The 57,671-nt window shown below is 40.7% G+C and carries 46 protein-coding genes and 1 pseudogene (2 of these 47 cut by a window edge); 21 read left to right on the top strand and 26 right to left on the bottom strand.

Annotation, left to right across the window (positions count from 1 at the left end):
• From BB781_RS06300 to BB781_RS06275, 6 genes and pseudogenes are all read right to left on the bottom strand, one after another.
• Positions 1–368 carry the 5' portion of a class II SORL domain-containing protein gene (locus BB781_RS06300; protein ID WP_094227651.1) on the bottom strand. It extends 115 nt beyond the left edge of the window, so only the first 368 of its 483 coding nucleotides appear in the window; it begins with the start codon at positions 366–368; its stop codon lies off the left edge, out of view.
• 81 nt (positions 369–449) lie between these two features.
• Entirely contained in the window at positions 450–695 is a 246-nt protein-coding gene (locus BB781_RS06295; RefSeq protein WP_207205250.1) for an AcrB/AcrD/AcrF family protein, read from the bottom strand.
• Between the two features lie 10 nt (positions 696–705).
• Entirely contained in the window at positions 706–969 is a 264-nt protein-coding gene (locus tag BB781_RS06290) for a hypothetical protein (protein ID WP_094227650.1), read from the bottom strand.
• 5 nt (positions 970–974) lie between these two features.
• Entirely contained in the window at positions 975–2,354 is a 1,380-nt protein-coding gene (locus BB781_RS06285; protein ID WP_094227649.1) for an APC family permease, read from the bottom strand.
• A gap of 229 nt (positions 2,355–2,583) precedes the next feature.
• Positions 2,584–3,960, bottom strand: a pseudogene (locus BB781_RS06280) (monomethylamine:corrinoid methyltransferase).
• Between the two features lie 12 nt (positions 3,961–3,972).
• Positions 3,973–4,623 carry a methyltransferase cognate corrinoid protein gene (locus tag BB781_RS06275; RefSeq protein ID WP_094227648.1) on the bottom strand — a complete coding sequence of 217 codons (651 nt, stop codon included), beginning with the start codon at positions 4,621–4,623 and terminating at the stop codon, positions 3,973–3,975.
• A gap of 671 nt (positions 4,624–5,294) precedes the next feature.
• On the opposite strand from BB781_RS06275, the gene BB781_RS06270 reads away from it, so the two are divergent.
• The 9 genes from BB781_RS06270 to BB781_RS06230 all read left to right on the top strand — a co-directional run bounded on the left by BB781_RS06270 (position 5,295) and on the right by BB781_RS06230 (position 16,623).
• Positions 5,295–5,909, top strand: coding sequence for a helix-turn-helix transcriptional regulator (locus BB781_RS06270; protein ID WP_242492559.1), 615 nt, complete (start codon positions 5,295–5,297; stop codon positions 5,907–5,909).
• A gap of 25 nt (positions 5,910–5,934) precedes the next feature.
• Positions 5,935–6,750, top strand: a complete 816-nt coding sequence (locus BB781_RS06265; RefSeq protein WP_094227647.1) for a helix-turn-helix transcriptional regulator — start codon at positions 5,935–5,937, stop codon at positions 6,748–6,750.
• A 22-nt stretch (positions 6,751–6,772) separates the two neighbouring features.
• Entirely contained in the window at positions 6,773–9,631 is a 2,859-nt protein-coding gene (locus tag BB781_RS06260) for a PAS domain S-box protein (RefSeq protein ID WP_094227646.1), read from the top strand.
• A 1-nt stretch (position 9,632) separates the two neighbouring features.
• The gene (locus BB781_RS06255) at positions 9,633–10,037 is read left to right on the top strand and encodes a response regulator (protein ID WP_094227645.1); all 405 of its coding nucleotides are present in this window, start codon (positions 9,633–9,635) and stop codon (positions 10,035–10,037) included.
• Positions 10,038–10,594: 557 nt separating this feature from the next.
• Positions 10,595–11,926, top strand: a complete 1,332-nt coding sequence (pylS, locus tag BB781_RS06250; RefSeq protein ID WP_094227644.1) for a pyrrolysine--tRNA(Pyl) ligase — start codon at positions 10,595–10,597, stop codon at positions 11,924–11,926.
• 9 nt (positions 11,927–11,935) lie between these two features.
• A complete protein-coding gene (gene pylB, locus BB781_RS06245; RefSeq protein WP_094227643.1) occupies positions 11,936–13,036 on the top strand; it encodes a methylornithine synthase PylB in 1,101 nt (366 codons plus the stop codon).
• Complete coding sequence (gene pylC / locus BB781_RS06240; protein ID WP_094227642.1) at positions 13,033–14,136, top strand: 3-methylornithine--L-lysine ligase PylC; 1,104 nt, start codon at positions 13,033–13,035, stop codon at positions 14,134–14,136. The genes pylB and pylC overlap by 4 nt, the downstream gene beginning before the upstream one ends.
• A gap of 1 nt (position 14,137) precedes the next feature.
• Complete coding sequence (gene pylD, locus BB781_RS06235; protein ID WP_094227641.1) at positions 14,138–14,923, top strand: 3-methylornithyl-N6-L-lysine dehydrogenase PylD; 786 nt, start codon at positions 14,138–14,140, stop codon at positions 14,921–14,923.
• Between the two features lie 50 nt (positions 14,924–14,973).
• Positions 14,974–16,623: a methylamine methyltransferase corrinoid protein reductive activase gene (locus BB781_RS06230; protein WP_094227640.1), complete on the top strand. Its 1,650-nt coding sequence runs from the start codon at positions 14,974–14,976 to the stop codon at positions 16,621–16,623.
• Between the two features lie 3 nt (positions 16,624–16,626).
• On the opposite strand, the gene BB781_RS06225 is transcribed toward BB781_RS06230, so the two are convergent.
• On the bottom strand, positions 16,627–18,231 hold the full coding sequence (locus BB781_RS06225) for a DNA-directed DNA polymerase II small subunit (protein WP_094227639.1): 1,605 nt from the start codon (positions 18,229–18,231) through the stop codon (positions 16,627–16,629).
• 152 nt (positions 18,232–18,383) lie between these two features.
• Between BB781_RS06225 and BB781_RS06220 the strand changes: the two genes are divergently transcribed.
• Entirely contained in the window at positions 18,384–18,944 is a 561-nt protein-coding gene (locus BB781_RS06220) for a signal peptidase I (RefSeq protein ID WP_094227638.1), read from the top strand.
• A gap of 4 nt (positions 18,945–18,948) precedes the next feature.
• On the opposite strand, the gene BB781_RS06215 is transcribed toward BB781_RS06220, so the two are convergent.
• Positions 18,949–20,184, bottom strand: a complete 1,236-nt coding sequence (locus tag BB781_RS06215) for an ORC1-type DNA replication protein (RefSeq protein ID WP_094227637.1) — start codon at positions 20,182–20,184, stop codon at positions 18,949–18,951.
• Between the two features lie 746 nt (positions 20,185–20,930).
• On the opposite strand from BB781_RS06215, the gene BB781_RS06210 reads away from it, so the two are divergent.
• The 6 genes from BB781_RS06210 to BB781_RS06185 all read left to right on the top strand — a co-directional run bounded on the left by BB781_RS06210 (position 20,931) and on the right by BB781_RS06185 (position 28,705).
• Positions 20,931–22,736, top strand: coding sequence for a DUF835 domain-containing protein (locus tag BB781_RS06210; RefSeq protein WP_094227636.1), 1,806 nt, complete (start codon positions 20,931–20,933; stop codon positions 22,734–22,736).
• Positions 22,737–22,773: 37 nt separating this feature from the next.
• Entirely contained in the window at positions 22,774–24,006 is a 1,233-nt protein-coding gene (locus BB781_RS06205; RefSeq protein ID WP_094227635.1) for a hypothetical protein, read from the top strand.
• On the top strand, positions 23,984–24,682 hold the full coding sequence (locus BB781_RS06200; protein ID WP_094227634.1) for an RAD55 family ATPase: 699 nt from the start codon (positions 23,984–23,986) through the stop codon (positions 24,680–24,682). Before BB781_RS06205 ends, BB781_RS06200 begins: the two co-directional genes overlap by 23 nt.
• Before the next feature lie 104 nt (positions 24,683–24,786).
• A complete protein-coding gene (gene mfnA, locus BB781_RS06195; RefSeq protein WP_094227633.1) occupies positions 24,787–25,932 on the top strand; it encodes a tyrosine decarboxylase MfnA in 1,146 nt (381 codons plus the stop codon).
• 236 nt (positions 25,933–26,168) lie between these two features.
• Positions 26,169–27,260: a CBS domain-containing protein gene (locus BB781_RS06190; protein ID WP_094227632.1), complete on the top strand. Its 1,092-nt coding sequence runs from the start codon at positions 26,169–26,171 to the stop codon at positions 27,258–27,260.
• Positions 27,261–27,295: 35 nt separating this feature from the next.
• A complete protein-coding gene (locus BB781_RS06185; RefSeq protein ID WP_242492558.1) occupies positions 27,296–28,705 on the top strand; it encodes a TraB/GumN family protein in 1,410 nt (469 codons plus the stop codon).
• A gap of 77 nt (positions 28,706–28,782) precedes the next feature.
• On the opposite strand, the gene BB781_RS06180 is transcribed toward BB781_RS06185, so the two are convergent.
• The 9 genes from BB781_RS06180 to cooS all read right to left on the bottom strand — a co-directional run bounded on the left by BB781_RS06180 (position 28,783) and on the right by cooS (position 42,794).
• Positions 28,783–29,400, bottom strand: a complete 618-nt coding sequence (locus tag BB781_RS06180) for a superoxide dismutase (RefSeq protein WP_094227631.1) — start codon at positions 29,398–29,400, stop codon at positions 28,783–28,785.
• 227 nt (positions 29,401–29,627) lie between these two features.
• Positions 29,628–30,935, bottom strand: coding sequence for a hypothetical protein (locus BB781_RS06175; RefSeq protein ID WP_094227630.1), 1,308 nt, complete (start codon positions 30,933–30,935; stop codon positions 29,628–29,630).
• A gap of 84 nt (positions 30,936–31,019) precedes the next feature.
• The gene (locus BB781_RS06170; protein WP_094227629.1) at positions 31,020–31,955 is read right to left on the bottom strand and encodes an SWIM zinc finger family protein; all 936 of its coding nucleotides are present in this window, start codon (positions 31,953–31,955) and stop codon (positions 31,020–31,022) included.
• A gap of 20 nt (positions 31,956–31,975) precedes the next feature.
• Positions 31,976–35,113 (bottom strand): DEAD/DEAH box helicase, encoded by a 3,138-nt coding sequence (locus tag BB781_RS06165; RefSeq protein ID WP_094227628.1) that lies wholly within the window; start codon positions 35,111–35,113, stop codon positions 31,976–31,978.
• Positions 35,110–35,631: a transglutaminase-like domain-containing protein gene (locus BB781_RS06160; RefSeq protein ID WP_094227627.1), complete on the bottom strand. Its 522-nt coding sequence runs from the start codon at positions 35,629–35,631 to the stop codon at positions 35,110–35,112. Before BB781_RS06160 ends, BB781_RS06165 begins: the two co-directional genes overlap by 4 nt.
• Positions 35,632–36,063: 432 nt before the next feature.
• Positions 36,064–36,957 (bottom strand): formylmethanofuran--tetrahydromethanopterin N-formyltransferase, encoded by an 894-nt coding sequence (gene fhcD, locus BB781_RS06155; RefSeq protein WP_094227626.1) that lies wholly within the window; start codon positions 36,955–36,957, stop codon positions 36,064–36,066.
• Positions 36,958–37,066: 109 nt separating this feature from the next.
• Entirely contained in the window at positions 37,067–38,743 is a 1,677-nt protein-coding gene (locus BB781_RS06150) for a hypothetical protein (protein ID WP_129582646.1), read from the bottom strand.
• A 50-nt stretch (positions 38,744–38,793) separates the two neighbouring features.
• Positions 38,794–40,869: a copper-translocating P-type ATPase gene (locus tag BB781_RS06145; RefSeq protein ID WP_242492557.1), complete on the bottom strand. Its 2,076-nt coding sequence runs from the start codon at positions 40,867–40,869 to the stop codon at positions 38,794–38,796.
• 20 nt (positions 40,870–40,889) lie between these two features.
• On the bottom strand, positions 40,890–42,794 hold the full coding sequence (gene cooS / locus BB781_RS06140; RefSeq protein ID WP_094227624.1) for an anaerobic carbon-monoxide dehydrogenase catalytic subunit: 1,905 nt from the start codon (positions 42,792–42,794) through the stop codon (positions 40,890–40,892).
• 351 nt (positions 42,795–43,145) lie between these two features.
• Between cooS and BB781_RS06135 the strand changes: the two genes are divergently transcribed.
• Both BB781_RS06135 and BB781_RS06130 read left to right on the top strand, forming a co-directional pair.
• Positions 43,146–44,093 (top strand): CAP domain-containing protein, encoded by a 948-nt coding sequence (locus tag BB781_RS06135; RefSeq protein ID WP_164997798.1) that lies wholly within the window; start codon positions 43,146–43,148, stop codon positions 44,091–44,093.
• 188 nt (positions 44,094–44,281) lie between these two features.
• Entirely contained in the window at positions 44,282–45,067 is a 786-nt protein-coding gene (locus BB781_RS06130; RefSeq protein WP_094227622.1) for a ribonuclease HI family protein, read from the top strand.
• A gap of 35 nt (positions 45,068–45,102) precedes the next feature.
• Here the strand turns inward: BB781_RS06130 and BB781_RS06125 are convergent, their stop codons facing one another.
• From BB781_RS06125 to BB781_RS06090, 9 genes are all read right to left on the bottom strand, one after another.
• Positions 45,103–46,500, bottom strand: coding sequence for a GAF domain-containing sensor histidine kinase (locus tag BB781_RS06125; protein ID WP_094227621.1), 1,398 nt, complete (start codon positions 46,498–46,500; stop codon positions 45,103–45,105).
• A gap of 666 nt (positions 46,501–47,166) precedes the next feature.
• Entirely contained in the window at positions 47,167–48,255 is a 1,089-nt protein-coding gene (gene dinB, locus BB781_RS06120; RefSeq protein WP_094227620.1) for a DNA polymerase IV, read from the bottom strand.
• Between the two features lie 81 nt (positions 48,256–48,336).
• Positions 48,337–48,606 carry a hypothetical protein gene (locus BB781_RS06115; RefSeq protein WP_164997797.1) on the bottom strand — a complete coding sequence of 90 codons (270 nt, stop codon included), beginning with the start codon at positions 48,604–48,606 and terminating at the stop codon, positions 48,337–48,339.
• A gap of 231 nt (positions 48,607–48,837) precedes the next feature.
• Complete coding sequence (locus BB781_RS06110; RefSeq protein ID WP_129582645.1) at positions 48,838–49,638, bottom strand: hypothetical protein; 801 nt, start codon at positions 49,636–49,638, stop codon at positions 48,838–48,840.
• Positions 49,639–49,682: 44 nt separating this feature from the next.
• Positions 49,683–50,741, bottom strand: coding sequence for a GNAT family N-acetyltransferase (locus tag BB781_RS06105; RefSeq protein ID WP_094227617.1), 1,059 nt, complete (start codon positions 50,739–50,741; stop codon positions 49,683–49,685).
• Between the two features lie 230 nt (positions 50,742–50,971).
• Entirely contained in the window at positions 50,972–51,916 is a 945-nt protein-coding gene (gene cysK / locus BB781_RS06100; RefSeq protein WP_094227616.1) for a cysteine synthase A, read from the bottom strand.
• 71 nt (positions 51,917–51,987) lie between these two features.
• Positions 51,988–52,953 carry a serine O-acetyltransferase EpsC gene (gene epsC / locus BB781_RS06095; protein ID WP_094227615.1) on the bottom strand — a complete coding sequence of 322 codons (966 nt, stop codon included), beginning with the start codon at positions 52,951–52,953 and terminating at the stop codon, positions 51,988–51,990.
• A gap of 18 nt (positions 52,954–52,971) precedes the next feature.
• Positions 52,972–53,121: a hypothetical protein gene (locus tag BB781_RS15650; RefSeq protein WP_164997796.1), complete on the bottom strand. Its 150-nt coding sequence runs from the start codon at positions 53,119–53,121 to the stop codon at positions 52,972–52,974.
• A 23-nt stretch (positions 53,122–53,144) separates the two neighbouring features.
• Positions 53,145–54,284, bottom strand: coding sequence for a hypothetical protein (locus tag BB781_RS06090; RefSeq protein ID WP_094227614.1), 1,140 nt, complete (start codon positions 54,282–54,284; stop codon positions 53,145–53,147).
• 478 nt (positions 54,285–54,762) lie between these two features.
• Between BB781_RS06090 and BB781_RS06085 the strand changes: the two genes are divergently transcribed.
• The 3 genes from BB781_RS06085 to BB781_RS06070 all read left to right on the top strand — a co-directional run.
• Positions 54,763–55,728 carry a hypothetical protein gene (locus BB781_RS06085; protein ID WP_094227613.1) on the top strand — a complete coding sequence of 322 codons (966 nt, stop codon included), beginning with the start codon at positions 54,763–54,765 and terminating at the stop codon, positions 55,726–55,728.
• Between the two features lie 74 nt (positions 55,729–55,802).
• Complete coding sequence (locus BB781_RS06080) at positions 55,803–56,411, top strand: hypothetical protein (RefSeq protein ID WP_094227612.1); 609 nt, start codon at positions 55,803–55,805, stop codon at positions 56,409–56,411.
• A 508-nt stretch (positions 56,412–56,919) separates the two neighbouring features.
• Positions 56,920–57,671 carry the 5' portion of a baeRF10 domain-containing protein gene (locus BB781_RS06070; protein WP_094227611.1) on the top strand. It continues 406 nt past the right edge of the window, so only the first 752 of its 1,158 coding nucleotides appear in the window; the start codon lies at positions 56,920–56,922; its stop codon lies off the right edge, out of view.

Here is a 57,671-nt window from a genome sequence, read left to right as displayed (position 1 = left end):
AGATTTACAATGGCCGATCGGGTACCACATGTACCACATACACCAAATCCGTGAACTCTGCAGTTCATAATCTCACGTGCAGTGATCATTTCCTCAGTTCCAACTACTGTAAAAGTTACTTCAGCTTTTCCTTCTGTTGGTTTTAATTCCTTCTTCCCGACAAGATCACCATTTATATGTAATTCGATCCATTGGATATAATGATCTTCTTCCATCACGTGAGGAATACTGCCAACTGTAACTTTCACCTCAAAAGGCTCACCTGCTATTGCCTCTGTAGGAGCTTCAATGACTGGAATATGCTTTTTTTCCATGTCTGTAAGATTTTGATAATTTTTTGCTTGTTGAACACTGATGTCCGATTTCATAAATTTCACCTGAAAATTATTTGCTTATAAATAGACTTCGCCATTAAAAATATAAATGCCAGATAACACTGGCATAGCCATTTAAAACTTATAGTGGCTTACCGAGTGATAGAGCATAATTGCAAAGAATGCTATTATACCCCCCAGCAAGCTGAAATAGCCTACAGGGTCCCATATGAATTGAATGGCACCAGTCTCTGTCCACCCAACCAGCACCGAACCCTGGATCTGTGTGGGTACCACAAGACAGATGAAGGCAAGTACAAAGATGAATATAATATCAAATGCCTCCATCAAAGGACTTTGTTTCTGTATTTCTTCATTCATGTGATCCACCTCAGTCATAGTATCTGAAATCGAACATATGCTGTTTGATCGATTTCCGCACCTGCAAGTAGCCTATGGTCTCAATTCCTACCACCAATCCGAAGAACAATAAATATAGGCCTCGGATAGAGGAAGGGACTGCTGAGCCTGCCTGGGATAATATAGTAAAGACCACATAGCCTTCTACAATTATCAGCAGTGTTATTGCACCTGCTATTAAGTACGTGTCCTTTGCAAATGATCCATTATATCTTGATTCAATAGCTTCGTCCATTCTGATCACTCCTCTGGCTTATGATGACTTGGGTTTGGCCAGCCCATTTCCTTTCCCCAATTGAACTCTTTCTGATACTTCTTATGCTTTCTATGGAAGTAGAAGTATGCTACCAGATAGAAGGCAAGGGCAAAGAGCAGATTGTACCTGTATCCCCAGAATAGTGTGGACATTATAGTGATGGCTATTGCCATTGCAAAGTAAGATATCCACGGTTGCAGAGGACTTACGAACGGGCGTACCTTGTTAATGTGTGTTGGGAACATCTTTCTGAAACGTAGCAAAGCAAATGGTATCAGCACGTAGCAAAGCAAACCGGATACTATTGAGAAGGTGATGACCTGATCCAGATAACCACTGAATGCAAATGCTATTGCAATGGGCATTGTGAAAATTACTGCCTTGTAAGGTGTCTGGTACTTTGGATGCACTGAAGAGAACCAGTTCGATACAAAATGATCCCTTGAAAGAGCAAACCAGGACCTTGATGAATCACAAACGCATCCATTGGCACTGGAAACACATGTAAGCAAAGTCCCAAGTCCCAAAAGGGCTATCAGTAGATACACACCACTGGCCTGTGCAGCTTCAAACAGCGGATAAACTGAAACTCCAAGACCTTCTGCAGGTATATTGGAAGGAAGCAGGCTTGCACATATAAAGAGTGTCATGGCGGCTCCCACAAGCAGTGTGATCATTCCAGCCTGTTGTCCAAGAGGCACTGCCCTTGCAGGATGCTTACATTCCTCTGCACACATTGCTGCTCCTTCTATACCCAAAAAGAACCAGGGACCAAACTGCAAAGCAGCAAAAAGACCTATCATTCCATTTGGCATTGCCCCCTGGAAAAGGTTCTCCGGGTGTAGCTCAAATACACCAAATGTTCCTGAGAAGAAGAACAGTATAATAGCAAGGAAAGCTATAGCAGTCATAAAGAAATTAAGAGTTAATGCAGCTACAACACCTCTGTAATTAATGAATGTGAGTGTCGCTATTACCAACAATGTTACAGGAAATACCTGTAATTCGGGGAAGATCTCCTGTGCTATAAAAGCAACAACTATCGCATCAGCAGCTTCCAGAGCTATATATTCCATGTACACAGCAAGACCTACACTTGCTGCAGCGCCTGGTCCGATGAACAATCTGGCCCAGTCATATGGTCCTCCCGCCAGTTTTGTGGCGGAACCCAGTTCACTTGCACACAAAGCAATTATTACATACATCGTTCCTGCAACAAGCATTGCAAGTAACGAACCTAGAATTCCACCTTTTGCAACGGTGAAGTTCCAACCCATATATTCACCCACAAGGACTATCCCAACTCCCAGTGCCCATACATGATAAGGTCTGAGGGTCTTGACAAGTCCGGGAGATTCTGCCATTTCGTTAGTCAAGTAATCACCTCTTTAATTTTTTGGAAGTTTTGCTCGCATCAAGCAAGACCCATCCGATCAATGCAAAGGCCAGCAAGTATATTATCCCGTTAATGATCGTCCAATATCCATCCATTGGAAAACCTCCTTTCTACTTTATTTCACATGATTATTCATTACTTTATTTTCGATAAAAAATGCCAGCGAGAATCTTCGCTGGCAAGTAATTCCAAAAGGATTAGAAGACCATTCCAAGTTCTTCGAGCTTCTTGCGTGCACCTTCATAGATCTTTATGTATTCATCAGTTGGTGTTACGGTCTTGACATCGTAACATTCCTGGAAGGTCTTACCTGCTGGTGCAGTTGCATAGTTCTTCTCGTAGAGTTTGACGAGGTTGTCGAGGACCTGGTTGACCGTTTCGATTTCCATTCCTGCTGTGGCTCTTGCAGCCTCTCCCATCATCCTTGCTTCCATACCTGTGGTCTTGTCCTGGACAACACCTTTTGCAGATGCAACCCCGGAGAGGATCTCACGACCGGATGCTGTGTCGGTTATGGATTGAGCGGATGCTTCAAGCAGACACATCTCGGTACATGGACCTGCACATGGATAGTACTGGTTACCTGACAGAATGTCAGTGAACTCTGAGATGGTTGCACATGCCCAGCCGGCGATCATCAGAGTTTCCCTGGTGTTAGTAGAGCCCCAGCGGATGTGGACAGGACCATCAAGGTGCCAGCTTGCATTGCTCATCACAAATGCGTTGATGTGGGTTGCAATATCCACGATGGTAGTCTCTTCTATGCCACCGGCATAGCCACCAAATATAGGCATCTGCTCATCCATGATGATGTCACTGTTAGCATTGTAGTGTGCAATTACACTGATAGCATCAAGGTCGATCTTAAGCTCATTGAGCTGTGACACTTCATGACTGTCACTGCAAACCATGCCTCCGGCACAGTCAGCAGATATATTTCCCTGAGCGGACAGGGAAGTCTCTGGTCCCTATATGCCCATGCCAGGCCTGCCGGCCATTGCACACGCCTGTTTGATGAGCCTTCCTTCGGTCTTAGCTGCCAGGATCTCATAAGGACTCTTTGGAATTGTTGGCTTACCGCGAACTGTCATAATGACACCGTTTACGATGGTGTCAACTTCCTTTTCAAGAGCATAGCTCATGTGAACAGGCATGAACACATCTTCAGAGATAGGAGAACCGGTAGGACCACCCTGTATTATTGGTTTTCTCTTGTCGCCAACACTTCTCTTCTGGACCCTTACGGCGTCTCTGCCGGTTCCAAGTGTGAATTCCTTCTGTACATTGTTGATAGCATCCCAGATCTCATCCTCTGTATATTTTACTACACGGCTTGTGTCGGTACAGAATATACCACATTCAAGCAGCATCTCAAAACCTGCTTTGAACAGTTTCTCCATCATGTCCTTATCAGTTGGAATAAACTCTCCCTTGAAATCAAGCCCATATTTCTGCTTTAACTCCATGGCCTTCATCGGAATGGTCATAAGGTCCCAGTCATCCTGGGTCATCTTTGGACCTTTCTTTGCACGCTCATAGAATTCATAACAATCCAGTGATCTTTTAAATGTCATCTTGAAGCCTCCTTATTTCATAAGTTCCAATGCCACACGGGCTGCATCTGCTGCATTCTCTGCTGTTGCATCTGCTTTGATCTCTGCGATCCATCCATCTGAAACAGGTGCTCCACCGAACATTATCTTTACAGAATCCCTGAGACCTTCTTCTTCAATAGCTATCACCGTGTCTTTCTGACCAAGCATGGATGTGGTCATAAGTGCGGAACCTGCAAGGAGTATTTTGCCGCCCTTGAGTTTCTTGATTTCGTCAATGATGGTGTCGTTTGGTACGTCAACTCCAAGATCAACTATCTTGAAACCGTTTGCACCAAGCATTGTTGAAACTAAACGGTGGCCAATATCATGGATGTCTCCTTCCTGTACAAAAGTAATAGCTGTTCCTACACCTTCTCCTGGTTTCTCTTCTGCAAGTAAAGGAGTGAGAATCTCCATTGCAGCATTCATAGCTTTTGCAGACATCATTATCTGTGGGAGGTATATCTCGGCTGCTTCAAACTTGTCACCGATTATTTTCATTCCCACAGAAAGGCCTTCGCTTATAGCATCGAATGCGGAGATGCCTGCGGCAAGGGCTTCTTTTGTAGTTGCTGCACAACCATTTATATCCTGATTTACAATCGAATCACGTAGTTTGTCTAAAATTTCTTGTTTTCCCATTAAAATCCACCTTGTATATTTTATGACGTAGTTACTTTTGCAGCATTGCAACTATCCTTTACAAATGTTACATTGCTGAAACAACCACCTGATGAGGGTTACCTGATCGATAACACCTACAAGAACATGATTTACCTAACAACATATAGCATAATCCTTGCCGAATTTTCAGCAGTTATGATACACGATTCCTCAGTAATTACTTCAACAAATACATGAGAATATCAGTTTCATATGGATTTCTGAAAGAAAGTGTGATTTTCAGAGGTTTCGTGATTTGTCATATGTCTTGTGAATTACAAGCACCAATGTGAATTTACCTGTAAATTAGATTAATATAAGGTTAGATTAAAACGTTATTAATAGTGCAAAAAAGCACGTATTGGGGATGAGGTTCCTGACCAACGGGTTTAAGATAACTGACAATCAAAGATTCCTGAAGATAGGAGCATTGTAGCAGAAATGGGAATACGATGAGTATGAAAACATCACTTATAAACACTGTTTGGTTTTCTGATAAAAGGAAGAATCTGTTGTTACTATTAAATGAAGGGGAGAGAGATATCGAACAAATTAAAAAATCACTTAACGTGACAACCAGGTCTATAATGCCCCAGATTAAAACGTTGAAAAATGAAAACCTTATAAAACAGGAACAAGACAATTTCAGTTTGACGATCATAGGAAAAATAATTGTAAAAAATATGTTACCATTTCTTGATACATCAAGGATTGTTGAGGAGAATAAAGACTTCTGGACAAGTAGGAATTTTGATTCTATACCTGCACATCTTTTCAGCAGGATCAGGGATATAGGACACTATTTTTTAATCGAACCTGATATCAACCATATGTTTGAACTACCCAGGGAATTTGTGGATAACATCCCTAAATCAAAAACCATCACTACTTTTGTTTCATACCTTCATCCTGAATTTATGTCCCTTTATTTGAAAGCATCTGAAACCAGAGCAAATATATCACTTTTCCTTTCAGAGTCAGCTTTGGAAAAGATAAGAAAAGAGTACCTTGATCAATTCAATAAATTGATCGAAATGGATGGTACAACTATTTTCCTTTGCAAAGAGAACCTGAAAATACCAATGATAACTGTGACAGATTGGTTTTGTTATATTTGCCTTTTCAATAAGGAAGAGAGATATGACCACATGGATATAATCAGTTTTGATGATAGTTCTTTAAAGTGGTGTCATGATCTGTTTGACTATTACAGGAATAATTCAAAAAAGCTCTATCAAATAACAGAGGCAACAGAGGCTGGATAAGAGATAGTTCTTAGGTCGTCATATAATGGAATCATCACTGATCGAAACAATTTGGTTCTCTGAAAAAAGAAGAAAGATACTATTACTATTACTAGACGGTCCAAAGGATCCCGAGGAAATGAAAAAGGCATTCGGTGTCCCATGGCGTTCATTGATACTTCCACTTAAGGAACTGAAGGAAGAGGAACTGGTCTGTAACTCCGAAGGAGCCTATAAGCTATCCGATATTGGAAAAATAATTGCAGAGAGTGTAAGGCCAATAGAAAGTATTTTGAACCTTTTTGAGAAGGACACGGATTATTGGGTCAAAAGAGATATGAAGGCAATCCCTCAGAATCTGCTGGATAGAATAGGAGAAATAGAGGACTGTATAATTGCAGAGCCCGATTTGAATGATATGTTCGAACCTTCCACAGAATTCACTACAGCCCTTCTGGGATCAAAACATGTGTATTCTCTTTTTTCAATTTATCATCCAATGTACTCCCCCCTTTATATTGGACTTGCAGAGAAAGGAACCAAGATATCAATTGTCCTGACGGAGCCTGTATTTAAGAGAATGAAAGAGGACAGACCGGAAGAGATAGAAAAGATGCTACATTCAGAAACCATGGAATTATTCCTCTTCAAAAAAGAATTGTTCCCTCCTTCGATCGCAGTTACAGATAATTTGTTCTTTGCCAGTTTTTTCAATAGTCATGGAATGTATGACCATAGAGATATCATGAGTTTTTCCCAAAGCTCCCTGAAATGGGGAGAAGATCTGTTCAAACACTACCAGAAAATGGCAGACAAGATACCTAATTATGAAAGCCTGGATGATAACAGCAATATGAAATGAGCATGATCGGAAGTGGAGATAAATGAAACAAAATGAGATGCCAATAAAAGCTAAATTGATCATATACATAGTCGTTAGTGTTTTTTTGGTACTTGCCGTTTCAACTGCTGTCAGTATCTCAACCGTGAGCACACAACAAAGAGAACTTGCATATTTCCAGTCTGTGGAGACTGCAAGGGAGTATGCAAACAAATTCGATGGAGACATGAAGGCAAACATGGCTATTGCAAATACTCTTGCCAGAACAATGGAAATGTATACAACCGCAGACAGGGAAGAAGTAAACAATATTCTCAAGAATGTCCTTGAATCGTACCCTTCTCTTACGGCAGTCTATGTGGGATATGAGCCTGATGCCTTCGATGGAAAGGATAATGAATACATCAATACCTCTGCTCATGACTCTACAGGTAGGTTCATACCCTTCTGGAACAATATTCAGGGGAACATAGATGTTGAACCTCTAGTATATTATGAAGAACAGGATTACTATCAGGTTCCAAAAAAGATGCATGAGAACTTCGTTACAGAACCTTATTTTTATCAGGGTATCTTCATGTTTAGCTTTGATGCGCCTATATTCATCGAAGGTGAATTCGTAGGTATTGCCGGCGTTGATGTATCCCTTGATTACATTGACGATGTTGTAGGCGACATAAAAGCATTCAACACCGGATATGCATTCGTGACAGGAAATACGGGTATACTGGTATCACATCCCGAATACAAAGATAAGATAGGATCACAAACACTTTACGATTTTGGCATACCCGAAATATCAGCTGCTGCTGACGATATCAAAACCGGAAAAGGAGGGAGCATTGAAACCATCGATCCAGCCACCGGCAAAGAAGTAATAATGTTCTATGAACCGGTAAAGACCGGTAACTACTCTTTTGTGCTTGTGGTCCCTAAAGAAGAAATGTTTGCCGGGGTTACTAACCTCAGGAACAAACTGACCGTCATATCCATGATATCCATCTGTTTTATGGGACTTGTCGCTTATCTCATTGCTACATCAATAACTTCTCCGATCGATGAGATCGTCAATAACTTCAGAAGTATCGCTAAGGATGCAGTTGACGGAAATCTGGATGCCAGAGCACAAACAGATGTGGAAATAGATTTCAAGGAAATCCCAATAGGGCTTAATATGATATTGGATGCTGTAATTGCACCGATCCGTGAAACCATAAGAGTTACAAACGCCCTTGCAAAAGGAGAACTTGAAACACGCAACAAACTGGAACTAAAAGGAGAATTCAAGCATTTAGGAGATACATTAGATAATTTTGCAGAATCCCTGAACAATATCATTGCAGATTCTAATATAGTACTTACTGCTATACAGAACGAAAATTTTTCACGCTCAGTCTGGGTTCATGGGGAAGGTGATTTCAATATTCTTACTAATGGAATTGAAAAGACCAGAAACTCTTTAAATATAGCTATTTCTGAACAAAAAAAAGCAGAAAAAGCTCTCAGAGATTCTGAAAGAAAATTCAGGACTCTGTTTGAAAGTCCAAATGATGCAATATTTCTCACTGATATGCAAGGAAAGATATTGGAGGCAAATGAAGTTGCATGTGAAAGAATGGGATATAGCCGCGATGAATTCCTTTCGATTACACATATGGACATTGATGCTTCCAATCGGGGAAAAGATTTTATGAGAGTCCTTAAAGGACTATGCAAAATGAAGAGTAATCTCCTGGAAACAGTCCATATGAGAAAAAATGGTACTACCTTTCCAGTAGAATTGAGTAGCCGGGTTATCAAATTTGATGGGCATACTGCAGTCGTTACTATTGCAAGAGACATCAGCAAAAGAAAACAGACAGAAAAAGAACTTAAAAAATATGCTGAAGAGCTTAAGCACTCCAATGAACTAAAAGAAGAAATGGAGAATATAATCAATAACAGCCCTGTTATAGTCTTCAAGTGGAAAACAGAAACTGACTGGCCAGTGGAATTCGTTTCAGAGAACATTAAAAAACTTGGATATACTGTAGAAGATTTTACATCAAACCGCATAAAATATGTTGATATCGTACACCCTGATGATGCTGAAAGAAAGCATTTGCACATCTCCAAATATTATATGACAAAGGATGTAGAACTGAAATATGAATATAGAATATTCACTAAATCAGGTGATGTGAGATGGGTAGATGAAAGGACGTTCACACGGCGTGATAATGCCGGAAGGATCACAATACAGGGAATTATTCTGGATATAACGGAACGTAAAAATGTAGAAGAGGCACTTTTGCAGGAAGAGAAAGTGCGTAAAAAAGAGATACATCATCGTGTTAAGAACAATTTACAGGTAATTTCAAGTCTCCTATATCTTGCATCTGATAATTTCAAGGACCTGGATATAATAGAGGCTTTCATGGATAGTCGTAATCGTGTGCGTTCAATGGCCTTGATACACGAAGAACTGTATCAGTCCAAAGATATGTCAAGTATTGATTTTTCGGATTACACTAAAAATTTGCTGAAATATCTATCCAAATCATATGGAACCGGAAACAAGGACATTAAGCTTGTTTCAAACATTGAGGATGTTTTTCTGAATGTTGATACGGCTGTTCCACTTGGTATGATAATCAATGAACTTGTTTCAAACTCACTAAAACATGCTTTCCCTGAAATGAAGGAAGGAGAGATAAATGTGGAACTAAAAGTCCTGAAAGGTAATTTTTTGTTGAAAATAAGAGATAATGGAATTGGGCTTTCCTCTTCTATTGACTATAGAAATACTGAATCTCTAGGTTTACAGCTTGTGACCACACTGGTTGACCAAATTGATGGTACTATCGAACTGAATTCAATGAATGGAACAGAATTTACCATAAGTTTTAGAGAGAGGAATTAAAATGGAAGGAGTAAAGAGTGATAATCCTAAAATATTAGTTGTTGAAGACGAAAACGTCGTTGCTTTGGAGCTTAAGAAAAGATTGAAAAAACTTGGGTACCTGGTTCCAAGCGTTGCTTCATCTGGAAAAGAAGCTATCAGTAAAGCTGGGGGTTTTCTTCCTGATCTCGTTATTATGGATATCAGGCTAAAAGGAGATATGGATGGAATTCAAGCAGCACAAACAATTCGAGAGGAATTTAATATACCGGTGATATATCTTACGGCTCATTCGGATGAGGAAACACTTAAAAGAGCTAAGCAAACAGAACCCTATGGATATATACTAAAACCTTTTGAAGAAGACGACCTGCGAACAGCAATTGAAATCGCACTATACAAGCATCATAGTGAACATTGTAAATAAATAATATAGGATCCAATCATTGTGAACATCGACATTTTTATTTTAGGAATTCGTTGATTTTTATGTGAATCAATTTATTTATTATTCAAAGCTGATCATCGGGCAGATTCGTTTGGATATTACAAATTATCATACCACATGACAATTCACATGTCATACAAATAATAATACCAAATTATGCTATATATCATCTTGTTCTAAAGTAAAATATCCCCTAATTTAAGGGTCTATATCTATAACAGGGATGTATGTCAGCATCCCTGTCACTTCCCAAAAGATAATTGGGGTTCTGAGATATGTATATATACTAGAGATATATGGCCATATACAAAAAATATAAATACTCTTGGTTATGGATAATATATATATATGTCGATGATTAAGATACATATGGTTATTTAATTGATACAAAATAACAATTAAAGACCAGATCTATTTTCAAATAACAGAAGGAAGCAAAGAAATGACATTAAACAACAAAAATCACAACTGGATAATTGCATATCTGGGATTCTAGGAATTAGTACGAAAAAGGTCATAATCCAGGAGCTGTTAGCATGGAAAAAAAGCCACTTGATACACTTATTAGCAAAAATGGTTTATGGGTGTCACGTAACGGACACCTTCATGGGATAAAAAAGTGTGAAACATCCCAGAAATACATAAGAATAGAAATGGATTGCGGAGAAGTAATCACCGTACGCAATTCAAAATCAAGCCGATCTGCAAGGTCACTCAGGAACCATAAATTCCAGAAACCCTGTAAGCAATGTCGTCTGCCGGAAGACAGGATCAGGGAATTCTCAAAGAGGATTGCAGGAAAGGATGAAGCTGAAATTAAAATTATCCGCTCTTTCCGTTTAGAACCTGAAAAACCGGTTCATGAAGAAATTTCTCAGCCAAATATGCCGGAAATTAAAATTAATCCTCCTTCTAATGTTCATGATGAAAAAAGGGCTGGAGCAGTAAATACCAACGACCATACCAACAAACAGGTATCAACTCCAAAATCAAAGAATAATAATTCCAGCCCTTCTAAAATTCCAAATAAGACTTTCCAGCAGCAATCACAATCCAGGAAAACTGAGTTTACACCTCTGCAAAAAACAAGAATTCTATCACTGCTTGGACCTGGCGAAATGATATCATTCTCAAAGGAGAAGCGTTCCTTTGGTGAACTGGAATCCATCCTGCTGACTGAAAGAAAAAAAGATATCCGGGAAATTTACGAGAACAGCCGTGAGAACCTGCTTGGGAAACTTGAAAGGAATATAACCGAATTCTTTGTAGATATGGGTTTCCTTGAGGTAAAATCACCCATACTCATCCCCTTCGAATACATGGAAAGAATGGGAGTCGGCGAAGACAAGAAACTGTCTGAGCAGATATTCAGAGTGGGTGACAACATGTGCCTGCGCCCCATGCTTGCTCCCGGTCTGTACAACCACCTACGAAAGTTCGATAATGTACTGCCTGATCCTGTAAGGATATTTGAGATAGGCCCATGCTACCGTAAGGAATCTGACGGGAACAGTCACCTTGAAGAGTTCACAATGCTCAACTTCTGCCAGATGGGATCCAGGTGTACAAGGGATAATCTGGAGTATATCATAGAGGAATTCCTAGAGTTCCTTGGTATTGAGTATGAGATAGCTGAGGACAGTTGCATGGTCTATGGCCAGACCATCGATATCATGCATAAGAACATGGAACTCTCATCTGCTGTTGTAGGTCCTATCTCAATGGACATGGACTGGGGAATAGACAAACCCTGGATTGGGGCCGGTTTTGGACTTGAAAGACTCCTGAAAGCAAAGCACGATTTCAAGAACATTAAGCGTGCAGCCAGATCTGAATCCTACTACAACGGAGTAAGTATTAACCTGTGAGGTATTACTATGATAAAGAAAGTAGAATATCTGGACCTCGACAGGCTTGCACAGGATATAGTAAATGGAAGAGAACTCACAGATGAAAATCTGAGGGAACTTCTTTGCCTGACAGAAGAAGATGAAATACAGAAACTGCACTATGTAGCAAGAAAAGTGAGAGATCATTTTTTCGGGAACAAGGTCTTCCTTTACAGTTTCGTTTACTTCTCGACCCACTGTAAGAACAACTGTGCCTTCTGTTATTACAACAGGTGCAACGATATACAGCGATACCGCCTGGATATCGAGGAAATACGCAATATCTGCAGGGCACTGAAGAACGAGAGCATCCATATGGTTGACTTGACAATGGGAGAAGACCCCTATTTCCACAATGAACCTGAAAGATTCATTGATATTGTGAGAACAGTAAAAGATGAAACCGGACTGCCAATCATGATCTCTCCTGGTGTCCTGGATGATAAGACACTCATCCAGCTTCATGAAAACGGAGCTGATTTCCTTGCCCTTTACCAGGAAACACATGACAGGGAACTCTACAGGAAACTGAGGGTTGGCCAGTCATTTGAAGAAAGAGTTCATGCAAGGGAATTTGCAAAAATGATTGGCTATTGTGTGGAAGATGGAATACTCACAGGCGTGGGAAATGATATAGAATCTACTATAAAGTCCCTGCGGGGAATGCAAAAGAATAAACCTGACATGGTACGTGTCATGACCTTTGTTCCACAGGAAGGAACTCCGCTTGGAGAAGTAAGCCAGGAATCCAGTCTCTCAGAACTGAAGATAATATCCATATTAAGGCTAATGTTCCCTGACAGGCTCATACCTGCATCTCTTGACCTTGAAGGCATCGATGGCATGGTCCATCGCCTTAATGCAGGTGCCAATGTAGTCACATCAATAATAGCAGCCAATTCCTCACTTGAAGGCGTGGTTAACTATGACAGGAATCTTGAAGAAAGGGACAGGGATCCAAAAAGCGTTGTTGATCGCCTCAGGACCATGGGTATGGAACCTGCAAGCCAGGCGGACTTTAAAAGAATAAGGGAGAAGTCCACTGGAAAACCTGTTGGAATTGTTGGACTGCCAGAGGTTCATGCATGATCAACATATGCATTATCGGTGGCAAGCTACAGGGGTTTGAGGTCACGTACCTTGCACATAAAGCAGGTATGAATGTTGTGCTAGTTGACTGCAAGGAAAAACCCCTCATACGCAATGTTGTAGACAGTTTTCACTGCTTTGATGTGATAGAGGAACCTGAAAAACTGAAAGAACTCTCAAAAACTGTGGATGCCATCATTGCGGTGAATGAGAACCTTGAAACCATAGAGTTTCTCAGGAGTATGGAAAAAGAGCTTGCATGCCCCATGCTCTTTGACTTCGATGCCTACTACGTTAGTATGGATAAGAAACGTTCAAAGGATTATTTCAGGTCCATAAATATACCCGCTCCTGCAGATAAGCCAACCAGGCCGCCATATTTTGTAAAGCCCCCATGTGAAAGCAGCAGTATTGGAACCTCAATAATATATGATGATAAGGAACTGGAAGGGCTTGACCCTTCAATGCTTATCGAGGAATATGTAGAAGGTGATGTTATCTCCCTTGAAGTTATCGGGGATGGCAAGCACTTTGCAGTTGTTAAGGAAACAAAGATCCATATTGACGGCACCTACGACTGCCACATGGTAACACCTATTGATAGCTATCCTGAGTTCAGGAAAATAACCTATGAACTTGCAAAAAATCTCAGTCTTCGCGGGATCATGGATGTAGAAGCAATAGACAGTCCCCAGGGACTAAAGGTACTTGAGATAGATGCAAGGTTCCCAAGCCAGACACCCACTGCTGTTTACCATTCCACTGGAATTAACCTTGTGGAAATGCTCATGCAGGCATTTTCAGAAGGAATTCAGGAGATGGATAAGGTTGCTGAAATAAACTACTGCATATACGAGCATCTGCTCCTGAACAATGGAAGACTGGAACCTGTAGGTGAGCATGTACTCTCCCAGGGTGATGAATACGTACAATTCCATGCTTCTGAAGGACTTGATATCTTTGAGTCCCGGGGTAAGGACAAAAACAGTGTCTTCACCCTTATAAGCTGGGGAAACGACCGGGAAAGAACAGAAAAGATCAGACAGAACGGAATGGAATTTATAAAGGAGCATTTCCGGAATAATCCACAGGAGGAATAAAATGGCACTTTTGACACCCGAAGACCTGGAAAACCTTTCCGCACAACTTGAGGAAAATGATGAGATCGCTAAAAGGGTTACAGGACTTGATATAAGGGGAATATGCGAAGCACTTTACGGAACAAAACCTGGTGCTGAAAAAGTGGGTATCATACCCATCACCGCAGGAAACGGTGTCATCGGCAATTTCACATCATCCCTGCTGTTCATATCTGAATACTTCGGTTTTGAAGGATTCGTAACAGAGCACCCGGACGTTACAGGTTACTATGAAGCCGTGTCCCGGGGAGCTGACATAATAATGATGGCAGATGACCATATTTTCACTGCACACAACCTGAGGAACCAGAAGATAGTCAGCAACCACGTGGCTACAGGTGTGATATATGCAGATATCGCTTCAAGGTTTAAGGATGCCAGTTCAAAAGATATACTTGTCATCGGACTTGGCAGGGTTGGTTATGCAGGAGCATGCCATCTTGTGAACAAGGGTTTCAATGTCTATGCCTGTGACCCCAATAAGGATTTTCTTCAGAAAGCTGTTGATGAGCTGGGCATAAAACCTTACTGCAGCGATGACAGGAAAAAGTTTTCCATGGTATTCGAGGCCACGCCCAATGCAGACACAATATCAGAAGGTATGATAGAAGAGAGATGTCTTGTCTCAACTCCAGGAATACCATGTGGACTGCCACCTGATGTAGGAAAGAAATATCGTGTTGACCTCGTGATGGAGCCTCTTGTAATAGGAGTTGCTTCAATGCTGTATTCTGTGATACAGAACTAAGATCCAGAAATGTGAGTTAAGTAAGTGTAAACTAGAGGAGAATAGAGAACATGTATGTGATATCCCTTGACCTTGGAACCAGCGGTTTCAGATCGCAGCTCATCGACCTTAAGAAGAAAGAGACATTGAAGACAGTGATAACAATGGGACATCCCCTTCCCGGCGGCAATGTGATGGACCACCTTGATTTTGCCATCAGTACCGGAGCGGATGTAGCACACAGGCTGATCATTGAAACGGTAAAGGAGATACTGGAAAAGTTCGATGTGGAGCCTGATAAGATAGAGCGCATAGCGGTCTGCGGCAATCCCATACAACTCTCCCTGTTCCAGAATATAGAGATAAGGGACCTTGCATACGCAGGTGAGAACAAACAAACGGCACTTGGAGTGAAGGATGTCAAAAGGGATGCCAGGATTTTCCCTGCAAATGAACTTTTCAAGGGAATCTACGAAATGGACAACTGTGAGATAATCGTTCCTCCTGCCATCAAGCACGAGATAGGTGCCGATGCCCTTGCTATGATGGTGGAAACAGATTTCATCCACCAGACAGAACCATGCCTTGTTACCGATTACGGCACTAACGCTGAAATGGCGCTGAAGATAGGCGACAGGATAATAACCGCAAGTGCAGCTGCAGGTCCTGCCATCGAAGGACAGGGTATATCATGCGGGATGCTTGCCGGACCGGGGGCCATATGTGATGTGAACAGCGAAGGTGAATGGTGGAGGCTCACTGTACTCGACGATACTATGAACCCTAGAAAAGGACCACTCGTTGATCCCATTACAGGAGATTGCATTGAAGGCTGTATGGTAATACCCAAAGGAGTAACCGGTACAGGAGTTATCTCGACAATGGCACTTGCGCTGAAAGAGGGACTCATAAAGAAACTTCCTAAGCTGCCCAATGGTAAACTGATACTTGGGGACAATATCATTATCACTGACAAGGATGTTGAAGAAGTGGGTAAGGCCATAGGAGCCATCAGGGCAGCACATATGACACTGATGGTGGAATCAGGATTGAAATACGAGGATCTGAGGTACTCATATATGTCAGGAGCCACCGGCACCTATGTAGATGCTGAAAAGGCAAGACATATTGGTTCTGTCCCCGGTTTTTCCAGAGGCATCATCCAGTTCGGGAACACGTCCATTGGACTTGCAAGAAGGATTGCCATTGACAGATCAAAGCTCAATGATGTGATCGCCATTGCAAAAAAGATACATGCAGATCACTTAATGATGGCTACCAGCGAGACATTCAAGGATATCTATGTATGCGAACTTGCAACCTGGCAGAATGGGATGCCTCCTGAAATGTATACCCAGATGCTGGAAATGTACGGCATTCCCGCATTCCCCAAAAACCTGGATAAAGTGGAGATCGAAAAAAGGGTTGTCAGGGATATCGATGATGTGGGCCGTTTTGGGCTTGAGATTGTAAAGGATATAGGAATAATCCTTGAAGCTCCGGTGGAAAAATGCATACTCTGCCACTTGTGTGAAAAGGAATGTCCTGAAGATGCATTGGTGATCGTCGAAAAGAACGGCCAGAAGAGGTTTGTCAATATTGACAGCCAGCACTGTCTGGGTACAAGCTGCAGGCGCTGTGTGACTATCTGCCCTGAGCAGACCATGAACCACAGCATGCTAAAGATACAGGAAAAGAAGCAGAAGAACGGAGTTATCTGAAGTTCACTCATTGAATTTCAGGATGGTGGTCTTAAGAGTTGCCAGATCCACTACAGGAACCTGGGCAGGAGTCGGAACGACATTTACTCTTTTCTGGAACTCGGTCTGATCCTGCCAGGTACCGGAATTGATAAGCAGGACATTCTTGTACCATTCAACACCCACGGTATGTACATGACCACAGTGGAGAATGTCAGGCACGTTTCCAATAACAAAATAATCTTTCTTTTCAGGTGCTATGGAAACACGGCTTCCATAGATTGGGGATAGATGCCTGAACTTCATCATTTCCACCATTGCCTTGGTGGGGTCATGGTAAGAAACCCCGGGGACAGATGCGACCAGGTCATCTATAGAACGGCCATGATAAAGCATCACCTTTACACCATCAAGATCCACAACTGAAGGATTCCCGACAAACGTGACATTTTCAGGGAAATAAGCCCTTATACATTCAGGTAATCTTGGCTGGGGTTCAGCCTGGCGAACAGCATCGTGGTTTCCAGGAGAAATGATAATCCTGATATGTTTAGGTATTCTGTGAAAATATTCACCTGCTTTTTTGTACTGGTCATACACATCAATAATTGAGAGTTCATGCTCCTGTCCCGGGTATATACCAACCCCGTCAACAAGATCACCTGCTACAAGTAGATAGCGAACTTCCTTTGAAATGGCAGCCAATGCTTCATTGTCAGTGTCACCATTCAAAAAATCAAGGAACCTCTCCCATGGTTCTTCAAGGAAAGTTGAACTTCCTACATGTATATCAGATGTCAGGATTGCCTTTCCAAACGTTCCTTTCCTCTTAATAGTTGTATTTGGAAGGTCAGGGAGGATTATCTTCTGAGCTATCATGAGATTGCCATCGTTTGTGAGAGTACCTGTAAATCCTACAACCTCATCCAGCACGAAATGACTAGCCTGTTCATAAAGTTCTTTGTCTGCCATACGTATGAGAACTGAAAAAATGCCTGTAGGATCTTCGACTTCCAGAATCTTATGCCCATTACTTGTGCTCTTTATCTCTGAGATCATACCAATTAACGAAACTTCTCCGGCTTCCTTGCTTCCTTTGAAATTGGTTCTTTTACCTTTTTTCAAGCTCTCTATGGGCCGGGCATTTATCCTGCCACGGATAATTTCGCTGATCCTGCTGTAACGGTTCCTGAAGAACTGGACAAATTCCATGTATTCGCCAACACAGGTTGAATTGTCCGTAATATCAGAAAGTATAGAAAGAGGACTTTCATAATGGCAAGCACTGCTACCGGAAATGGTAGTGATGACTGGCGACTGATAAGAAGAGTATGAGTTGTGCTTATTATTATTGTTGTGGTTACTGTTGTAGTTGTTATTAATTTCCCTGCTTTTTAGGCTTGGCTCAAAAGAATGTTTGGAATTTTTTGTCTCAACAGAAGTGGTGGTGTTAAATCCTTCAAGGTCAATATGATCAATATCAATTACAAGAACAGAAAGATCGATATTCTCAAGTATGTATGCCACAAGTTCCTTCGGGGAACAATGAGAACATATAAGGTCCACTACTTCAGGACTTATCTGGTAGCCTTCTTCAATAAAGGCAGTTAGGACATCGAACTCATTCATAATAATAGTAGACTAAAATGTAGATCATCATACAATAAAATAACCTATAAAACTTACGAAATGATTTTAAACCGTAAACATTTTATTTTTTGCAAATATATTCTTTAACTCATAAATACATTCTTCATTTGGACGAAAGACAGGTAATAACAATGAACTTAAAAGACACTTTTCATGTTTTCAAAGAAAGTGACAATTTCTTTGTTTCACTTGCACGGGACATTCTAACGGTCCTGTTTGCCGTATTGATATTTGCATCTTTCTCCCAGGTGGTCTTTGGGATGTGGACGCCGATGGTAGCCGTTGAATCAGGTAGCATGGAGCCACATATGAATATAGGAGATATTATTTTTATCCAGAGCATTGACCGAACACATGTCATTACATATGAAGAAGGTATGAATAACTATACGTCTTTTGATAATTATGGTAATGTGATATTATACAAACCCTATGGTCAGGAAGGTGTTACACCAATCATTCACAGGGCAATGTATTATGTTGAAGAGGGAAAACCCATGTGGGAAGGTGGGCCTGCAGCTCCTTATGCAGGATACATCACAAAAGGTGACAACACACAAACAAACAGGTACTATGACCAGCAAGGACAAATAAGTTACCTGATGCCTGTTAAAGAAGAATGGATCATAGGCATCGCTCGTTATAAAATACCTTATGTAGGATATCTCAGATTGATGATTCCAAGCTTCTGATGTATTAAAGATGTAATTGGGTTGTAAGGACAGGCTTAAAGATTTCCAGCGGTTTAAGCCTGTAATCTTCAAACAACACTTTTTTTGTACTGTTAATCGGAACACTCAATACTATCTCTTTTGTCCTGCCATACCTGCCTTTGCTCACAACAACAGCATTTACGATTCCAAGCATATCCAGTTCTGACATTAGATCTGTCACCCTACGCTGTGTGAGGATGTCCATATCCACCTGTAAACATAATTGGCGGTAGACATTATAAACTTCACCTGTTGTGACATTCTTATATCCGTTATTTCTCAGTACCATAACACTGTAAAGAGCAAGCTTTGACTGAGTTGGAAGAGTACGTACGACTTCAATGACACGGTCAACTTCAATTTTTTCCTGGGCACCTTTTACATGCTGTTCTTCAACACGGGATTTGTTCTCTCTTTCTGCAATTTCCCCTGCAACCCTGAGAAGATCAAGAGCGCGTCTTGCATCACCGTGTTCCTGAGCGGCAAAAGCAGCACAAAGAGGAATGACCATTTCATCCAAAGCATCAGGCTTGTAAGCAATCTGAGCTCTTTCAAGAAGAATATCACTTATCTGATCAGCGTCATATGGTGGAAAAATTATTTCTTCTTCTCCAAGTGAACTTTTAACCCTTGGATCAAGAAATTCAGTGAATTTAAGGTCATTTGAAACACCAATCATGCTGACTTTTGCATTCTCTAAATCAGTGTTTATTCTTGAGAGATTATAAAGAACATCATCACCTTTTTTAATTAGTTTGTCGATTTCATCAAGAATAATGATAACAACTTGTCTTTCACTATCAATTGTTTCTTTAAATTTGAAAAAGACCTGATCAGTTGGCCAGCCGGTCATTGGGACATCTTCTCCAAACTGGCGTGTAAGATTTGCAAGCAGTCTATATTGAGTGTCAATTACTTCACAATTCAAGTAGACAACTTTACAGGAAAGTCCAAGAGCTTCACCTTTTCTTTCAAGCTCAATCCCAACGTGTCTTGTTACAGCAGTTTTACCTGTACCGGTTTTCCCATAGATCAAGATATTTGAAGGTGTATCTCCTCTAAGAGCTGAAACAAGAATTGAAGCAAGACTGTTTATCTGATCATCACGATGAACAAGAGAATCAGGAGTATATGAATGTCTTAGAACCTCTTTATTTTTGAAGATAGGTTCATTTTCCAGTAATTCCTGGAACAGGCCATCTAATGATTTACTTTGCATTTACTTGTTTCACCCTTTCCTATCAAAATTACTAATGTTACTACGATGTTGAATAATGTCTAATACTTACTTGTCAGATATCAGAAATGTCAATTATAAAACGAATGTGACTAACTTTTATCTCTGTATTCCAAACGCTACATTGGAAGTGGAGGTTATTAATGTTTATGGTTTAGACCCCCTTAGTTCAACTGGAAACTTATATAATAATTAAAATTTGTATCAAAATCATTAGGTATCAACATTTTTTTCATAATTAATTCATTAAAGAATATAAACAATAGGAGTTCTGATGGAATGAAACCCCTTTGTTTCAACTGGAAAGTATATAAACCACAGTGACCCCATTGTTTCAGCTGGAATCCAAAAAAAAGATATGAATAATCTTTTTAATTATTTTAAAAAAAGATGGTGCTTTTACTATTAAAATAAAACTATATAAGCTTTTCTTATTAACAAACCAAACAAATAAACAAACAAATAAAAAAAGCAAAGAAAACTAATTAAATCAAGTTTTTATGGTTTGTCATGAATTTCCAGTTGAAACAATGGGGTAGCTTAGGCCAATAAAATCTAAAAATATTAAACATGGATTTTGGTGAATTTTGTAATTTCCAGTTGAAATCATGGGGTTGCTGTTCTAGTTCTAAAAAAAAGAAAATTATTAAATAAGTATATCTTTTATATAAGTATACATATAGTTAATGATGTATATAGTTCATCTAATTTAAGATGGTGGTTAGGATATGAACAAAAAAAGTCAGAATACAAAATCATTTTTAACACAAGATTTTTCTATTAACGATATTGTTCAAAATCCAATATTCAAAAAGATATTAGATAAACTTCCTTATGCAATTGGTATATTTGATAAAGATTATAACATTCTTTTTTTAAACAAAAATGGTTACCACTTTTTAGGTTTATCTGAAAATAAAAATTTAAAGATGAAGTGTTTTGAGCAATTTGGAAAGACATCTCCTTGTAATGATTGTTCTGAGGCGATTTTTTTAAAAAAAGCTTTTCTTCAGCAGCAAACGTATCTGCCGGAAACATCACAAAATATTTTTACAAAATCATATTTCATTTATGATTCTAGTGAACAACTTGAATATATCATCAATTACATTCGTTTCTTTAAGCATGATAAATCAATTTTTCCACAAGAAAATCTTCCTGCAAATTTAGAACTTCTATTAGCTGAAAGAATAGAGGATTTAATGGCTTCAAACCAAAAACTGCAATCTGAAGTCATGGAAAGGATTTGCATTGAGAATGAATTAAAAGAATCCCAGATTATTTTTAATTCTTTAATTGAAACTATCCCGGAAATAGTCTATTTAAAAGATCTTAACGGAAAAAATCTTGTTTCAAATAAAGCATTTGAAAAGTTTGTTGGACTCCAAAAAGCTGAGATTATTGGTAAAACAGATAAAGAACTTTTTCCGACCTCCCTGGCAGAAATATTTGTACAATCTGATAACGATATAATCAAAAATAAAAAATCTATTCATATTATAGCTGATTTTATTGATCCAGCAGGTAACAAAAAATATCTTGAAAGTATTAAAACACCAATTTTAGATTTAAATAATAATGTCGAAGGTATTGTAGGTCTAAGCCGGGATATTACCGAACAGAAAATAGCAGAAGAGACCCTAAAAATATCCCGGAATGAATTAGCACAGACTTATGATTATATTCATAACTTAATGGAACTATCTCCGATTGCAACTTTATCACTTGATAGTGAGTTGATGATAAGTACTATCAATCAAAAAGCTCTTGATGTTTTAGGGTATGTGTTTGACGAATTAATTGGTGTATCGTTCATTAACTTACTTGTGAAACCAGAAAAATTTGTGAAAGGTTCAAGTAAACCAGTTATATTGGAGTTCACAACAAAAGAGGGTACGTCTTTAATAGCAAATGTTTCACAGTCGGTTATAAACAAAACTGGGATGGACGAAAGAATAGTTGTGACATTCCAAAACATTTCAGATCTGAGGGGATTGTTTGTTGATCCTTTACAAGAAGAGTCTCTGGAAAACGAAGCTGCTTTTGAAGACTTTGAAGATAAGTATGTAAAACTTGATCCCGGGTGTATTTATTTTGTTGATGATACAGATACTGAAGATAGTTATCGTATGTTCTCTAACATGGTTAAAAGTGGAGTGCCAGGTCTTTGCATAACACGGCAAAATCCTACAAGAGTACGAAATACCTATAGCTTATTAAAAACGCCTTTTATTTGGTTAACAAAGAATCAGAGCAGTGATCAACCTTTTATTGATTCCAGCGAACTATACAAACTTCAACCAACTATTTATAATTTTATTGATAAAGTAAACCTTGGAGTTGTCTTTTTAGATGGTCTTGAATATCTGAGTCTGGACAACGATATAAAATCTGTTATAAAAGCAATTGAAGAAGTAAATGATTCTGTAATGAACTCAAATTCAAGTATGATCATCCATATTAATTCGCTTGCATTGGATCTAAAGGAGTTTCATCTTATGACACGATGGATGAAACCGGTTAAATGTCTTTAAAAGCTTGCCGAAAGATAATCAAAAATGAGGATATTCAATGGATTATTCAGAAATTGAACTGGATTATGTATCCGATATCCCTCAGCTTGTAACCAATATAGCCATCTCCGGTTCCCAATGGATACATGGGAAAGTGGGAATAACCAATCAGGATATATGGTTACCTAAAGAAGGCGGGTGGGATACTATTCCTTTAAAAGCAGTGGAACTGGTAGACAGAAAATTGCCCAAATCCGTTGTCAATAAGATAGTATCATCAAGCAGGCATTCAAGTTACATTGTGGTAGATTACAAAAAATTATCGTTGTTTGGAACAGGTTATGTGACCTCCAGCATGATTTTTACCGGTGATAAGGTTAATATTGAAAATTTAAAATCATATCTGCTGACATTACTTGGTTTTAGCGTTGATGCAGTATATGGTCAGCTCAAACCGGAACAGATCAGGCTGTTGTTCTTGCTTTCATCCGGTATTACAGACATGGATGTATTACTTCCTATATTTGACAGGGATAAACTTCTGCTAAAGCATGCTTTTGAAGTTTTAAAAAAAAGAGATCTGGTAGATGAATTTGCATATGTTACTCCTACAGGATCTGCAATAATTGAAGGGCTTAAGGGAAAAGGTGAAGGTACTCTTGGAAAAGATCTGAATTCATCATTCCAGGAGATAGCAAAATGCTGGAATCATACAAATAGTTTCAAAGCTACGGAAAAGATGAATAAACTTGTCTGGAAATTTGGTACATCTTCGCTTATAGGCCATGTAAATACTGAGTGTTTATGGCAGTTCATTCCCCTGGATCAAATAAAATCAGTAAAAATAGAAGAAAAAAACATTGGTCTGGTCAGTCTCTTCATGCATACCATAAACGATGTAATGATTACTCTGGATTCTGTTGAAAACTCAATTTCTTTTGCTTTGTCTGATGCTATTGATCAGAACGAGGACAGTATATTCAGACTTGTTAGTGCAATTTACCTCGGAGTGAAGGACAAAAAAGCTCTGGCATATTTATGTGGTATAGAATCGTTTGCTATTGAATCTAAAATAAATCACATGATACAAAGCGGACTAATTGATGTTGAATTCAATTTATTTCCAAAATCCCTGAAAATCATCAGGAATCATATTAATGAAAAGATAGCGAATTCTTCCATGCTGAGATCTTTTGAATCAGAAAGACTCAGGGAATTTGAAAAGAACTATGCGAAAAAAAAGATGATGGATAAACTGGGTGATGTAAATGAGGTTTATAGATACGATTGAAGGATTGAACAAAGTATTTCTTACTGACATCCCAAAGAATAGTGTGGTATTGATCACGGGTGCTCCGGGAACATTGAAGTCAGGCGTGACATTCTCTATGCTTTCCAATTATCTTGAAGGTGCTGATGAATATGGTCTTTACATCACTCTTGAAGAAAGTAAAGCAAATCACATGAGAAATATGGAACATATGGGGGTAAAGCTGACGGATAAACTGGGTATCCTGGATTACAGTGATTATCGCTTGCAGTTTGATGAATACTCCCAGGATCTTATAAATACCATTGAGACTCAGATTATGCAATACAAAAGTAAATGGGGCCCTAAGTTCACCTGTGTAGCACTTGATTCTCTTGGAGCGTTATATTCACTGATGGATGAACGGGAAGATGAAATGCGCAAGCGTCTGTATCATTTGTTTGAACCGCTACGCAGAGAGGATCTGACATCTTTTGTAATATTTGAAACCTTCAATACTCTTGATCCTGGACAGCCCAAGGCAGGTATTGAAGGTTACCTTGCAGATGGGATAATAGAACTTGGAATTGCATCTAAGCAGAATGTATCTTACCGTTTTATGAAGGTCCTTAAGATGCGTGCTGCTACGCATAGTATGGATCCATGGGTAGTCACAGTTTCAGATAAAGGTTTGAAGATATACAAAGGTATATCATAACGTTATACCGGTATCAAAGCAGTTCCATTACGGACTGTCACCTATTTTTCAAGCTATGCGTGCAACACAATTTTTTTAAGCATCTTCTAGTATTCATATATCAAATGAACGAAACTGGCCTATCTGAAGAGAAAATACGCAACATTTTAAACGATTCAAAAAGTCAGGACCTGAAATATGAACGTGTGCTGAGTTCCATGTGCACCTATCCGCATAGAGTAGCGGTTGAAGCTCATATGCAGTTCATAGAATCAAATATGGGTGATTTTGGGCTTTTCAAAGGAACATCCAATCTTGAAAAGGAGGTACTCAGTATGCTAAGTAACCTTCTGCATCATCCGGGTGCATCAGGTTACATGACCACAGGTGGGACTGAATCAAACATACAGGCTATCCGTTCCATGAGGAATCTTTTCATCCAGAAGTCAAAATGCGAAAAACCCAATCTTGTTGTGCCGGATTCAGCTCATTTTTCATTTGACAAAGTATCAGATATTCTCGATGTCGAACTCAGAAAAGCAAGTCTTGAGGATGATCTTAAAGTGTCTATAGATTCCGTTAAATCTCTTATAGACGAGAATACGATAGGTCTTGTTGCTATAGCAGGCTCAACAGAATTTGGCCAGGTCGATCCGATAGCCAGACTTTCTGAAATTGCACTGGAAAACAATATTTTCTTGCATATCGATGCTGCTTTTGGAGGATTTGTCCTTCCATTTCTTGAAATGTCATGTGAATTTGATTTTATTTTACCGGGTGTTACTTCAATAGCTATTGACCCTCATAAAATGGGCATGAGTACAATACCATCCGGCGTGCTTCTGTTCAGGACCAATGAACATCTGGAAAGCCTCAAGGCAGAAACACCTTACCTCACAGTTTCGACTCAGTATACTCTTACAGGGACCAGAAGTGGAGCTGCAGTGGCAGCAACATATGCTGTTATGAGCTTCCTTGGAAAAGAAGGCTACCGGGAAAAAGTGTCCGGATGTATGGAATTAACTCATTATCTTATGGACCGTCTGGCAGGGATCAATGTGTATCCTTTATTAAAACCTGTCATGAACGTAGTTGCACTGAAAGTCTCCAAACCTGATCTTGTCAGAAGCAGGCTGGCAAAAGAATTCAACTGGCAGGTTTCTATCACCCAGAAACCTCATGGCTTGCGCCTTGTGATCATGCCTCATGTAACTTTTGAAATGATAGATTCTTTTGTAAAAGACCTGGAGAAGGTTCTCCAGACAATTTAACCAAAATTGACGAGATAACAAACGGGATGACAATTGAGGGGATAAGGCTTGATGGCACCTTGCCTTGAAGCTTGTAAGACGTGTGTTCATCAGGCCTGTCTTAATTATGAATAGGACTTTTCCACATATACTCTTAAGCCAAGCGGAGTGAAAGTATTCTGTACATCTCATTCAGCAAATTTAACTTCAGATAAAAATAAGATAAAGATAAATATGAATCCATCTAACATGTTGTCATGAAAAGCTCATTCAAGATTGGAAGCATAATGGGGATACCTATTAAGCTACACATCACTTTCTTGCTGATACTTCCCGTATTCGCTCTTGTTTTTGCGACAAATCCGCAACCTTATGGTTTTGCAGATATTGGCTCGACCACCAAGAGTTATGCTCTCTCTCTCTTGACAACAATACTGTTATTTGGCTGCATCCTACTTCATGAACTGGGTCATTCTTATATGGCCAAGAGTTACGGTGTTAAAATTAAGGACATAACACTACTGCTGTTTGGTGGAGTGTCTTCCATGGAAGAGATCCCGAGGGACCCTTCCCAGGAATTCAAAATGGCTTTTGCAGGTCCGCTGGTGAGCCTGATCATAGGTTTTGGTCTTCTTGGATTGAACATACTGGCTGTTTCATCCATACCAACTTACAGCACCACTCCAATTTACCTGATGGTGGGTATCCTGGCTTCCATCAATATAGTACTCGCGCTTTTCAATTTGCTTCCTGCTTTCCCGATGGACGGAGGAAGGCTTCTTCGTGCCTGGTATGCAAAAAGGATGAGCTATGTAAAAGCAACTCATTACGCTGCCTATATTGGTAAGATGTTCGCTTTTTTGATGGCAATAGTTGGATTATTCTCAAATCCATGGCTCATTTTGATAGCTTTTTTCGTTTTCATGGGTGCATCCGAAGAAGACAAATCCACAACTGTGACCGTAAGTCTTGAGAAGTATAGAGTTGCAGATATAATGTCAAAGGAAGTAATTTCTGTCCCTCCTGAAATGACAGTTGAGGAACTTTCACATTTCATGTTTGAGAATAAACATCTTGGATATCCTGTGATCAAGGGCAATTCTTTAAAAGGGATTGTGACCTTTACAGACATACGTAATGTCCTTCCGCATGAGCGCTATGCGACCCTTGTATCCGATGTCATGACAAGGAATGTGATTTCGCTTCCTTCCGGTGCCAATGCGGCAGAAGCGTTCAAAATAATGACTATCAACAATATAGGCCGTGTCCTGGTAATAGACAATGAAAATGTCACTGGTATTCTTTCCAGGTCAGATCTCATGCGGTCGTTGATGTTATTGAGTGAGTAGTAGTAGTTCTAAGTAGTTTTAAAAGAGGATCTACATTGAAACATGATAATTTAAATGATTCACAGGAGAATGTTTCCGCTTATGATTACACTTCCACAGGTGGTAATCTGTATTTGGAAGGAAATGCGGGGAATCCAACATTTTCAAGCTCAGGCCCAACTGAGATAGAAGTGGTAAAAGAGCTTATAGAAACTGAAGAATCTATTTCGGGTCCAGGTTCTGAAGATACAAAAAAGCCCAGCGAGATAATACTTGTAGGTACGGCTCATGTATCTGAAAAGAGTGTCAGGGAAGTAAACGCAACTATCGAAAGGGAAAAACCGGATATCGTTGCAGTGGAACTTTGCCGTCCCCGATACGAAGCCATCAAAGGTAATGTCAAGAACAGTGATATACCGATAAAAGAGCTTCTCAAGGAAGGTAAGGTCTATTTCTATCTTGTACACATGTTGCTGGCCCATATCCAGAAGAAATTTGCTGACCAGATGGGTATCCAGCCGGGCGCTGAAATGATAAGCGCTATTGAAGCTGCAGAAGCAAGTGGAGCACAGGTCCTTCTCATTGACAGAGATGTACAGATCACTTTGCAGCGTTTCTGGAGCAAAATGGGTTTCATTGAGAAACTCAAGATGCTTGGTGGTCTTATAGCTGCAGTTCTTGGTATTGGCGGCACTCAGGATATAGATATGGAAACTATCACAAACCAGGACATGGTTTCCATGCTTGTAGAAGAGTTCAGGGAATCCTCACCCAACGCTGTCAAAGTCCTTATAGATGAAAGGGATGCATACATGGCTAACAACCTTGTAAAGGCTGCTGCAGGTGGCAACAAAAAAATAGTCGCTGTAATAGGTGCAGGTCACAGAGCAGGCATCCAGCATTATCTTGAGAATCCAAAAACAATTCCCCAGGGCAACTATGCAGTTGAAGCGCCAAAAAAGCGTTTTAGCATAATGAAATTATTCGGAGCTGCTGTTGTAGCCATCGCCCTTGGAACTTTCGCTTTGCTGATCTTATCAGGGGTTCCTCTTGAAAAGCTTGCTATTGCATTTGCATGGTGGTTCATAATAAATGGAGTTCTCAGCGCTGCAGGTGCTATGCTTGCAAGAGGTCACCCCTATTCTGTACTCACTGCTTTTTCAGTTGCATGGCTGACGTCCTTAAACCCGATGATGGCAGCAGGGTGGTTTGCAGGTCTCACAGAAGCCAAATACCGCAGTCCTACCACAGATGACTTCAAGGAACTGGTTGAGATCGAAACAACTTCAGACATGATGAATAACAATCTATTCCGTGTCGTACTTGTGGCAGCTCTAGCAAATCTTGGAAGTATGATAGGTACTTTCCTTGGTGTCTATGTAATGCTTGAGGTCACAGGCATTGATCCTCAAGAGTTGATAAGGAATGGCATCAGTGCCGGACTTGTAGCTCTTGGAATGGGATGATTAAAATAAAGTTTGAATAATCTCTGATGATACTGCTATTTGATATTGAAGATAGCATCCTCAGAGATCATGTTATTCTACTTAAGGTTGTAGATCTTCACGAACCACTTGTTCAATTCTTCCCAGTCAACAATGTTCCAGAATGCTTCTATGAACTTACCTCTCTCGTTCTTATAGTCCAGATAGTAGGCGTGTTCCCACACATCTATGGCCATGATTATCGGGAAATCCGGTATAATATTTGCATTGTGTTTTTCTATCTGCATGATACCGAGTCTTTTGGTATCGGTACAGAAGGTCAGTGCTGCCCAGCCTGAACCTTCGACAGTTGAGGCTATTTTCGAGAAATCACTTTTGAATCTTTCAAACGTTCCAAAATCTTCCTTTATCGCATCAAATAATTCATCAACAGGTTCTTCACTTGCTTTTTCTGCAGGAGTCATCTCCCACCAGAAATAACTGTGAAGTACGTGCCCTCCCAGATTAAAGGACATGGTTCTGGCAGTTGTTTTCGAATCATATTCAGTTCCGTCTTTTACTGCCTTTTCCATCATCTGTAGTAATGAATTCACATTATTTACGTAGGATTGATGGTGCTTTTCGTAATGGATCCGCAATTGTTCTTCTGAAATATACGGTTCCAGGTCTGCATAACCATATTTCAGTTCAGGCAATTTATACAATTCTTTAGTCATATTTCCTCCCTTTATAAATCATTTATAGCAAAAGCTCTTTCAGATACCGCTGGTTACTCCCTTGCATTGTTATACAGAGCAACTGTATCTGACTATTTTGCATTGTATTTCCCCAGATACAATTCTAATTCTTTTTGGAATCAAAAAGCAAATGTAGTCCTATAAAATAATATCAGGCAATATTGATATAAACCTATGGACCCAAAGGTCGCCTGATATCTCATTTCTTACTTAGTATTCTTTCTGGCAGATATCTCTTCGAACTTGTCTGCAAGCCGATAAGATATGTCTGAAAGATAAGCAGTTCCCCAGGTAGCTGCAAGGATGGCTCCAAGAAGGTCGAATACCAGATCTACCATTGTATCATGGATACCGTGCTGGGCCAGTATGGCCTTGTAACCGAGCCTTGTGGTCAGTTCGTCGGTCAAAAATTCCAGTATTTCCCATACCACTCCGGTTGCAAGTACGAACAAGAGGATAAAAAGGAACAGTACTTTAGGTGGTATGTATATCTCCTCTACATAGATGTCGATAGCTCTTATCAGCACATATCCTGCAGCAGCAACAACACTGGCTGAGAGGGCATGAGTGATATTGTCCCATCTGGCTACATTATCATAGAACGCAAAGGTCCCAAGGGCATCCAGGAAAATAGCAAGGGTTACCCATAAGGTCAATCCGGGATCAAGGATGATGTTGTATTTATGCTTGATGAAAGCCGGAGCGAATGTTATAGACAGACCTGCGACTGCGTTCACGGCAGTGGGCATGTCTTTCAGAAATACTGCCACTATAAGTAATATGAAAAGACATGCCTGCATTATCCTTGTTGCAAGCTTCTGCTTCTCATCAGAAATACCGAGCAACTTGCGGATAGGTGCGGGCGGTCTGGATGTAGTATATTCCTGTGTATTCGCGGATTCATGTGGAGGAAATTCGATACCAACGCCTGGTCTGACCTTCCTGAAGTACCAGCCAAAGAGCAACCCTGCAGCAATACCTGTTATGGTGGCATAGATGAACCTGTGCATAACATGAGTATTGATCTCTTCAGGTGAGCGTCCGTCAAGAAGAAAGGCTGTTCCTAAGTTAACGTCCAGCACCCACTGGAGCAGGTGCCACAGACCGGACATTGCAAGTGTCGTTATCACCACCAGTAACAAGGCGAACTTGTAGTGCATGCGCACGGAAGTGAACCAGCTTATCTCTGCTGCCAGCAGCAGTGCAATGGTTGCCACAGAGAAATAAACGGGTATGCCCGTGAGAAAGAAATGATAAGCTGTTGTGTTTCCTATGATGGGTATGATCGTTAATATTATGAAATACCACGAAGGCATCACCGAGAGCTTGTGCAGAATAATCGCAGGAGCTATTATGATGCATATGACAAGAACTATGAGAGCAAACCACATGAACCTGCCATCCATCATGTTCACAATACCCAGCAGGGAAAGCAGGAATACCATTGTCCATCCAAAGAATGCGTTAAGAGGAGTGTTTCTCAGGAGTTTGCTGAGCCTGTCTATCCGTTCCATGATGCTTCCATTTATTGTAGTTCTTTTGTGGTACTATAGTAAAAAACCTTAAAAACATGAGAAAAAGTAGTCTTTAAGTGTTTGTTATTTCAGATTTCTGCCAGAGCTAATATTTTGTTGTTTAGTTTTATCATTAGGATTCCAGTATGCCATTTCAATCGCATGTCTGCTTATCTCTTTGTAATTGTCTGTCATTATCTCTATAAAATCTTCTTTTAGGTCCCAGAAACCCGGTATTCCCAATCGTTTTATGATTGATGCATCTATCTCAGGTAGAGATATATCAACTGAAAAAGACCCGGTATCCTTTCCTGACCAGAAATCATCAATGGGCAAGAATTTTTCTTCATGTTTGTTTTTCTTGTCTGATGACACATCCGGCAATACTTCCAGTTCTGAAGTATTTTCATCACTACATCTACGCTTTTTGCGGAGTATTGCGATAATATCGTCCTTAGATCTTCCACGCAGTTCAAAGAGCATAAAAGGGTCCTTATCAAACTTTTCGGCCAGCAGATAATAAACTGCAGCAATGTGCTTACAGGGATTGGCAAAATCAGGGCATGAACAGCTGGTGTGAATATCCTTATCCGATGTGGGAAAGAGGGCAGCTCCTACTTCATCAAAAGCCTCTTCTATATTTTGTGGCATCTCGCCTGCAAGCAATTTTGCCGCAAAGATAGCCTTTTGAGACATTTCATTTGCGACCCTGTCCCATTCCTTTTCATTAAGCGGCTCTATCTCTATACTCACAGAATAAGGATTCTTTGCCGATCCCTGGACTTTTGCAGTAACCTTGCCTGGTATAAATTTTAAAGAAAGGACTTGTCCGCTTCTGGCGTATCGTCTCCCTCGTTCAAGCCGATTGCTCCACCCGAAAGATTCAAGCACTTTAACCCAGCGCTTTGACCACCAGGTATCTCCAATACTTCCTCTTTTACTTCTGGTCTTTATGCCGCCATCTGTTTTTATTGGTTTTGAGGGACTGTACCCTCTCCAGGAATCATTTGACCAGCTCATTTATCCTCATGCACCTCCCATTATTTCTCATCGTTACTATCATATAACTCGTCTTCTATTACCGTATGCCTTAAAGCGAATAACTCTTGTAATTGCTGGGTAGTCATCTCCGTAAGCCAGCTTTCGCCCGTACCTATGATGTTCTCAGCAAGTGCTTTTTTATCTTCGATTATCTCATCTATTCTCTCTTCAAGGGTCCCGTCGCAAAGAAACTTATGCACCTGAACATTCCTTGTCTGCCCGATACGGAAGGCACGGTCAGTTGCCTGGTTCTCAACCGCAGGATTCCACCATCTGTCATAGTGAAATACATGGTTGGCACGTGTCAGGTTCAGACCGACACCGCCTGCCTTGAGTGAGAGTATGAATATCCTGGGGCCATTATTTTCTGAAAAACGCATAATCATCTGTTCCCTCTGCTTCTGGGATATTCCACCATGCAGGAAAAGCACTTCCTCGGCAAAGATCGTCTGGAAATGCATCTTAAGCATGTTCCCCATCTCCACAAACTGGGTAAAGACAAGGGCAGCATCATCTTCAGCAATTACTTCCTCCAGCATCTCCGTGATCCGGTTCAACTTACCCGAACGATTTGCCAGCGCGGATCCGTCTCCAAGGAACAGTGCAGGATGGTTGCAGACCTGTTTAAGCCTTAATAGTGCTGACAACACCAGTCCTTTTCTCTCTATACCATCAGATCCCTCTATTTTCCTGAGCATCTCTTTTACAACCGCTTCATATAAAGTCGCCTGCTCTTTCGTAAAGTTGCAGTGGACTTTCATTTCTATTTTATCAGGCAGATCTTTTATGACTGATGGATCGGTTTTTAAGCGGCGAAGTATAAATGGTGAAACGATACTTTTTAAGAGTTTTCCTGAATTCTTGTCTTTGTATCTTTCAATAGGCAGTGCAAATCTTTTTCTGAATCCTTCTGCAAAACCAAGATATCCGGGGTTAAGGAATTCCATGATAGACCAGAGTTCAGACAGGCGGTTTTCAACAGGGGTGCCTGTTAGAGCGACACGGTAACCCGAGTTAAATCTTCTGACTGCCTGGAACTGTTTTGTAAATCGGTTCTTGATGTTCTGGGCCTCATCAAGTACCACTGCATTCCATTCCACTTCTTTGAATAATTCTTCGTCTCTGTAAGCCAGTGTATAGGTACTGATCACAAGGTCATATCCCGCAATTCCGGAAAGGAAGTCCTTTTTTTTCATACGGTCAATACCGTGGTGAACCAGAACATTGAGGGAGGGTGCAAATTTATTTGTTTCTCTGTGCCAGTTCCCGATAACCGAGGTAGGACATATCAGCAGTGTCGGTTTATCTATACCTTCTTCCTTGTCCGCCAATAAAAGTGCAAGCATCTGTATGGTCTTCCCAAGTCCCATGTCATCAGCAAGACATGCCCCAAGTCCGTGCAGACGAAGGAACGAAAGCCATGAGAAGCCTTTTATCTGATAAGGACGCAACTCTCCAGCCAAACCACGTGGTTGCGGGAGCTCTTGTAGACCCACTTTACCGGACATACGTTCTAACACTTCAGATAGCCATCCGGATGCAACAAATCCACTTACCGGAAGGTTCATGCCGGAATCATCGTGTCCAAGGCCGAATCTCAGTGCTTCTTCCAGCCTCATTTCACCTGAATTTCTGGATCTGAAAAATTTAATGGCAGCTTCGAGTTCTTCTTTTTTGACCTCTACCCATTGTCCTCTCACACTTACGAGCGGTTCTTTCAGGCTTGCAAGATTTTCAAATTCTTCCTTGCTCATTGTATTATCACCAAGAGCAAGTTGCCAGTTGTATTCTATGATCGAACCGAAGCCGAATTTTCCTGTACGGGTTGGAGCATCCCGCTTTGGTTCAACCTTTAGTTTCAGGCCAAGTTTTGCATTCGTTGTACCTTTATTCCACCAGGGAGGTATGAGTACACCAAATCCGCTTTCTGTAAACAAAGGCACAGCTTCTTTTAAGAAAGTATATGCCTGCCGGTTTTCAAGTTGCATTGAATCAGGTCTTGCGGAATGCAGGCTATCTTCGATGGGAGAATATAACCTTGAGGCTTTTCCAAGATCTGCAAGAAGCTTTTCCTGCGGATGCTCAAACCTGCGGTTTAGAAATTGTAGTGTATCTCTTGATTCCATCCAGACTTTTTCCGCAGGTACGAGCAGGCTTGGATCGTCAGAAGCCTGTAGGAAATACCGCAGGTTCCAGGTGGTTGAATCATTCTCATCCCTCTCTTGCGGGGGTTCAAGGCGGAAGCATGTGCGAAACCCTGATTTTTCGATATCTTTAATAGGAGCCTCCCAGGATTGTATAGAAAGGTACAGGTTTTTGATATCCGATGTATGGACTTTAATCTGTTCTCCGGTTGCAAGAGATTGCAACCATGCTCCAGCAATGCTCTTTTTTGATTTGATCTGTGGAATTTTGATCCATTTTCGGATACAACTGTCTATCGAATGGTTGATAAATTCAGATAAGACTGATTCTGAAGTACTCGAAATGCCGTTTTGGACGAGTGCCCTGCAAACAGGGGGCATCGAATCTACAAGCATTGAAAAGCGAGTTGTGTCGTTCTTATCATTCAGTACATACTGCCACCGGGAGAATGCTGTCTCTTCCCCCGAAAAAACCATCCCTGGTACATAATGCTGTTTTGACAGAAGTTCCATTGCGAATTTTGAAACTTTGATCCAGAACCGCAGGTCAGTCCCGATTATAGTATCGTTTTTTTCCATCCTTTCTTCTGAAAGAGAGTTGAGTAGCAAGACTGCATTTTCTGTCCGGATGCCAAGACCATTTACTTTCCATTGTGACAGACCTAGGTCCTCCACTGCGCCATCTTCATAGCGGTCCAGAAGCAGGTCAGGTGATGCTTGTGGAGATCTAGGATTTGAAGGCAGTAGAAGTAGCACATCATCGGAAATAATCTTTTCATTGATAATGCTACCACTCTCAGAATACAAGGCCCCTATCGCTTTTCTGAGGTCCTCCTCCCCGGCTTGAAAAGGATGGACACGATGAGTGGTTACCTTTGGAGGACGTCCTCTGCGTTTGACTGGCAAAACAGTTGAATCCTCACCCCAGAGGACGAAACTTCCTTGCTCATGTAAGTTTTCAGGTGGTTTCCAGATTCCGTGCAGAACTATCATGTTATCAATGGAATATCAGGCAGATTATTATAAACTTTATCATAGCTCTTGTACTTGCATAAAGCTTCAACAACCGGAAGCGGGTCTGCCCATATTTCCGGCAGGTCAGTTTCCCCTTCAATCCTGATCTCATATGCAAGCTGTTCATGTGGAGGATTGAACTGTGCATTCACTCCTTCCTTGTTCCCTCGCGCATCCATTCGATACCATCCAATATCTTCCAGATAAACAGCGTTCAGGGCATGCAGGCAAAATGGTGCTCCCTTGTCATCTCTACTCAGGCGCCGGTAACAGATTCCTGCAGGAATTGAGTTTGCTCTGAGAAGTGCTGCAAGGAGATGGCTTTTAGCATAGCAGTAACCTGTTTCGTGTTCAAGGACTTCGGATGATTTCAGGGTGACAGGGTTCATACGGTAATCATAGCTGTGTTTGATCTCGTCCCTGACGAACTCGAAACAAAATCTGGCTATCTCTATGGGGTTCTGGTTGTTTCCGGCGAGTTCCTTTAGCCTCTTCATAACAGCCGGGTGGTCAAAATCGATAATCGATGTTGGCCTCAGATAATCTTACAATTCAGACATATGTAATATCATTTGTCGAAATACTCGTTTTTCAGGCGAAAATAAAAAGTGACAGTAATTTATAATTTGCTCTAATTATTTCTGATAATTCTTTCTGTAAGCAAATATGCTAATTCAAATATGGCTGTCTAGGAGTGCAAAAAAATAAGAAAATGGTTTTTTAGGGAAGTTATGGAGGTAGAACGTTTTTTAGTAAAACAGTCTAACTGTACTAACATGTGTATTGCATATAAATATATTGATAATTTGAACATGTGTTAGTGCTAAGAGTTATATTATCTAGGTCCAAAAGAAAGTGACAAAATGACCCATGTAATAAAAACTGTCTATATAATAATAAAAATAATAAAAATGAAAAAAGAAAGAGCCTCAAACGAGGTCTTTCAGGTGGAACTGGTATTTACCAAGCTTTCCGCCGTAGTTTCCTGCGGTGATCTTCTTGACACCAGGAACTGCAACAGCAGCTTCAATACCCATTTTCATTGCTTTCTGTATTGCGTCTTCGTCAAGGCCATTGATAACAAGCTCGTAAACTGCCTTTACACCTTCAGGGATCTCGGTGCCTTCGACCTTGTCCCTGATAGACGGGCAGAACTTCTCGTTTGCAGTTGCCTTCATGAACTTGTAGTTGTTAAAGCCAGCTTTAGAACCACTGGCAACGATTCCTCCCGGGAATGGAGTTATAGTACCTTCCAGGTCCTTGATAGCGTCCACTGCAACTTCTGCTGCTGTGAGTGCTGTCATCTGGCTGTCACCGAAGATAAAGAAGTTACCGCCTGCAATACCTGCTACAGCACCGATGTTCTCTTCTACGAGGAAGTCACCCTCCATGATAGGGATGCTGTGCATCTTGCGGCCATCGATCTCAGTTTCGGATTCCATTCCATCACCGAAGAACTTCAATTTGAAACCGACGTTGAACTGCTTCTCAGCATCAGGAAGTCCGTTGAAAACAGCTGTTGTTGGAGCTGTAAGTACACACTGTCCGAGGCGCTCAAGTAATTGGTGTTCAAGTGCTTCGTATCCGAAGGTACAGATCTGGATGTAAACACCAGGTCTTCCGTCAGGGGTCTGGTCAGGACCAACGAACTTTTCAATTCCTGCTTCTGCAGGGCACATAATAACAGATGTACCAAATCCGGTTGCTTCAAGTGCAGCTACTTCAGCCCAGCGTTTTGTTGCTGCGGTGATAAGTACTCTTGAAATTTTGATTGGGAACGCTTCTGCAAAAGTATCTTCGATTTCTACTCCATTGATTTCCATAATAATCCCTTTTACTTTAAGTTGAAATTATAGTTTTAAACCGTTACATGCAACGTAACTATAGCGTAATACAACACAATTACAATACATATACTCTTCGAAAAGGAACCTATCTCCCGCCTGACTTGCGGTATGTCTTATCAAAAAGTGCGAACATTTCTCTGTCTATTTCCCTGTATTTCCCGATCTCAAAGACAGCCTCACTGACAATAACGGAAATAGATTCGATATTCGAGAGGTTTGCAAGACTCTTTGAGGAGCTTGCAGTGGACCCGACCATCTGCTCACGGATGGAGATCTCACATACATCAAGTATGGCATGAACAGCATGTGATGCCTGTTCCCCCAGGTCTCTTTGTGCCGCTATGGTGCAGAAGTGCTCCATTACAGGAATGATCTCCGAAATCTTTTCATCGGAATGCTTTCTTGCGGCGACTACTCCTATATCTCTTAGTGCTGCTGTCACATCAGGGATAGACCCATCCCCAAAGACTTCTCCTATTTCTTTCAAAGCCTCTATTACCCTATCAAGACACTCATGCTTTTTCCTGTCAGGTGATTCCTGAACAGTTTTTATTCCGATATCCCTTAATGCATAGATTATCAGTTTCTTCAGATGCTCTTGACCCTTGCTCTCAACTGTCCCTGCAAGCCTCAGGAGGACTTTCCTTACATTGTCCATTGTAGCAGTATCGTGTTTTTCCGCAGCATAAAGAGCTATTTTTTTCAAGAGAATGACTGATTTTTCAGTAGGCTCTAGCATCTCTTTTTTTGCAGATGTAGTTCCTATATCTCCTGTTGCTATTGCAAGTTTATGCAATGGGGTTGCTATCACTTTTTTTCTGGCTATGTTAGCAAGGTCCCCCGGACCTTTAGAACGCCTGATCAATGTCATTCTATCAGGTTGCCGGAAATCCTCTTTTTCCCTGTGCATGTCAAAAAAACCGTTCATCATGTCTATGGTTTGCAGGGTAAAAATCTCCATATCAGCCATAGCGCTTTGCTTTCCTATAGAACCGAAAGCATCGATAACTTCCATCAGTACAAACCTGTCTTTTTCATCCTCTGCAAGGATGGCCAGCTGGTAAAGATGCTTATTGAAATATTTTATGATAAGATTCTTGTTACCGCCTGAAGCTAAAACTTTATAACACAGTTTCGGAATTTCCTTGAGTCCGATAGTTGCAACAAAGTCATTGTTGTTCCTGATTGCCCCCCTAATAACATCGATAACAGGTTGCAGGGGGTCAATATTTTCTTTCCCTGCTTCCAGTTTCCTGTAACTTTCATTCATGTCATAGATCTGCAGGTCCTTAACAAGCTTCTCAAAATCAGATTTCACTGCTTCTGTCCTGAGGTAGTCAGCTAAAAGGAAAGCCAAAACAGACAGGATAAAAGAGTATACAAGCAGCAATGTCATACCAGTAGCTTTGAAAGTTCCCAGAAAATGCATAATTGATGCTGCCAGGGCAAATGTTCCGATAGTATAGGAAAACATGTCAGTTAAAGGATCTTTCTTAGCGGTCAGCCAGAGGCATATGAACCAGAAAAATGAAAAACAGATCGCAAGAACAATGTTATTCCAAAAATGATCCATCTGTTGGTCGATGAGCAAAGTTGCAATGAAGCCAAGCTGAATTACCAATGCGCCAATAGCAAGGTCAGCCCCCACATCCCTTTGATCAATTTTCAGGTAGTTCTTTATAAGAATGTCTGCGATAAGGAAGACCGATATTACTCCACTTATAAGGGCTGTGTCAACAATGTCCGGTATCAGGATCTGCATGGGAATATATTGTACATGGTTATTTATATATATATTGAAATTAAACGGCATTAAACTGTATTTCTGCCCCTGTCAATGGACAGTAACCTGGCATTTATAGCAACTATAATTGTGCTCAATGACATAAGTACTGCCCCGGTAGCAGGTGATAATAATATTCCATGCTGGTAAAGTACTCCTGCTGCCAAGGGAATCGCAAGTGCATTATAACCCGTCGCCCAGAAAAGGTTCTGTATCATCTTTCTATATGTTGCGCGGGAAAGTTCTATGATGGCCAGTACATCAAGAGGGTTGCTTTTCACAAGTACGATATCTGCTGTTTCCACTGCAACATCAGTACCTGCACCAATAGCTATTCCGATATCAGCCTGTGCCAGCGCAGGTGCATCATTGATACCATCCCCTACCATTGCAACAGTAAGCCCCCGCTCCTGCACTTCTCTGATCCTGGAAGCTTTTTCTCCTGGAAGAATTCCTGCAAAATACTCATCCAGTCCTATCTGCCCTGCCACCTTTTGAGCTACATGGCTCTGGTCACCGGTAAGCATGAAACAGTTGATTCCCATTTGCTTCAGCCTGCTGACAACTTTCTTTGATTCAGGCCTGATCACGTCTTCCAGCGTAATGGACCCAATAGCTTTCCCGTCGATCAGGACAAAAACAATGGTCTTTCCCTGGCTGGCTATCTCCTTTAACTTCTCTCCAGGATAACTGATACCTTCTTCTTTCAGGTACCCTGGGCTTACAACCTTTACGTCTTTTCCATTAACCGTCCCCCTGGCCCCTTTCCCGGCAATGGCGCTGAAATTCCTGACCGGGTAGGTAGAATAAGAGGAATCAACAATTCCTTTTGCTATCGGGTGCTCAGAATTAGATTCAATTGAGGCTGCATATTTCAGTATTTCCTCAGTTCCAATATCCTCACCGAAAGGAACGACATCGATGACACCAAACTCACCTTTTGTAAGCGTTCCTGTCTTATCAAAAATGATTGCATCGATATTCCTGGCTCTTTCAAATGCTGTCCTGTTCCTGATAAGCAATCCATTTCTTGCACCAATTGCAGCCGAAACTGCAACAACAAGAGGGATTGCGAGTCCCAGGGCATGTGGACATGTGATAACCATCACAGTAACCGCTCTTTCCAGTGCAAAAGCAAGGTCTGTGTTTGCCATTCTGAGCCATGCAAAAAAAGTGATCGTCCCGGCTGTCAGGGCTATTATTGTAAGCCAGCGGGCTGCCCTGTCTGCAAGGTTCTGTGTCCTTGATTTGCTTTGCTGTGCCTGTGATACGAGATCAAGCATCTGGGACAGGAAGGAGTTTTTCCCAGTCTTTTGAACTTCAATTGTAAGAGAGCCTTCCCCATTGATAGCTCCGCTGATTACCATATCACCTTTTTCCTTTGAAACCGGATTTGATTCGCCTGTAAGCATTGCCTCATTCACAGAGCTCTGCCCTTCAACAACAATTCCATCAACAGGTATCTTCTCTCCGGGTTTCACAAGAACCCTATCATCTTTTTTAATTTCACTCACAGGAACATCATCTACTTTTTCATCAGATATAATTAGATGTGCATCTGATGGCATAAGTTTCACCAGTTCCTGCAGGGCCATGGAAGCTCCCATCACAGACTTCATTTCCACCCAGTGTCCAAGCAACATGATATCTATCAGGGTTGCCAGTTCCCAGAAAAAAAGCTTGCCTGCAAGCCCGAAGGCCACAAGACTGCTGTAGCTGTATGCAACGGTGATGGCAACCGCAATAAGCGTCATCATACCAGGACTTTTCTCTGTAATTTCATCCCTTATCCCTTTCAGGAAAGGCCAGCCTCCGTAGAAGAAAATCAGAGTGGAAAAAGCAAAGAGGAGATATGTATCTCCTGTAAATGACGGAACAACGATACCAGAAACTGAAGCAAGGAAGTCCTGTATAAGGGGAGAGAGAAGGAGTATAGGGATGGTCAATACAAGCGATATCCAGAATCTCTTCCTGAAATCCTGTACCATCATTGCATGATGATCGGAATGTCCCTGGTGTCCTTTATGTTCATCATGTTCCATGTGTTCATCCTGTTCTTGCATTGAATGTTCATCACCATGCTTGCCGCTATCTTGATGCTCCATACTTTACCCCGCTTAAAGGTTCAGATGCCGAGTTTCTTGCGATTATTCTCGATGTGCTCAAGCATAAGTTCTACTGCTTTCACTGCATCAGTTTCCACGTTTAAAACCCCACCTGTGATATTTTTGCAGTCTTCTGTGAGCAGTTTTACCAGATTTGGTGCCCCTGTTACAGTTGGAACGGGATTGACATGTGTATAGAGTCCCAGTGCAAGAGCAAAGACAGCATCGATAGTAGCCTTCTGTTCCATATATTCAGGAGCAGTGGCAACTATTGGAAGGTCAGGGATTGGCACCCCGCCAAGACCGGCTGACACGGCAGCTATCAGGTCGGCAATTCTGCCAGTATCTGTGCAGGTTCCATAGCTGAGCACCGGAGGAATGCCAAGTGCTTCACATATGGACTTCAGTCCGGGTCCCGCAAGTTCTTTTGCTTCAGAGCTGCAAAGTCCTCCAACCTGCATGGCTCCGTTGCCGCATCCCATGGATAATACAATTACATCCTTTTTGATGAGTTCCTTTGCAACTGCAATGCTGTGACTGTCCTGTCCTGAATCCCTCAGTGTCGTACAGGAAATAAGCCCTGCAACTCCTCGTAAGGTACCTTTTTTGATGGCATCCAGAAGTGGATCGAGTTTCCCGCCAAATGCTTCCAGTATGCTCTCTGTGGAAAATCCCACAACTGCTTCGCTGAATGGTAATCCTGTTACAGGTTCTACTGATTCCCTGCGCTCCTTGAAATTATCAATTCCCATCTGCAGCAGTTGTGCCGCCTGTTCACTGGCTTTTTCAGGTATGTAATCCAGACGTTCGCTGACACCTTCAAATGAAATAAGATCGCTCACGGGGATGAGCTTGAATTTGTAATTTTCAGCATACATAGGGTCTATGGGCATGGAGCAGTTCATATCTGCAACAAAGACGTCCACACAACCGCTTGCAAGCACAGCCTCCTGCATGAGCCAGTTTCCGGTAAATCCGTAGAAAACGTCATCCATCTCCCATCTCTGGATCATTTCCTGACCCGTCTCAATGTTTGCAATTATCCGCAGACCCTTAGCACCAACCTGCTTTGCCTTGTCCTGCCACTCCTGCTTCCTTGCAAGCTGTACCATGGCAAATCCTAGGAATGGTTCGTGTCCGTTGGGCAGGATGTTTATGTAATCAGGATCAAGCACACCCAGGTCAACTCTCATTTTATGGGGACGGGGTAATCCGAAAATTATGTCCTGGCAGTACTCATTGACTATCTGGCTCTGGTATGCCATTGCCACTCCGAGTTTCATGGCTTTGAGCGCAAGGCTGACATAGTTCCCATCTACATTGGTCAGGGCTGAGCTTGTGGATCTGAGTATTTCGGTCTGGATACCTCCGGGAAAGATACCGATATTCTTCCACAGTTCCTGTCTTTCTTTTGGTGCAAGCATCTCCACGATCTTGCTGGGTTTCCCGTATTCCCTTGTAAAATCAGCTTCCACAAAATCACAGAGTTGCAGTGCAACATCATTCACATCACCGCTGTTATCCACGCCCATCCTGCCTGCAAAGTTTCTCAGTTTCTCTTCTTCTGTTATTTTAAAAGGTGTTTCACCCTTTGCAGTGGCTCTCAATGTTGTGATGGTCTGGTTCGTGTGGTATTGGTAGGTAGAAGCTCCCATTACATTGCGCAGTAGCATCATGCGCATAGCCATGCCATCGGCAGTTATCCCGCAGACACCTCTTTTATCCTTGGCAGCATCTGCACGGCAGGGACCGTTAGAACAGAGGTCACAGCGCATGCCTCCCTGACAGAAATTACATCTCCTGTCAGGATTGCCCCCCATCCCCTGGGCTTCGTAGCGGTCCCATATATTGGTCATGCCGTCTTCTTTAATTCTTTTGTACACTGTGCGCACTGAGTCATGATAAGATATTCTGTCTTCTTCCACAAAATTCCCCCCTACTTTAAATTGCGTTTTTGGCTTTATTATATATTTGGGGGAGCAGGAGATAAAAACTCTTTGGAAAATGAATTTGAAGATTTTATTATAGCAACAAACCTATGTTTTATAACGCATGAATTCCTAAATTATATTCAATAGCCTGTAATATCAACACAATGAGTTTTAAACGATTGGTCCTTAGCTGTCATATTGTATACATTCTGACTTATTCTATTAATGTTACATTTACCAAGATAATTATCTGTCACAATTTATTATATAAGAATATATATAATATAGTGGATACATTTCCTCAAAAGGAACAAACTAATGGACGGTTCCTATGAGGATCTTATCATGAACAAAACGTATAATCTAACAGGATACATTTTAGGATTTATCATCCTGCTGTCCTGCTTTACATCAATTGCATTTGCAGAAGATGTGTATGCAGTCCAGGAACAACAAATGCTGGACCTTATTAACAATGAAAGGCTGAATTACGGCCTTGAGCCTTTAAGTTTCAACCCTGTGCTTACCCAGGTTGCCAGGGAGCATAGTAAAGAGATGATAGAAGAGGATTACTTCTCCCACAACTCATATGATGGTACTCCTTTCTCAGAAAGGATAAAGGATGTCGGCTACCCCATCTATCGTATTGCTGAGAACATTGCTATGAACTATCCTCCAAATGTTGTGAAAGCTCACGAGAACCTTATGAATTCCGCAGGTCACAGGGCTAATATCCTGAGTGCTAACTATAATGAGATTGGCATTGGTATATGGGTCGGAGAATACTCTTCATATTCAAACACTGCAATGTATACCCAGGACTTTGGCTGGAACCCAAATGCAGAAAATCCATTATCCATAACTTCATCCGACCCTGCATCAAGTAGCATCATTTCAAATGGAGGTGACCAGCTTTTCAGCATACGGACAAATGCTGCATGTGATGTAAGGTGGTCAGTAGATGGTACTATCGTTAAAACCGACGAAAATGTGACCTTCTCTTCCTACAATATGCGATCACCTTCAGAAACCATTCATGAAGTTGAAGCGACTGCGGTAAGTTCCAAAGGAACGGATTCTGTCAGCTGGATGCTTGAAGTGGCCTCTTCTAAATCCATAAAAGGAGACTTTGATGGTGATAAAGACGTTGATTTTGATGATTTCGTGGAATTTGCCCAAGCATATGAATCAATATCAACAGATACAAAATACTCTTCAATATTCGATTTTGATGATGATGGAGATGTTGATTTTGATGATTTTGTGGAATTTGCCGCTGTGTACAATGCTTGAATCTAAAGCTTGGACTAGGTTTGAGTAGTTAGATGTAAAAAAGGATAAAAAATAAGGTAGTGCGGGGAAACTCACACTTATCACTTTTATTTAAATAGTTATTTAAAAAATAGACCAGAAGCTTATATCTTCTTTTTTGTCTTCAGCACCTAAAGATACAAAAGCAATGACTAACTTTCAACCATACTATGGACACACTGAACTTTGACGGCTCCTGTGACCCCAATCCAGGAGGAATTATGGGTTTTGGATGGGTTATTAACTGGAGCAGTGGCAAGACTCCCACAGAAGGCAGCAAGGAAAAAAAGCCTTCATCTGTAAATACCAATAATGTTGCTGAGTATACTGCACTGAAAGAGGGAATACTTGCCTACCTGAAATTTGGTGGTAAAGGTCCTCTTCAGGTTTATGGTGACAGCAGACTCGTTATAAACCAGATGTCAGGTAAATGGAAGATCAATAATCCCAACCTTGCAGAGATAAATAAGCAGATATCATCTACAATCAATAAAAGTGGTCTTCAGGTTAAGTTTGGCTGGATACCCAGGGAACAGAACAGCATGGCTGACAGGCTGGCAATGCCTAAGTCATCGTCAAAAAACTCAGCGAACATTCCATCAAAAGCTTCACCTGTCAGACCAGAAGAAAGAAGATTCGTTGCGGATGTAAACTCATCGCCTGTTTCTCCTCAATTAAAACTGAGCATAAATGAATTGAATACCTCCTCTTCTCCCGGTTTTAAATCATTCGCTCAATTGAAAACAGGTGGTATGGATGCTTTTTCCAGAAAGAGACTTGATGAATTACAGAAAGAAGTCGGGGAAAAGGCATCTGTCATTGTGCAGAAGGAATTTCCCGATAATGTAAGTCATCAGGCATCTGTACTTAGATGGATGTTACGCGGGCTTGCAATGGATCTTGCCATCAGGAAAGTTAAAGTAGATATTGAGATCAGTAAAAAGAAAAAGAGATGAAAAAGAAAATTATGCCTCTTTTTACTTAGTCGGGTTCATAGTGCTTTTTTAACAGTGAACCAGAATATACTTCCCCTGCCAAGTGGATTGCTGTCTACTCCGGCCTCTCCGTTGTGAAGTTCAACTATTCTCTTGACAATGGCAAGTCCAAGACCGCTTCCCTTTACGCTTCCTTTGTCTGCCCGCCTGAAGCGCTCAAATATCATGGCCTTGTCCTCATTGCTGATACCGGGACCAACATCACTAACCATGATTTTCCATTTGTCTCCGATATCTGAGATATTAATAGTTATTTTTCCTTTTGGAGGGCTGTATTTAATGGCGTTTGAAAGCAGGTTCAGGAATACTTCCTCTATAAGAGGATTAATAAGTGAAGGACATTCTCTTGCTGATTTGAAATCCAGTTCAATGTCCTTTTTCTTCAATTCAGGACCAAAGTTCCTGACGACCTTATCCAGAATCGGTACAAAATCCTGCTCTTCAAATCTGATGTCTTCGATAGATTCCAGTTTAATGAACTTAGAAGCCGACTCTATCATATAGATCAGCTTTTCGTTGTTCTTGTGTATCCTGTCAAGGAGGTTTTTCTTGCTTTCCTCATCTTCCAGAATAATGAGTTCCTCAGTGAAACCCCTTATTATATTTGCAGGGTTGAGCAGGTCATGTGTAAGTATGTCAGTGAACAGCACTTTGAGATAGTTTGCATCCTCAAGTTCTCTGGCGTATTTTTTAAGGTTCTCTTCAGTCTGCTTCCTGCTAAGGGATTCGGCAAGCACATTGGCCAAAGACTGCACAAAGTGCATATCATCATTTGTAAAGACTCTTTTTTGAGTTGTATGCACATTCATAGTTCCAAAAGGCTTTTCCCTGCTTCCGATTGTTACATCCATGCCGCTGACTATCCCATGACTTTTCAGCAGGGATAAGCCACTGAATTTCTCCTGTGGTCTGTTCTCATGAACTATTTCTCTTTCACCTGAATAGAGGGTGTAACAGACGATCTCATTTTTCTCATTTTCAGGCTTAATTTCACATTCTTCTTCCCATCCGACACCTGCAACCATTACTGAATTAGCATTCTCATGTTTCATTATCCTGCAATATTCAACATCAAGTGTGCTGGTTACAAGTTTGACAGATTCCTGCATAAGGGTATCAAGGCCCGCTCCGGCAAGTCCGTCCTGTCCCAGTTTGGCAACAGCAGCCTGTTGTTTCTCCCTCATCTGCAGGACTTTCTCCACAGATTTGCGCTCACTTATATCCTTTGCATGTCTGACGACCATTGTTACATTGCCGTCCTCATCAAAAACAGGAGACAGCTCGATGAGTTTTGTCTTGTTATCAAGAGGGTCTTCTATCTCAAATTTTCTGCATGCTCCGGTTGCAAATACTTCAAGGAGACGACATTGTTCACATGGTGTGATGCGCTGCATCAGGCAGTTATAGCAGAAAGGGTGCCCCTGTTTTTCGTTTGCAGGTATTGAATCACAGTTCTTCCAGTTGCTTGTTACAATTCTCAGTTCACGGTCTATAACGACTATAAGATCCTGTACCGATGCAAGGGTTTTTTTTAAGATGTTGAGCTGGTAATTCTTTAGCTCATCGTTTTTTATTTCGTCGGTTGAAATATGAATCCCTCAGTTATCGAAATAACAATCTTATCCTGTAATTTGTTATATCTATAGTATAATTTTATACTACTTACTGAGAAACAGTCTTGAATTCTCATATTTATATGTATCCTGCATGAATTGATATGATGATGAGAATGATAGTCATAAATGACTTCTTGATTTCAGCTTTCCTGAGAAATCAAGTATAAAATCTATATTGGGAGATTGAATAAAATTATAAAGACATAATATATCAAATATCAGATATTTAACAAAAATCAATATTTGATATAATACTTACAATTTTGTGTTGCAATATTTACTAAAACGTGCATCTGCGTCATAATCATAATTACTCCATATTGCAACAACTTTATTATGCCATATTCCTTGCTTCAATTGAAGCAAAGCGCATCTCATCTGTCACCTGTCACAATATGATATTTACAACAATAATACTGTAATCTATTATCATAACTCTATCCATCAAAAATCAAACAGGTTTTTCTGTCCGGTGGCTTCCTGCAGGCTGTCTACCCTGACCCCTATTCTCCTGAAGTCAATTGTACTTTCCTCAAGGAACTGGTTCATCATTTCTTTTACATTTCCGCTGAGTATATCCTGGTCACTTATGGCATGACCGAATGTGCGACTCTTTGTTGAAGTTTTAAAATTTGAAAATATAACAGTTACTGTCACTGAACGGAAAGACACTTTCCTTGCTTTTACTTTGCTTATGACATCATCTATAAGTTCATCAAGCAATGAAAATATCATAGTTCCATTTCTGCTGTCAGTCTTAAGCGATGCCATCCTGCCTATCTGGTCAGTAGTTGTTCTTTCCTTCACAGGAGTTTCATCAATACCGGATGCAGCCTGCTTGAGCCACATGCCTTTGTTCTTTCCAAATACAGAGATGAGTTCCATGACATCAAAAGCAGCCAGTTCTTCAACTATCCTGATCCCCATTTCAGATAACTTATCCTCTGTAACCCTCCCTATTCCCCATAATTTCTTCACAGGCATGGGCTTGAGAAATCCTTGCGCATCTTCAGGTATCACAACGGTTATGCCATCAGGTTTCTGGAAAGAGGATGCCATCTTGGCAATGAGTTTGTTAGGACCTATGCCTACAGAACAAGTTATCCTTTCACGGGACTTTACTTCCTCTTTTATTCTCTGGCCTATTTCCTCTGCAAGTTCATAATCACCTTTGCATGATTCGGTAATATCCAGGAATGCCTCATCAATACTAATTTTCTCAAACCTTTCCTCGCTGTCTGCATTGGATCTCAATATCTCCATCACTTTTGCAGAAACGTCCTCGTAGAAAGGCTTGCGTACCGGCAGGAATACAGCATCGGGACTTTTGGATCTTGCCAGTTTGCAGGGCATTGCAGAATGAATACCAGCCTCCCTGGCAACATAATTAGAAGTGCTTACCGCTCCACCGGATTCTCCCCTGTTAGAGTACATGCAGACTACAACGGCCTTTCCTTTAAGGGAAGGATCTTCTCTCTCTTCTATTGCAGCATAGAAGTAGTCCATGTCCACATGGATTATCACGCGTTCCATTAGTAAGTAAGAAGGTTCAGGTACTTTTTATTGTTAACTGATAAGAGCTATTTTCGCAGTGGATTTATCAGGATAGCTTCCTTATGAAATTGAAAGTCTGTGAGATAATTCCGAAAAAAGGGATACTTTGTGAAAGCAGCAATTTAAGAATGATCTCAATATTGATGGCCAGACAGGTATCATCTTGTTCTGTTTATAGACGTGCTCCATCAATTCACGCTCCCTGAAAATATATTCATATTCCTTTTTGTCCATGCTTTCAGCTTCCTCAAATATCTTACACTCAAGACGATCGATGCACTGCCCCAGATGGTCCAGTTGGGATTGTTTTTTCTCTTTCCATCTGAGCATCAGTTGGTGGGTGCTCCACAGAGGCAGGAAAAAGGCTATAAGAGCAAAGAACACCGGTACAAAAAGCAATTTAACCTGACTTCCGCCTTTTTAGGCGCATACGCGTCTCTTGATGCGGAAATATGTGCTTATATTTTACAACATTATTCCGTTTGGCAAGAAGTAAAAATCAAATTCTAGTGGCGTTTTCTATTTACATCTCCTGCTGATATGCGCTTAAAACTTGGGAACTCAGGATTTAAAGAAAAGTTCACTATATTTAGCAAAAATAATAAAATATGCTGTCTGGGGTTCAGTTATCATACCGATGACAATCCAGGAACCCAGATATATCGCGGGTATGGTAACTATAAGTGCGTTCCAAAGGCAAAGCTCACCCAGAGGAGACAGCCCTCCGCATTTATCAGCATGTCCGAGTTGTGGTTCAATGCAAAAATATTTCCCTATTTTCCATACATATATGGCAGTTATTGTCATTTTCCATGCCATTATTCCGATGATGAAAGCTATGAGGAATTCACCCTTTGAGCTGTACTGCCAGGTGAGAACAAAAAGTGAAAAGAAGATACCAGACAGGAACTGGAATGGGTTGTTCACGAGTTTCTCTAGATTGCGGATGAATTCAAGATATTTCATTTCAAGATGATTTCTGCCTGTTATCTTTTCATGTTCATCAGGAAGGCCTGTCTCTTGTTCCACATCCGGTGAAGCTGATTCACATTCAATAACTATTTTCCGGTCCCATATGGTTTTGAAGGTCCGGGGAATCTTTTGCATTAGTATCTGGAAGGCAAACAGGCTCATTGCTGCTGTAAGAAGACCTGTGATATACATAATTCTCCCGGCATTTACCTGATAGTTCAATATTATGAATATGATTGTTATCAATATGGCCCAGGGTAAAAGATACAGAGTCCACTTCATGAAAGCAGACCTTATACTTTTAAAAGTCTCCAGTTCTTGTTTCAAGTCATGCGTACTGTCATTCATGTTTCTTGTATCTGCAGAGAAAAAGGAATGTGGATCCGTCAATATATCCCCCCTCTTTCCGGTTCCTGGAATTATGTGTTTCATTTTCAGAGTATCGGGTCTCTGCAATCCACATAGATACTGCTGAAATCAGGTAGTTTTCCTGAAACTGGTTTTGCGTAGAGGTACATTGTTTCAGACAGTGGTTTGAATTTCTTTACAACTTCAAGTATTGGGTCATCAGGGTCTGTATATGTCCCAAAGAACTCACATTTAGTATCGAACATGAGGTTATTGCAGTAGTCCAGTATCTCTTCCATTGCAAGTGCATGTTCGGGTTCAAATGCATGGTCCACTATGGAATGAAATGTAAAGAACTCGTCTTCAGCTGGTATTCTTGGCATACTGATGAAATGTCTGAGTATTCCATAGGCATTTGCCATGAGTTTCCACATCATTGGTTCTTTTGTGTAAGTGATTTCCATGAGAACCGAAGAGTCCCAGAAACCCCCACAGGCAACAATTTTGCCTTTCCATTTTGCCACAAGGAAGTTCTCAAGTCCGTATCCAAGTACACGATTCGCATATGTCCTGAAACTTGGTACAGTAAATGGAAAAAAATGAGCTTTTCCATTATAATAACTGTTAATAAGCCTTACAGCTTCGGGCAGGTCCGTTCCGTCTATTCTTGCAAGTTCATACTCTCTTTCTGCATGTTCTTTTTTGTATGCGGACATTGCAATTATCCTGACATCCTTTTCCTGAATGTATCCCAGCTTTTCAGCAAGCTTCATGGAAGGTTTATTCGGCTCGTATATATAGCAGTAGATATGTGAGACTTTGGCATCATGAGCGGCTTTTTCTGCTTCTCTCAGGAGCTTGACTGCTATTCCCTGTCTCCGGTAATCCGGACGGACCATAACCTCAGCTACGTAAACATATTTTTGTTCTGGACCCTGTTTTATAGTCCAGCCTATCCAGCCTACGGTTGTGTCATTCTCCTCTGCAACACGAATCTCCCAGTTATCGTAAAGATCATACCTTGCAGTTATATCCGGTCCCTTATCAACTGCCACTGCGCATTCTTCATTTCCCTGAGGACACAGTCTCTCAATACTTAGCAGGGTTTCGTTATCTTCTTCTTTAAAAGATCTGATATTTACCATTCAATTACCCCAAACCATTTTCTTTATGTGTTCCATCTACCGGTAAACAAAAAACCGGAAAAACAAAGTTACAACTCCATGTTGCAAATTATCTGTGTTCTAAATACTCCCAAATAAATCTTGAAGTTGATTGGATATATAAGTTGTGGGTATAAATAAATCAGAATAAATAATAATAAGTGAAGGCAGATGACTAATTATTTCTAATGCTAGATGTCACCTGCTTTCAGTCATGTTGCTATAGTTTCTTCTTCAAGATCAGTGAGTGCTGTACTAAGGTATCTCTCACCGGTGTCAGGCAATATTACAACTATGAGTTTTCCGGTATTCTCTTCTCTTTTTGCCACCTGCAGAGCTGCATGAAGGGCGGCTCCACATGATATTCCTGCAAGTATTCCTTCCTTTTTTGCAATCTGTCTTGCAGTTTCAAAAGAATCATCGTTGCTGACCTTGATAACCTCATCGATGATATCCATGTTCAGCACATCGGGGATGAAACCTGCACCGATTCCCTGTATCTTGTGAGGGCCGGGATTGCCGCCGGAAAGAACGGGCGAATCCTCAGGTTCAACTGCAATTGACTTAAAAGAGGGTTTCCGGGATTTGATAACTTCTGAAATTCCGGTTATGGTTCCACCTGTACCGACACCAGCCACAACAAAATCCACTTTGCCATTTGTGTCTTTCCATATCTCCTCAGCCGTTGTACGGCGGTGGATATCAGGATTTGCAGGGTTCATGAACTGGTGAGGGACAAAAGCATTGGGAATCTCTTTTGCCATTCTTTCGGCCTCATCTATGGCCCCTTTCATGCCTTTACTTGCTGGTGTCAGGATAATCTCAGCACCCAGCAACTTAACGATCTTCCTTCTTTCAATACTCATTGTTTCCGGCATAGTCAGAATAAGGCGGTACCCTTTTGCTGCACAGACAAATGCCAGTCCAATACCGGTATTTCCTGAAGTTGGTTCAACGATGACAGTATCTTTATTGAGGCATCCGTCCTTTTCAGCTGTCTCTATCATATTCAAAGCGATACGGTCCTTGACAGAACTTAAGGGATTGAAAGCTTCCACTTTTGCAACTACGGTTGCATGGCATCCTTCAGTTATCCTGTTCAAACGCACAAGTGGTGTATTACCAATGGTTTTAGTAATGTCTTCATATATTCGGATTTTCCCAACTCCTTTTAGATTAGTTGATTCTGGTATTTCAAAATAATAAAAATACTTTCAATGGTATATTCTCACTTTTTTTCTCTGAAGATAAGCCTTGGTTCCTCGATGATAACTTTCGTGTCCGGTGGCACGGACTTAGTTATCCATACGTTTCCGCCAATAACCGAACGTGCTCCGATTCTTGTTCCTCCCCCGAGGATGGTTGCATTTGAATAGATGATAACGTCATCTTCTATGGTAGGGTGCCTCTTTTCCCCGCGGATAAGTTCTCCTTTTTCATCTTTTGGAAAACTCAGGGAACCAAGGGTCACACCTTGATAGATACGCACGTTATCCCCTATCTCACAGGTCTCGCCGATGACAACACCAGTCCCATGGTCTATAAAGAATCCTTTTCCAATCCTTGCTCCAGGGTGAATGTCAATTCCAACTATATTGTGGGCATATTCGGTCATTATCCGGGGAAGTGTGGATATTCCCTGCCTGTGCAGCTGATGCGCTGACCTGTAAACAGTCATGGCAAATATTCCAGGATAACTGAAAATGATCTCATCATAACTTTTAGCCGCCGGGTCTCCTTCGTATGTGGCTACAATATCCGATGCTAGCATAGCCCTTAATTCAGGGATATTCTTCAGGAATTTCAATGTTTCTTCCTGACCGCGGTCTATGCAATCGGTACAGTCCTGATCATAGCGATTACATTCCTGTATGATGCTGTTGGTTATTTGTTTTGAAAGTTTGCCAAAGAGATCGGTTATTTCGTTCCCGATGTGATATGAAAGTGTGTTTCTGTCAACGGTCTGGTCCCCAAAGTATCCGGGGAAGAGAATATCCTTTATCAGATCTATTATTTCTATAAGCGATTCTTTTGATGGTATTACTGCAGCATCCAGATGGTCAAAACATCCTTTTTCAGAGCAACTGTTTATGACCATATCCACTATTGCAGGGATTTCTGACCGGTACCTGTTATCGACCATGGAATCCAGTATCGTGCATCTTTTCTGCTCTGCTGGTGATTTGTTACCCATATTTATCCCATCTTCATCTTATTTAGGCTCAGAATTTCGAAGTGTTAACACTGTGAACACGCCATATGTTTTAGAGAACAGGGCAGTATATATAAGTTCTTTTTCCGGCAAAATGCCACAAAATGCCATATCAACCCCTAATTGACCATCCACTTCCAGCAATCCCATATAAGGATTGCAGACAATAACATTTAAAAGCTTTGAGACTTCCCGGGCAGCATCGAACGTATGTCCCGGATCAATTTCTCAACTTCAAGCGATTTGTCAGAAGGAGCCAGTTTCAGAAAGATCGGTCCGAAAACCAAGAGCATGGAGCCTATGTCAGGAAAGGTACCAATCCCAGTTGTAAGTCCGGTAGCAAATAATTTTTCATTAGCTGTTTCAATATTCTTCTCATCAGAACTATAAACATCCTTCAGTATCGAGTATATTTTCCTGAATTTGAGTTCCATCTGTGAGAATATCTTTGTCCTTTCCAGTATTGATTCAGTTGTGATATCCTTATTCCATCCCGGTGAATATGGGAAAGAAAGTTCAATTAGATTTTCTCCTGTATCAGGGTAATAGACAATCCCTTTATTTCCAGTGGAAAGATCCTGATAAGGTATTCTCAATTGCAAGCTGTACTTTGCGTTGTTGACCGACGAGAGTTGTATAACTATGAGCTCCGCCCCGTCACCTCGCTCTCCAAAGATACGGGGTTGTGTATTGTTCAAACTGAAAAGCGGATACTCAGTTTTTTCCACTGAAAGCTCTGCCTTTAAAAATAGCATCTGCATCGGGGCGGCAGGCATACTGAAATCTATGTTTGTGTCAGGTTCCCAGTCCCTGACCTCAAGGAATATCTCATCCACCATTACCGAGCTGTCACCTGTATTAGAGAGAATGATGCGAAGTTCGTTATCGTTAACAGGATATTTCAGGTCTAGCTTTGCACTGAGTACCCGTAGGTCTGGAGTATCCCTCTTCTGCATCCGCTGTTCCTGTTGAGTTATAGCCTCCATAATTTCAGGCAGGAAAATGTTGATACTCTCCAGCTGTCTCTGAAACGCGTCATCGGATTCCTGCATGCTCTGGAGCATTTCCCCAAGTTCATATACGGAATCATCGGTGGCTTTCTCTCCTCCAAACTGCTTCTCAACCGCCTTTGCAAGTATGGACCCCAATAGCGGAACAGGAATCTTACGGAGTTCATCACATACGACCTGGACCACCGTTTCCCTGCCTGCATCTTTCAGTGATTCCGGCAGTTTGTCAAGCATGGACGCTATGTACTGGCGTGAACTGGAGATGAGAGTCGTATCATCATGAGGCTGCATTTCAGGAGACATAGACAAAACTCTGGCAGGATTCTTATTTACTCTTTTTGCGCCTTAAGGACGGTGATTTAACGTTTTGTCTAAAAAATCGTGCATTTGCCTGAAAATGATACTGGCTCCTTCTAAATTATTCGATGCAGTTTATAAATACAATTCCTGATTATTCTCAGAAAGAATGGGAGCATATGTGGCCCTATCAAATTTTTAATTAACATATTTTATTTATTTTTGAATCGAGTTCTAATCCAATATCTCGCATAATCATTTTAGGTAATAGGTAACGCCAAAAAACCGAACTTTTATCAATAATGCGCATTGTTATCAAACTTAGGGACAAACAGACCATTCTTTAATTTTTTGTATCTAAACAAAACTAAATTAACTGTATTAATAGTCAAATTTTATAATAATATTACATCGAAACATTCTTTAATAATTACCTAATAACCTGATTAGATTACATATATTACCATATATGGGCTGGTTGTAAATGACTAAAAAATATATATTATTCTTTTTGTTTGTATCGACAATTATGTTTTCGGTTGGTATGGTTTCAGGGGAACAACTCGAAAGAACTGACATCGTACTAAATTATGCTTTACCTTATGCACTTAACAATGAAGTTATGAACACTGATGGCCCTTACGATTACGCAAACAACTCATACTATTTAGTTCATTTTAGTGATGAAAATGGTTTGGCAGGGGAGCTTGTTTTTGATGCAAATACAGGTGAATTTGTCAAAGATGAAAACATATCTGAAAAAGTGATATTTGCTTTTACTATTTATGAGTATGTAGATCAGAAGGGGACCGAGTTTAACGATTTTTACTTTATTATGTCATTAAAAGAGTACAGGGAGCTCTCTAGTCGTGGTTACGAATTCTATGCAACGTTATCAGGAAATGAATATATGACATCTTATGATTCTGATAACTTGAAAAATGGAGCATGTATTTACATGGATCTGGAACAACAATACTCTAATCTTCTCTCAGCTGATAATGAAGTGACGAATGTTACATCCATATTTAGCGGAGTGGATAGGTGTGTTGAAGATGCTGAAATTTTCACGCAAAAACAGGCGGCTTATTATGAGGAAGAGCAGGTGCTCAACGGAGTACTAATTCGTACTAACAACGAAATGCCCTTCATTGTAAATTCACTCACTAATCATTATGGGTCTAATTACGATTTTATGACTGAGGATTTAAGTTTCTATGAAGATGAACTGGATAGAAGTTCGGAATCAATATCCAATTGGAATTCTAGTCAAACAATTATTCAGAAAGATATTGACCATCGCACAGAGTTGATGAGATCAAGATTAGAAGTTGAACCACAAGAGTTGAATGGAGTTGAATCTGGACAAAACTTAATGCCTGGATTTAGCTCCATATTCACAATAACAAGTCTCTTAATTTTAACTATTTTCTTGAAAAGTAAGACATAATGCATATACAGAGTTCATTATTTTATGCTGTAATTTGAATATAAATACATATAATTAAGATAAAGGGTTTAAAAATGATCGAAAACATTTCGTTACCACAAGACTTGATTTTTGCCATTGGTTCTGAAACGAAAGATTTTGCAGTAAAAGCTAAACGTAAGGAGTCATTTAGTACGGCATTATCTAGATTAGTTGTTGCAATTTTTTGGCTTGCTATCAGTGTTCCTCTTGCACTTTCCTTTTCAGTAGATCTTAATCGAATTAATTTCGCTTCAAATGAATTTCTGACCGTTGCAAGTTTTGGAGATTTATTTCACGCCTTATTCCCTAGCCTATTTGTTTTAATTGGTATTGGAATATTAGGATGGAGTATTTTTTCTCTATTTGGAAAGGGTGGCTATTTTGTAGGAACACCAACAAGGTTGGTGAGTTACAGAAAAGGTAAAATAAGATCTGTCGACTGGAAGCAATTTTCTGGAGACATCAAGGTAAGTGGAAATACTGAAAACGGGAATATACATTTGCAGCTGATAACTGGTAGAATGGTTTCTAGCAATCACGATCGAAGATATGGTCCTCCTCAGCAAAGATATGTTCCTGATGTAATACATATGATTGGAATACCAAATGCATTAGAAATTGAACGAATTTGTAGAAAAAGGATGGATGAAAATACCCCTTGATCCACCAACAATACCTGGAGGCAACAATCCACAAATCGCAAAAGTTTGGCATTCTCCTTCTAGCGCAGGAAGGAGTAATCTAATTCCATAACTTTTTCTTTTTTAGTTCCAGCCACATTTTTGTAGTTCTGTCAATATCTTTGCCACATCTCCAACCTATCCCTAACATGAGCATTCATAGTAAAAGGCTTATCAGCTTCAGCATTCTTCTTCATATAATGCAAAGTACCCTTAGAAAATCGCATCTTCTTCCATTCAGAATAAGATATACTCAGTATCTTTTGCCGAACATCCTTTGAATCTTGTCTTTCAACAGAATAAGCAAGCTTACTAAAATCAATAATAATTGTGGCTGAAAACATGAAGTAAATATTGTCTAATTTCTTAGCTTGACCGAATAATACTGATTTTGATCGAAAATTTGTGTTGTTTACCGATGAATACCACATTTTTCGGACAAAGCGGACAATTAAACAACTTTTAAATACAAGACAATGTTAAACCTTTTATGAAACCTCAGCAGGATTTACGGAAGGTCATCAGTGAAGACCTGATGCCTGTAACTGAAATTGATATCAAGGCTCTGGCTGAAATCTATGATGAGAAGGACATTTATCTTTCAGTATGCTTCCCCGTGTCTGGCAGGGAAAATGAACATTTGAATCGCATATTTGTGGATTCAAGGGTGAAGTCGATAAAAAAGGCTTTATCCTCCGAGCTAAGATCGGAATTTGAAAAGACCTTTGAAATGGCTGAACCCTCAATTATTGAAGCAGCAATTTCAGGCGAAAAAGGCAGGATCATATTTGCCTGCTCATCAGAATCTTTCCTTCATGTTTATAGACTGGCCGTGGAGCCAGAGCAGTCACTGGTCCTTGACACGTCACCATTTTTGCTTCCATTGGCAAGGTTGAGAGCTGACTATGATGATTATGGTGTTATTCTTGTGGATTCAAGAGAAGCCAGGTTTGTTTGCATACGCTCCGATCTTGCAGAGGAGAAAAAGCACCTCTCTACAGACCTGATGAACAAGCATAAAAAAGGGGGATGGAGCCAGACGCGCTTCAACCACCTGAGGAAAGGAGCGATCAAATCCTTCCTGTCCGAAGTTGCTGACAACGTAAAAGGCACATGTGATCACCTACAAACAAGAGGTCTGATCATTGCCGGACCCGGGGATGCAAAACAACAACTATTGGAATTGCTCCCTCAGGATGTACGGCAGAGTGTACTGGATCTCATTGATGTATCAATGGATAT

The organism is Methanolobus psychrotolerans, assembly GCF_002243045.1.
GTDB lineage: Archaea > Halobacteriota > Methanosarcinia > Methanosarcinales > Methanosarcinaceae > Methanolobus > Methanolobus psychrotolerans.
Note: the sequence above shows the minus strand (reverse complement) of the source record. Positions and strands in the feature narration are given on the sequence as shown.

Coding starts and splice junctions, on each gene's coding strand:
- pylC (WP_094227642.1), top strand. CDS start 13,033: ATGATCAACATATGCATTATCGGTGGCAAGCTACAGGGGTTTGAGGTC.
- BB781_RS06265 (WP_094227647.1), top strand. CDS start 5,935: ATGGAATCATCACTGATCGAAACAATTTGGTTCTCTGAAAAAAGAAGA.
- BB781_RS06105 (WP_094227617.1), bottom strand. CDS start 50,741: ATGGTAAATATCAGATCTTTTAAAGAAGAAGATAACGAAACCCTGCTA.
- dinB (WP_094227620.1), bottom strand. CDS start 48,255: ATGGAACGCGTGATAATCCATGTGGACATGGACTACTTCTATGCTGCA.
- BB781_RS06285 (WP_094227649.1), bottom strand. CDS start 2,354: ATGGCAGAATCTCCCGGACTTGTCAAGACCCTCAGACCTTATCATGTA.
- BB781_RS06135 (WP_164997798.1), top strand. CDS start 43,146: ATGAACAAAACGTATAATCTAACAGGATACATTTTAGGATTTATCATC.
- BB781_RS06220 (WP_094227638.1), top strand. CDS start 18,384: ATGAACTTAAAAGACACTTTTCATGTTTTCAAAGAAAGTGACAATTTC.
- BB781_RS06200 (WP_094227634.1), top strand. CDS start 23,984: ATGAGGTTTATAGATACGATTGAAGGATTGAACAAAGTATTTCTTACT.
- BB781_RS06255 (WP_094227645.1), top strand. CDS start 9,633: ATGGAAGGAGTAAAGAGTGATAATCCTAAAATATTAGTTGTTGAAGAC.
- pylS (WP_094227644.1), top strand. CDS start 10,595: ATGGAAAAAAAGCCACTTGATACACTTATTAGCAAAAATGGTTTATGG.
- epsC (WP_094227615.1), bottom strand. CDS start 52,953: ATGGGTAACAAATCACCAGCAGAGCAGAAAAGATGCACGATACTGGAT.
- BB781_RS06295 (WP_207205250.1), bottom strand. CDS start 695: ATGAATGAAGAAATACAGAAACAAAGTCCTTTGATGGAGGCATTTGAT.
- BB781_RS06125 (WP_094227621.1), bottom strand. CDS start 46,500: ATGCAGCGCATCACACCATGTGAACAATGTCGTCTCCTTGAAGTATTT.
- BB781_RS06230 (WP_094227640.1), top strand. CDS start 14,974: ATGTATGTGATATCCCTTGACCTTGGAACCAGCGGTTTCAGATCGCAG.
- pylB (WP_094227643.1), top strand. CDS start 11,936: ATGATAAAGAAAGTAGAATATCTGGACCTCGACAGGCTTGCACAGGAT.
- BB781_RS06085 (WP_094227613.1), top strand. CDS start 54,763: ATGACTAAAAAATATATATTATTCTTTTTGTTTGTATCGACAATTATG.
- BB781_RS06130 (WP_094227622.1), top strand. CDS start 44,282: ATGGACACACTGAACTTTGACGGCTCCTGTGACCCCAATCCAGGAGGA.
- BB781_RS06290 (WP_094227650.1), bottom strand. CDS start 969: ATGGACGAAGCTATTGAATCAAGATATAATGGATCATTTGCAAAGGAC.
- mfnA (WP_094227633.1), top strand. CDS start 24,787: ATGAACGAAACTGGCCTATCTGAAGAGAAAATACGCAACATTTTAAAC.
- BB781_RS06165 (WP_094227628.1), bottom strand. CDS start 35,113: ATGATAGTTCTGCACGGAATCTGGAAACCACCTGAAAACTTACATGAG.
- BB781_RS06160 (WP_094227627.1), bottom strand. CDS start 35,631: ATGAAGAGGCTAAAGGAACTCGCCGGAAACAACCAGAACCCCATAGAG.
- BB781_RS06150 (WP_129582646.1), bottom strand. CDS start 38,743: ATGCAGATCCTGATACCGGACATTGTTGACACAGCCCTTATAAGTGGA.
- BB781_RS06190 (WP_094227632.1), top strand. CDS start 26,169: ATGAAAAGCTCATTCAAGATTGGAAGCATAATGGGGATACCTATTAAG.
- BB781_RS06260 (WP_094227646.1), top strand. CDS start 6,773: ATGAAACAAAATGAGATGCCAATAAAAGCTAAATTGATCATATACATA.
- BB781_RS06210 (WP_094227636.1), top strand. CDS start 20,931: ATGAACAAAAAAAGTCAGAATACAAAATCATTTTTAACACAAGATTTT.
- pylD (WP_094227641.1), top strand. CDS start 14,138: ATGGCACTTTTGACACCCGAAGACCTGGAAAACCTTTCCGCACAACTT.
- BB781_RS06175 (WP_094227630.1), bottom strand. CDS start 30,935: ATGGAACGGATAGACAGGCTCAGCAAACTCCTGAGAAACACTCCTCTT.
- BB781_RS06090 (WP_094227614.1), bottom strand. CDS start 54,284: ATGTCTCCTGAAATGCAGCCTCATGATGATACGACTCTCATCTCCAGT.
- BB781_RS06115 (WP_164997797.1), bottom strand. CDS start 48,606: ATGCTCAGATGGAAAGAGAAAAAACAATCCCAACTGGACCATCTGGGG.
- BB781_RS15650 (WP_164997796.1), bottom strand. CDS start 53,121: ATGGGATTGCTGGAAGTGGATGGTCAATTAGGGGTTGATATGGCATTT.
- BB781_RS06215 (WP_094227637.1), bottom strand. CDS start 20,184: ATGCAAAGTAAATCATTAGATGGCCTGTTCCAGGAATTACTGGAAAAT.
- fhcD (WP_094227626.1), bottom strand. CDS start 36,957: ATGGAAATCAATGGAGTAGAAATCGAAGATACTTTTGCAGAAGCGTTC.
- BB781_RS06275 (WP_094227648.1), bottom strand. CDS start 4,623: ATGGGAAAACAAGAAATTTTAGACAAACTACGTGATTCGATTGTAAAT.
- BB781_RS06145 (WP_242492557.1), bottom strand. CDS start 40,869: ATGGAGCATCAAGATAGCGGCAAGCATGGTGATGAACATTCAATGCAA.
- BB781_RS06080 (WP_094227612.1), top strand. CDS start 55,803: ATGATCGAAAACATTTCGTTACCACAAGACTTGATTTTTGCCATTGGT.
- BB781_RS06180 (WP_094227631.1), bottom strand. CDS start 29,400: ATGACTAAAGAATTGTATAAATTGCCTGAACTGAAATATGGTTATGCA.
- BB781_RS06170 (WP_094227629.1), bottom strand. CDS start 31,955: ATGAGCTGGTCAAATGATTCCTGGAGAGGGTACAGTCCCTCAAAACCA.
- BB781_RS06225 (WP_094227639.1), bottom strand. CDS start 18,231: ATGAATGAGTTCGATGTCCTAACTGCCTTTATTGAAGAAGGCTACCAG.
- BB781_RS06205 (WP_094227635.1), top strand. CDS start 22,774: ATGGATTATTCAGAAATTGAACTGGATTATGTATCCGATATCCCTCAG.